Here is a 57671-nt window from a genome sequence, read left to right as displayed (position 1 = left end):
TGTTCCTAAAGGTACTTTAATATAGACATCTTCCGCATTTGCTCCGTGCTGGTTTTTAATATCACCATTTTCACCATTAGCGGCTTTGAATTTCTTTTTATACTTAATTTTCTCTAAAGATAATTCGTTATGCGAACCTAAAAAATAAATGGAACCACCATGTCCTCCATTTCCACCTGCTGGCCCACCCATGGGGACATGAGTTTCGCGACGTCAAGCAAGTTTCCCGTTTCCGCCGTTTCCGGCTTTTAAAATAATGTCACATTTATCAACGAATGCCATAGTTTACTCCTTTGCATCTGTAGACGAATCATTTGTTTGAGATGTTTGCTCAGTAGAATCGTCCTTTTTCTCGATTTTGAATTTGGATTTTTTATTTGGATCTTGTTTACGTAATAAAAGAATTCGTTCTTGCCCAGCTTTATAGTACGTATCAGCATTTTGGTATTCATTATATAAGTCAGTTGTGTACTCAGCTGCATGTTTTGAACGAGCGATTAACGCGTTTGTGATACGGACCATAATAATAATCGGTAAGATAAAGGCTACTAAAACTAACACAAAACGAATTAAATAACCTCAGAAGTGAGCAGGAATTAAACCGGAAATAATCATGATGAAAAAACCGAATCATGATGAAACCAGAGGGACTAGAATGTCTCAACGGACTTTTTTAATACTGAACACTAGAATGATACTTAGAATTAGACCGAAAACAAAATCAGCAACCATAAGTACCCAAATCAAAAAGTGTGTGATAACACCAGTTCCAAAATGATAATTATTAACTCCATAGAACTCTTGCGCAAAAACCTCTAAAGCTTTTTTATGATCACCAGTTGCGTTTGCAATCTGTTCATGAATATTAATTCATTTATAAAAACCTAACTCTTTAGGAAAATGCAATTTATTAATGATACCAACCCCGTACCATCGACCATTTTGTGCTACAAGGTTATTTTGACCTAATAAATTAGGTTCACCCAAAAGCAAAAAAATGATGATCATGGGAATAATAATGACAAACAAACTAATTAAAAATTTAATTAAATTAGGTGATTTTTCGGCTGTATTTAGTTTAAAACTAGCTGCTAATTTGCCATTGGAATTTGAAAAACGATTAAACATGTTTTACTCCTTTTTTAAGTGATCAAAAATACTTTTACCGTTCAATACATCACGTACGAAACTAATATTTTTGTTGGGTAATTGAATTTGGATCAACTGGATATCAAAATCAGCAGTGCTAACATACAATTGTTTATCGTGATAAAAAATTGTACCAGGAATTTGTGAACTTTTTCGCTCACTAACCTTAATTTGGTAAACTTTGAAATCGGTTTGTTGATAATTCATTAATGCAACTGGTTTATCATTTAAAGCGTTAACGAAACGGTTTACTAATCACGCCTGTTGGTTGAAATTAATGTACCGTTCAGCTTTTTGAATATTAAAAGCATAGGTTACATCAGCTGGGTTTTGAACTACCCCGACTAAATTAGTTTTGCATAGATCAAAGAAGTGTTCTTGAATTAATTGCACACCTAACGCGGTTAGTTTTTTTAATAAACTGGCATAAGTAGTTTGTTCATCAATAGACACTTGTTTAGTAAATAAAATATTACCCGCATCCATTTGCTTGATTGTGTGCATTAAAGTTACTCCGGTGGTATGATAACCATTTAAAATCGCGTAGTGAATGGGAGCACCACCCCGCAACTTAGGTAGTAATGATGCATGCACATTGACAATTTTATAAACTGGTATATCAATAATCCGTTGAGGAATAAATTGACCATATGCACAGGTAATAATGATGTCTGGCGATAAAGCTTTTATATCATCATAAACATCATTAATTTTTTCTGGAGTCAAACACAACAAATTATTTTCTACACAATATTGTTTAACAGGGGTCATAACTAAAGCGTTGTGGCGGTTACGCATTTTGTCTGGTTGACTAATGACACCCACAATTTCAACTCCCTGAAGATGATGTAATGTTTTTAATATTTCAACAGCTATTCTGGGTGTTCCAAAAAACATTGCTTTTATCATAAATTGACCTCCTTAATACAAAAAAACAAGCAAACACCTATTTGCTCTTATTTTTTTTATCTTTATTTTTTTGTTTTTCAAGACGCGCTTGAGCCTTCATTTGACGTTTACGATCTGCTTCTAATTGTTTTTGCTGCATCTTGTCGTCACGATCTTTCATTTCCTTGATTCATCGGTACTCTAAATCGTAATTTAAAGGACGGACAATTTCGATTTCCCGTTTTGTTTCCTTTTTATTAATCTTAATATTTTTGACTTCACATTCAAATGCTCGAGGCTCGTCGACTACAAAAGTTTTGGCATTTCGTGTAGTGAATAAAACAACGTATAATTCTTTAGGACGAGCAGTTTTCTCTTTTTTGATACGTTTCATTTCTTCACGATACAGAGTAGGATTGGTTGTTTTTAAAGCTTTTAAATCGTTCATTTCTCGCTTGTAATCTTCACGTTGAAGTTTAGTCATTTGACCAACATTATGCGGATCTGGTCGACGGACAACATAAGAATCAATGACCTCTTTACCCTTGTCGTTAATATCACGCAAATATTTTTTAACTGTCAACCAAACCTCATTAGCATCTTTGGATGTTTTATTACCTACATAAGTAGGTTGAGCGTTTTGTTTTTTTCTTTTCTTAATGACAAAGAAAATAACGATAACGATAGGAATCAAAATGATGAGCATAAACATCATTTTGTTGCCTCCGCCTTGTTGCTCGGCTTGTAAAATTGAATGTATGACGTTATTAATCATGCAATCGGTCCTTCCTTGTCATTTAGACAAACTGTTTTAATTATAACAAATATAAGCTGAATACCTAAAGGCAAGTATATTAGGTTACAGGCTTGTATTTAAAAATAATTTTTTTAATTTTAGTGTTTTGAGCAATAAATTTTTGTTCATATTCTGTGGGAATGTTTTTGATATACTCAGGATCATTCTCGTTTTCATAAAGATCATAAGTTAGATATAAGATTTCAAACTGTTCTTTGTGCGTGGGGATTACTTCATTAATTAAATAATCAAAAAGCCCGTCATTGTCAGTTTTAAATTCAATCACACCATCAGTTTTTAAAACTTGAGTAAAAATATTTAAAAAATTCGGGTGAACTAAACGCTTTTTTGCATGGCGTTTTTTGGGTCATGGATCACTGAAATTTAAAAACAAACGATCTACAGATAGATCCTTAAACAAAGTTATTAAATCAGTGGCATCCGCACTAATCATTGCTAGATTATGTAAATTAAACTGCAAGGCTTTTTTGTGTGCTTTAACAATCACAGTATCAAATTTTTCTAAACCAATAAAGTTAATGTGGGGGTTTCGTAAGGCTTGGTTAATAATGAAATCACCCTTACCCATACCAATCTCCAAATAAAGTAATTGGTGAGGGTTAGTAAATAAACGCAGACATTCTTTTTTAACTGCTGTTTTGTCTTGAATAATATATTTGGTTTGCTGAGCTAAATAATCAGGCGCATTTTTATTGTTTCTTAATCGCATTTTAAACCTCAAATTTTTTGTGTGGCTCGTATTTTAATAAGTTTTTGTATTCGTTTTGGCGTGCTACTTCATACATGCCCATGGCTACGGAGTTAGCGATGTTGAGACTGCGCAAATTATAAGAAGAGGGAATGCGAATTCATTGCGTATATTCTTGTAAAATACTATGGTCAATACCTGTTGATTCTTTTCCGAACATTAAGTAAATTTCTGATTCGTCCCAATTTTTGTAATCATAATCCGACGGAGCTTTAGTGCCATAACGCGTAAAAAGAAAAAGTTGGTGGTTTTGAACTTGATTGATATTTATAAAATCTTCAAAATCATCATATTCGAATAATTCTAAGTGCTCTATATGATTGGTTGCAGTGCGAATAAAATCTTTGTTAAACTTATCAGTTCGTAAAATAAATCCGTAAGGTCTAATTAAATGTAAACGCGCGTTAAAACCTACACACATCCGCGCAATATTGCCTGTATTTTCAATGATTTCTGGTTCAAATAAAACGATGTTTAGCATATTTGTTGACCTACTTCTCTAATAAGTTTAAAACTTCTTGTAATTGTTTTTCAAAGCCTAATAGTTTTTCTTTTTCCTTGTTGACTAAGTGTTCTGGAGCCTTTGCTATGTATTGGGGATTATTTAACAAATTATGACAACGCTTAATTTCCTTTAACAAAAACTCTTTCTTAGTTAATAAATTTTGTCTTTGTAAATCCATTTGCGCCGTATTATCAAAATTCATTTGTAATACGAGGTCATTAACAATTAAAGAAGTGTTGTATTGGTTGTTAACTGATTCTTCAAAAACCATTTCTGTATTTACGATTTTTAAAATTTGGTTATATAATTTTAATTTCACTTTGTAAGCAGGGTTATTTATAGCAAAAACCAGCGGTGTTTTATTACCAACATTGTTTTCTGCTCGTCAATTACGAATATTAAAAATTAAATTATTAACCATTTCTGCATCAGTTGTGTTTGCGTGGAAATTGAAAGGTTCAATAGCTGCATGTAAAATTGATGATTTACTTGTGTTTCAGTGCAGTCATAATTCTTCACTTAAATTATTAGCGAAAGGGTGTAAAAGTTTTAAGAATTCATAAAAGACAAAAAACATTGTTTTTTTCGTTTCTTGCGCAACATCATGATCTTCTAGTAAGACTTTTGTGTATTCTAAATATTTTGATGCATAAACATCATATAAAAAATTAAATAAGTCTTTACTTACTACGACTAAATTATATTTATCCATATTTTTGATGTATTCATTAATACAATTACTTAATGATTCGATAATTCATTGGTTAATAGGATGTTTTGGATCAGGCGTTCGCACCAGCTGATCATTAGCTAAATCCTTGTCAAACGACTGATCTAAGAACACAGCAACATTTCAAATTTTATTAAGGTAGTTTCAGGTGCTACTGATTTTTTCTTGACTAAAGTTTAAATCTTCACCGATACTAGTTGATGAGGCAAAATAAACCCGCATCGCATCTAAGCCGTATTCATTAATGATATCGAATGGGTCGATTCCATTATTTAATGACTTAGACATTTTACGACCTTGCGCATCACGAATTAAACCATGAATTAAAACATCTTTAAAAGGTAACTGCTGCGTTAAATATCCACTAAAATTCATCATTCGTGAAACTCAGAAAAATAAAATATCCATACCTGTTACCATTAACGATGTTGGGAAATAATGGTTAAAAAATTGACTATCTTTTTGTCATTTAGTAGTTAATAAAGGTCATAACCCTGAAGAGAATCAAGTATCAAGCACATCATTATCTTGCTCATAATTTTCAATATCAGTTGGTGGGTTTATACCTACATAAACACTCTGATCTTTTTTGTGATAGTATACAGGAATTCGGTGACCTCACCACAATTGACGCGAAATACATCAATCTTGAGTGTTTTCTAATCATTGCATCAAAGCCTTGTGGAAGCGCGGTGGATAGAATGTTGATTGACTATTAGCACTATTTTGTAAGTTAATTGTTTGCTGAACAATATCTTGCATTTTAATAAATCATTGCAGTGATAATAACGGTTCAACAACAGCATTAGAACGTTGTGATAAGCCGATTGTAGTTGCGTATTCTTCAACTCTTACTAAGTGGTTAGTTTCTTTTAACTTATCAACAATTAATTCCCTTGCTACGAGTCGATCGATATTGGCAAACTCGCCGCACAATGCATTTAATGTCCCATCTGGATTCATAATATTAATTAACTCTAGGTGGTGTTTTTTAGCTAATTCATAGTCATTAAAATCATGTGCCGGTGTACATTTCATTACTCCGGTTCCAAATTCTAAATCGATATAATCATCCAACAAAACATCCATAACTTGGTTATTAATTGGGTTCATGAATTTCTTATTTCATAAGTGTTTATAACGTTCATCCTCTGGGTGCATAAACAAGACTTTATCACCAAACATGGTTTCAGGACGAGAAGTAGCTACAATCACGCTATCTTGGTGATCAACTGTCCAATATTTAATGTAGTATAATTTACCTTTAATGTTTTCGTGTATTACTTCAACATCTGAAATCGCTGTTTGTAAAATAGGGTCTCAGTTAACTAATTTATTAGCACGATAAATGAGTTTTTCATTATATAGTTTAACAAAGACTTCAGAGACGATTTTGTTTACATCCTCGTCGAGTGTAAATAAATAATGATTTTCGTCCATTCCTAGATTAAGAGCAGCAAATTGTCTGCGAATATACTGCTCTTGTTCATTTTTTCAATTTGTTAGCTGATGTAAAAAAACTGAACGCCCCAGTGCTATTTTATTTTGTTGATCATTATCTTTTAGAATTTTTTCGAATTTTGTTTGGGTAGCAATACCTGCATGATCAGTTCCAGGAATAATGAAAGCATCAAAACCCCGTAATTTTTTATAGCGTACAATAATGTCGGGTAAACTAAAACCATAGGCATGTCCTATGTGTAAATGACCAGTAACATTTGGTGGTGGTAAAACAACAGTGAAGGGTTTTAGATCTGGATTGTGTTTAGTGAAAATAGCTTGCTCTTTTCAAAAAAGATGCTTATCTTTTTGAATTTGAATTGGATCATATTTCTTATTTAATTTTTGCATAAAAACCCCTTTTTTAACATATTTAAAATATATGCTTACGCATATTATCATTAATATCTTACACGATTCGCACGGATTTATTTAGATAAATCTGATTTTTATATTAAAAAACCTATTTTAGAGAATATTTTGATTTTTTAAAATTTCTAATGCATAAAGTTCGACAGCAATCATGGCACGCACATCGTTTTCGCAATAAATTTTAGCTTCTTTTTGAAATGCATCTCATTGATCGTCATCAAGAGTTTTAAAAACGCGCTTAGTAGTTTTGATTTGGCATTCTAATCCATTACCAATCGCTAATGTTTTATAGTCATAGCATTTGGTTTTATAAAAGAAATCCGGGTAATATTTAGCAACTAATGGTAAAACTTTTTTGATTGAGTAAAAACCACATAAATCAGGAATTAAAATGTTAATTTTATCAAGATTACGAACTGTAAAAAAATCAGCTAAATCAAATAGATTACGAATAATACAAGTAATTTTTTTTGTGTATTCTGCTTCATTAATGTATGCTTGCATTTCCTTCAATCGTGTTTGTTCAAAGGCTTTGTTGTACACCACATACGAATAATGTTCACCATAATATAAACTATCAACCACATCTTTAAATCATTGTTTATTAATTTTTAACGGATCACACATAAGATTTTTGCAGGTTAATCGCTCTAAATCATCATTTTCATGACGTACAATAACCGAATTTTGAGTGACAATTTGTGTAAACGCATAAGTTTGATCATACACACGAATCGCTGTGTTAATAGATTCAAAATCAAAATAAACCTTATTTGGTTTTAATTTAGTTAATAAGGATTGTACATTGGCTTTGTTGATGATTATTTCATTCTTAGCGTATAAATCATATTGGGCTTGTCGCTTAACTTGTTGAAAGGCTTGTTGTACATTGTTTTTATGATTAATATTTCCATATTTATAAATGGCATGGGGAAACACGTAGCCGCTAAATTTACAAAGTTGGTAATTTTCATATTGATATAATGTTCGTAATTCTAAGAAGAAGTCGTTATCTTTGAAAAAACCTTTATCATTATCAGACGGAAGGAAAGGTTCGGGTTTAATAATAGTCTGACTAGTTGCTTGTTTTGCTAATAAATAAGCTTTGTGAGTTTCAAGTTCTGTTATTACACGATCGAATTCCAAAAAAATTAAATTAATTTTTTGAAAAAATCCCCGTAGCCCATAACGTGCATTTAAATAATTTTTGAGATTGGGATCAGTAGCGATTAATTCAAGTAACTCTTCTTGATTAATGAGAAAATCTGGATCTAACAAATCGTCCCACAATAATCCAGAAAAATCACCAGCAAATTCATCAATAAGTGACCCTTGAGAATCTAATTTTATATATCGTCCTTGCTTAAGATTTCGTTTATAATAATCAGCTTGTTCATCAGATAAAAAAAGTCGAATCTTTTCATTGTCATATCCTAAGCCATTTTTTTGGTGAACATAGTAAGGTGTAATACTAAAACTAACCTGATCAGCAACATTTAAACGTTCATATTTGACAATACATAAATAAAAGTGACAAACAAAAAGATTTTGCACATGTGGGTTTTTGCCAATGACTTCATATTGGTAGTATAAATCAAGAATGTGACGTAGTTTAACACTACTGGTTCCTTTCGTTTCAATAACATGCAATTGATCGCCTTCACGTACTAAGGCATCAGGTTTAGTAATTTTATTACCGCTAATAAAAACCGGTTGAAACAAAATGAAATCCTCATCACTGGCCAACAATTCTTGAGTTTTTATATAACGTTCAGGCATGGTCAGTTTTTTATATGCGAGATCGCAATCAATAATTTTTTGAATATGAGGATATGTATTTTTAACGTGCTCTTGCGATTTTAAATCCAAAATAATCCCTTCAGATATTTTCGGATCATTAGCATCTAAATTTGCATTTTGATCAAGAAATTCTTTATATTCTTCATAATATTCGTAATTATCAAATTCTTCTGTTTCATCTTCGTCTTCATCATCAATCAGATCAGTAAAATATCCGGGTGCTAATTTTTCTTTTGCTAGTTTCGTTTGTAATTGAATTTGCGCTTTAATTTCTTGGTTACTAAAAAATCACATGTTTTTTTGTTTTGTGTAGTATCCAATATAGTCATATTTACTAATATATGGCGATTGTTTCATGTTTATATCGGGTTCCTTTGAAGTTTATCTTAATAAAAAGATGTAAATATATTATAATATATTATTAGTATTGAAAAAGTAAGATACATGGATGTTGAGGTGAAAATATGGCTGTAAAACGTGGTGTTCGTTTCCAATGTACTGAGTGCAAAAACATTAATTATATTTCGACTAAAAATGTTAAAACAACTCCTGAAAAATTAACATTAAACAAATATTGCAACAACTGTCGTGTTGCTGTTGCACATACTGAAATTAAGAAAAAATAACAAATAAAAAAGGGGGACTTAAGTTATGTCTTTTAAAATTGATCAAGTAGTAAACATGATTAAACAATTTAAAGAAGCGGATGGGATGATGTTGTATTCAACTCATAACCGTTATTGATTTTTAGAATTTGCTTCGACGGATGGATATGTGTTCATCAATAAAGAAGGTCGTGCAATTTTTCTAGTTGACGGTCGTTATATTACAGCTGCTAAACAAGAAGCTGTGAATGCTGAAGTACGTTTATTACAACGCACAAAAGAAAAAACGTCAGCAGATTTATTACAAGACGCTTTAAATGAATTGAATATTAAGAATTTATTAGTTGAAGGTGATTACTTAACATTAAATACACACGAATTTATCGCTTCGATGGTAAATACAACTATTCCGTTTACTTCTGCGGCTTTAAGAGCGATTAAAACCCCAGAGGAAATTTCTTTCTTACAAAAAGCTTGTGAAATCGCAGCAGACACATGCGCATGAATTCAAAAACAAGATATTATTGGGTTAACTGAAAAACAAGTAGCTAATATGCTAACAAAGCACATGTTGGACTTAGGTGCTGAAAAAAATTCATTTGATCCAATTGTAGCGTCAGGTCCTAATGGTGGTGTTCCACACCATCATCCATCTGATCGTGTTATTGAAAATAATGATATGGTGACGACTGACATCGGTTGCTACTATAAGGGATATGCTTCAGATATCACTCGTTCTTTCTTGGTTGGTGATAAAAATAATCCCAAAATGCAAGAAATTTACGATCTTGTTAAAAAATCACAACAGGCTGGAATTGATATGTTAAGTGACCAAGTAACAGGTGCGCAAGTAGATGATATATGCCGTCAAATTATTAAAGACGCTGGGTATGATGAATACTTTACGCACGGAACAGGTCATGGTGTGGGGATTGAAGTTCATGAGCTACCTAACACTAATCAAGGCAATAAAGAATTATTGTTTAACTATGCAGTTGTGACTGTTGAACCTGGAATATATCTTCCGCATGTTGGGGGAGTACGTATCGAAGATACAATTGCTATTATTGACGGTAAACCCGTTGTATTAACAAAAAACGCTCCTAAATAAAAAATATCATAATTTGGATGAGTTTAAGGAAGGGTATAGTTCAATTTGGTAGAACAATAGACTCCAAATCTATGTGTTACGGGTTCGAGTCCTGTTACCCTTGCCATATAAATTTACCATGATAAAAATCATGATGTTTAAAATAAAAAAACCACCTAAATAAAGGTGGTTTTTTATTATTCTTGGTCTAAATTGTAATATTCTTTTATGTGTACTTTTTGAATCTTTGTTATCATTTGGATAGCAAAGGATTTCTCTCTTGTATATACTGTAAAAACATTAGGTCCATTACGATAAACAATATCAGTTTTTTTAATACCATAATGATTGATTAAATAATCAGTAATTGAAGCTAAATGAGCGGCATCTAAATTAGCGTGCAAAATAGCAACTTTTTCGATATTACCAGCATTTAATTGATTATTATACACATGATCAATTAAATCAATCATTTTAACGTGAGCTTGATCGTAATTACGAGCCAAACCACCATAGTGATTTTTGTACTCTTGTTTAATAATTGGAATCACATGGGCAATTTTCAAGAAAATACCCTTAATTTTCGAAATTCGTCCTGACTTTACCAAGCCGCGAATGTCCTTACAGGCAAACATGCTAGTTGAATACAAAGAGAACTGATTGATATAGTTTCTGATTTCTTGATCAGTATAGTCTCGTTCGTTTAACATCTTTATTAAAGAAAGTGCAAGGTGTTCTAGTGCGTATCCAAAAGTTTGGGTATCTGTTACTATTAATTTATGTGGAAAATCTTGAGCTACCATTTTAAGGTTATTGAACTGCGAACTAAAACCCCTTGATATTCCAATAAAAATGATTTTTTCATATTCTTTTGATAATTCTTCCACCACTTGATAAACGTTACCTAAAACACTACTACTTGTTGAAAAACTATAACCTTGTTCGATGTAGTCAAAAACATCTTGACTACTTAAGGTATTTGGTTCATCTTCAAAAAGTTTTTCATCACTTCGCATAATACTCAAAGGTAAAACACGAATTGGTAAATTATTTAAATGTAAAGGATTAATTGTGGATGAGGAATCAGTTAAAATTATAAATTTTTGCTTCATATTGCCTCCTTATATTTATTTTATAACAAAACAGTTTATTAAAACATAATATAATTAATAATAATGTATAAAGATATATGTTGAGACAAGGAAATAAAATGGATAATTTGAATGCAAAATTAAATTGACAAACTGCTTTTGGTTTGGCATACACTTTAAAACGTTTATATAAGAATATCGAAATCGCAACGATCAACTTACAAGAAGAAGGTTTTTATGTTGATTTTAAAATAAACGATGATATTAAGGTTAGTGTTGATGATTTTAAAAAAATAAAAAAGGAATTAACAAAATTAATTAATAATAAAGAGGTTGTAGATATATTAACCGAATATACAACGGATAGTTTTTTTGTTAATGATCAAAAAAAAGAGAATCCTTATTTAAACTTTTTTCAGATCCGTGACTTTGTTTTTTTAGCCGATTTAGATAAAGGATTTAATTTGTTTAATAGCCGACATTATGAATTATTAAATATGGGTGGAAGCTATTACAAAAACAATGCAAAACTAGATCAATTAGTCCGAATTAGTGGGATTTGCTTTGCTTCTAGTGAGGAGCTAAGTGAATATTTAGAAATTTTAAATGAACGTAAAGAACGAGACCACCGTAAAATTGGCAAGGAATTAGATTTATTTACTTTTAATTTATTAGCTGGCCAAGGTTTACCAATTTGAAAACCAAACGGAACAATTATTAAGCAAAAGGTTCAACAATTTATTAATGAATTAGAATTTATGTATGACTTTACCCCAGTGATCACACCAATCCTAGGAAGTATTGACTTATATAAAACTAGTGGGCATTGAGATCATTATCAAGAAAATATTTTTCCGCCTATTAATGTCGATGACGAGACGTTTGTACTACGGCCAATGACTTGCCCACACCACACTTTAGTTTATAGTGATAATTTACGTTCTTATCGAAATCTGCCAGTCCGATTGTGTGAACATTCAATTTTACACCGATACGAATCTTCGGGTGGTTTAACAGGCTTTGAGCGAGTACGGGAAATGATTTTAGAAGACTGTCACGTTTTCTGTCGTTTGGACCAAATTGAACAAGAAGTACAAAACGCTTTTGCAATGATTAGAAAAGCGCATGAAGGTTTAAAAATCAAGGCTTTTGAAATTCATTTATCATTATATGATGAAAATGATCATGAGAAATTCTATAACGACCCAATCATGTGAAAAGAATCACAAGATGCTTTGCGAGCAATGTTAAATAAAAACAACATTCCTTTCAAAGAAATGGTTGGTGAAGCTGCTTTTTATGGTCCCAAAATTGATTTCCAAGTAAAAACAAGTCTAAACCGTATTATTACCATTTCCACAATTCAATTAGATTTCTTATTACCTAAAAGATTTGGTCTTTCTTATATTGATTCGCAAAAAAATGAAGTTACGCCTGTAATGATTCATATTGGTATCATTGGTACATACGAACGTTTTTTAGCAATTTTATTAGAACAAACAAAAGGAATTCTACCATTCTGACTCGCTCCAACCCAAGTGATTGTTATTCCTGTTAATGAAGAAATCCACGGCGTTTATGCGCGTAATTTACACATGAAATTAAAATCTTTAATGCTACACAGCGTTTATGATGATCGTAATGAACGAATTTCTAAAAAGATTCGGGAAGCACAAATTAACAAAATCCCTTACCAAATAGTAGTAGGGGATAAAGAAATTGAAGATGAAAACTTAGTCACATACCGTGAATATGGACAAGAAACAACACAAACAATCACCTTTACGAGTTTCATAGATTTATTACAAAATAAAATTAAAAATAAAGAATAAAATAAAAATTATTGTCGTTAAAAAAAGACCTTTCCAGGTCTTTTTTTGGTGTTTATTCTTTATTTTCTGCCAAGGCTAAAGCTAGGTTCATTTGTTTTGTTTTATAATACGTGCTTGTTCAGGCACTTGCTAGAATGATACCAACTAGGCCAAACGTTAACACAAAAATTCATCAAGGAATACTTGGGGTAATAATGATGTTAAAGGCGTGGAATATAGCGTATTTATAAATACCTAATAAACCATAAGCTAGCGGAATAGAAAGAGCGATATTTAACAATCAAACAACTGGATAAACAAACATGAAATTGTTAACATTAGCGAAATTACTCTTCCCTAATACTTTCATCATGGCTATGGATTTTTGTGACTCATCTGCTAAAGTTGAGGCAATCACAATAATAATAATGAATAAAGTGGGCATTAAAGCTAACATAACATTTAATAAGATTTTAAATATTGTATTATCTATAGTTTCAGCTAAAATGGTGTTTTCAATATTGGCATCTACGCCGACAAAAGATGGCACAATGACTTGTTGACCAAATGTATTGCGGATTTTTAAAGCCAAACGTTTCATGTTTAAAACAGAGTATTCAGGAAAGCTTACATTAGGGTTATCGTTAACAATTTGGTTTGTTTTTGCTCACGAGAATAACATCATGTAATTGACTGCTGAATCGTGGAAATCGTCATTGAAGTTAGTATCGTTAATAGGTCAGTTACCTAAAGCAGGGGTTAAACCAGAAGGTGAATAGAATGATGCTAAATTATAGAAGAATAACGGATTTTTTTCTTTGGTAAAAAAACCATTAAAGAATCGTGATTCATCAATTTCCAAACCACCTTCATATAAGTGTGTTGTTTTATAATTGTTAAAACCAATTAAAAAGTTTGCAATTTTTTGGTTGATAAAGATTTGTTCATCCATATGCGTATCAACAATCCCCTTGACAACAAATTTGGCACGATATTCTTGGTGAATACCATTAAAAGCGTTTGCATAACGTTGTATGTGATTCATTATTTCATAATCAAATTGATCTCCAACTTTTAAACGATACTTTTTAGCTACAACAGCATTAATTAGGACAGGATAGAATGATTGATCCAAACGATCATCTTGTAAATAAGCCAGCAGATTTTTTTGTTGATCATCATAAAAATCAATTTGTTTTGTTGTAGGGTCTAAATTAGCTAAGTAATTAATCCCTATAATTTTTGCGTGCACTGGCTTGTTTTGTGATCGCATGATACCATTTAGATAAGTATATGTTTGCATTTGTGACTCTGCATCAATATTAATTGTTTTTAAACCAATTTTATATTGGTATTGGTTTAATTTAGGAATAGTTAAGATTTGGGTTACTAAACGGACAAATTCTGGTCTGAATTGTGCAGCACCTTGCTGAGTTCCAACATTATCCCTTAAGTTAAATTGTCATACTCCATCTTTTTTAATAAAGAAGTTATCGGGGTCATTTTTACTTTGAGGAGCTTTGCCGGTTACCGTCCACAAATTAACATGAGGATGAACTAAATTCGGATTGGTAAAATCAGGCACATCATAGTATTTATCAAGTTTATTGTTCTGGGCATCATAAGTGTAACCAAAGATATCAAAGGCTGCATCCAACAATTCTTGTGCATTAGCTTCAGCTTTACCTGATACTTGGTTAGGTAAAAAGTTCTTAGCAAAAACCCAAGGGTTAAATTGAATTTTAAAACCTCCGGTGTCAACTTGGATATTACCATCTAAAGCCATTTTCGTAATGATTTTAGAATCAAGAAATTGGATGTTTTGAAAAATTTCTGGTTGAGTAGATGGTGAAGGGAAATAAGTATTACTTAATATAGGTCCATAACCAACAGGAGCATTAGGGTCGTGGATGTTATTAATAATCCGCATAGCATTATTATATTCAATTGTTGAGTAGGGGAAAGTGTTTACATCCTGTTTGTAAATTTGATCTAAATTATTTAGATACAAATTCATTTGGTGGTCTTGGAAATAAATTTTCTTGACCTGTGAAACGTGGTGTTTTAAAAGGTCGTGATAACTGAATAGAACGGTTCCAGGTTTTTTAAAGAATCCTAAAAGAGAATATTTTTTATCGACTTGATCTGTTGTGCATGTTTGTTTAGTAGACGTATCACATAATTCAGTAGCTTTAATATCAATATGAATTGGTCGATTATAACTCATATAATCAATTTTTCAAACGTTTGGTACTTTGTTATTACTGATATATAAGTTATTATTGAAAGTTAAAATTTGATTGTTCAACCCAGTATTTTTATCATAAACAGCAGCGTGCTTAGTAACTAGACTATCGATTTGATAAACTTCTGCAATGGTTGGTTCGTTTAAATAATCAAGGACACTTAGATCAAAGAAAACACGACGATTTGGATCAATTAAATTAGAGATTATCCGTTTTGTATAAGGTAAACCCTTTACACGGAACTGCAAAGTAAATTCTTGATCTGTAATGGCTGGATCAATATTTGTAAAATAAATTTCAGCTAGTCTTTGATACTCATCAAATAAGTAAAAACCATTTTTTGTGTAATCAAGACGATGTAGATTCTTAGCAAATGCTTTGGTGTCATAAACTAGTTGATTAGGTGTATCAAAAGCTCCTAATAAAGTATAAACGCCGGGTTGTTTTTGCAAACTTTCAACATCATATAACAGGTATTGATCATTTAAATTAGTGATCGGTCTTAAGGTTTTTAAAACACCATCAGCTGATTTGTAGACTAAATTGACAGGTTTAGTTAATTGGGATTTAAGTACACCGATATACTGGTGATGTTGATGAGCAAAATATTTAAAAATGGATTTCTTATCAATTATTTGTAGATCTGTTGCTAATTCTGATTTGAGAATGATTTTCTGCTGACCATGGTTTTTTAAATTAGCATACTCAAACTGGTACACATGATTGTTAGGTAATTGATCAATTGGGAAATTAATGAACCCTTGTGCATCGATTTGCGACGATAGAATTATTTTCTCACTGTTTTCATTAATGAAATTTAACTGAACAGGGAAATTAGTATAATCTGAAACTTTAGCTTCTAATAAAACCTTCTGAATAATTGGTTTCATCGGTGCTTGTGGCGTTTGCGAACCTATTAAAGAGTAAGGAGAAGTGTAATATAACCCACCTTGACTAGTTGGGCTAAATAAGTCTACAGCAAATTCGTAAGAACGCTGTTTATTGGTGTGGATTGCCGATTGAACAAAATTATTTTTAGCCGAGGCTAACATGGTAGCAGTAATTGTAAATGAACTACAAATAACCATTAAAATTGACATCCGCATTAAATTAGAAATAACATATGTGGAACGTAAAACAGCGTTTGCACCAAATTTCCGTAAAAGTTTATGCGAATGCATCATTAATTTACTTAATTTAAAACCAGGATCACCTTTCATAGTTTCAGCTACAGGTTTTGACAAAATCTTAAAAATAGTTATCAAACTAATAAGAGCAAGAATGGTCACCAATGCGCCTATTAAAGCGAATATTCAACCCACGGAAACGTAGTTTGTCGGTAAACTAATAAACCAATATGGGTGGAATAGACTCATAAGAACGGGTTGTAAAAAGAAAGCGATCGGGTAAGCTATAACGGTTGTAAATAAAGGGGGAAGAATGAAGAAAGGTAAAAAGGATAATCAAATTTGTGTTTTAGAATGACCTTGAGCCAACAAAGTAGCAAACATAATTTGCCGTTTTTTAATAAGGTTTCGTAAACTTGTCCCAACAAAATACATACCTAGAATTAGAATTAAACAAATTAAGACAATCGCAACACTTAAAACGATGTGCGTTAGACGATCTAAAAAAGCTACACGCTTAGAGTATAACGGGAATATTTTAACAGCTTCATTTTGTTTATAAATTTGAGCTTTATGAGAAGTATCAAAAGCGGATTTCAACGATTCATAAATCTGATTTTTTCTAAAGGTCTCATATGGTTTTGTATTTGTTTTTAGGGTGTAATAAGAAAGAATAGGAACCGAACTATTATAAGTTTTTAACTTATCAAAACCACTTTGGTTTAAAAATAAAACAGCAGTTTTCTTAGTGTCTATTAATATATCATCACTATTTACAGCAGGGAACATGAATTCTGGTGAATCTGCGCCACCAACTAAATAAAACACTTGGTTGTTAACTTCAATTTTGTTTTCGGCTGGCACGACATAACGTAATCAGGATTCATAATCTTTGGGTATTTTTTGTCCATTAATTTCAACAAAAGGAGGGAAATCATCGTTTTTCTTATATGGTAGGTTTTGTGCTTGAATGAAAGAATTTCAATCACCTGGTTTTTTTTCTTTATTTAAAGCTAGTAAATAAGATCGAGAAACATATGCTAAATCAGCTGATTTTGTGAAGATATTAATGTTAAAGGGGATTTGTATATCATGCGATTTAGAAACTGTTGCTTCAATTAAATAACTATCACCGGCTACCTGGTAATTTTTGAAATTAAACAACTGTAAAAAATGCATGATGCTAGTTTGTAAATTTTTAAAATTAGTTGGATATTGAGTAGTCCATTGTTTCAGAGCATCTAAATCATGATATTGGGTAAAAGGCTGATAGATAATACTATATTTTTGCAAGTTTAAACCCTGTGGTAGATGTGTTTGTTCATCTTCGTGATCCTTGACTATAATTTTTAATAAGTTTAATTGTGCCGTGGTTGTTTTGGGTTTGTTTTGCAAGTCAACAAACACTGTATCCTCGTTTAAATAATAAGCTGGTAAATAAAAACGTTTTTGACTTTGCGGATCAATGAATACTGCTTGCAACTGGCTATTTGCTTGGAAACTATGAGGTTTTACATGAATACTAAAATAATTAGGTTGTATGGGTTTAAATTGTTGATACACATCAAAGCTAAATTCTTCAGCTTCTTTTTGGTATTCATTAGAAGTTAATCAATCCCCATTTTGGTATAAAACATTGAAGAAATCAAGTAAATTAAATTTATGAATAACATTAGGCGTAATGTAGGGGCTGTAATTGCGTAAGGCGTGAGGAATACTTTGATCTTGTGTTTGATCTTTTTCATAAGTTAATTTCAGATATTTTTCAAAGGCCTTATAACTTAAAAACATGTTTTCAAAATTACTAAATTCCGCACCTGTTGATTGGAAAAAGATTCGTTGATATTTTTTATCATATTTTAAAGAGTCTTTATTTTTATCATCAATCTGTACCATATTATCAATACGATATTGGTTATCAACTATTTGATTGTTCATATAAGTTGGTTGATCAACGTTTAAGGCAATAAAGTTTGTATTCGATTTTGAATCTTTAAAAACCCCAGACTCATGTCGCTTATAATAGACATCATGTTCATTTAAGGTGTTTAAAAAACTTGCTTTTAACCAGTCTTCATAGATATAGTGGTTAGTCTGAGCGACATTAATTTTAGCTTTCAATAAACGACTGTTATTAATTAAAGATACATCCTGAGGATGTTTTTTTAATTCTTCAGAAACGATTTTTAATTGGCTTTTTAGATAAGTCAATTCGCGTTTATTACTTAGATATTGTTGTTCAGAATATTCATAAAAGATTTTAACTTCATCTTTAATACGGGTATTTAATAAAGCCTTTGCATTAGCAATAATATCTAATAAAACTGGAAATTGTTTTTGATCAGTAATCATTTGCTTAGGAATTAATAAATTGTTAACAAAAAGGTCACGATATTTTGCTTGTGGATCATTAATCGCAATTTCATTATTGTATTGGTCTTTAAGACGATTAATTAAGTTATAAGTTTCAGGATCAACATTGTTTAGTGGATGATTTTTATAGCGTAAATACTGGGCAAAAAAGAAGTAGCGATCAGAAGATTTTTGTAAATCAATGTATAAAGGAATTTTTACAAAATCTTCACTAATTGTATTTTGTTCTAAAAAATCAACTATGTGCGCTCAAGTTTGGCCATAATTATTAAAAACATTGTAATCAAATTGATGATATGTGTTTTGCTGAATAATTTTTTTATAATCTAAATCAACGTTTTTGATCACCATAGGATTAGTAATATAGTTTTTTAAATCAAAACCCAGTGCTTTATCAAAAGTGTGGAATGACAGGTAGGGATCATTAGCTTTTACAACAGCTGTGTTGATTTTAAAAACATGATTATATTGCAAACGATTGTCTTTTAAACTTGGAGTTTTAAATAAAACCTTTCCTGCTTGTAAATTTTGGGTTCCAACAAATTTGATATGATTATTAACTTTATCAAAAACAAGATTATTGTAATTAGTTGCTAATTCATCGTTATCTTGATTATTATCATTAAATCAAAAAGCGGTATAGATACGATTTTCATCTAAATAATTTTTATTTATTGTACCTTTTAGGTTTGCGATTTTATTATTGTCGTCTCTAGGTCAGTATAAACCAAAGTCGTTGGGACTTGGAAGGTTCAAATACTTTTGTTGACTTAGACGTGCCTTGTTAAAAACTTGTAATTTAACAATATCATTTTCATTGTAAGTAATTTGATTGTTGCTAATTGGTATTTCGTTAAACACTAAAACATCTTCGTTGAGAGGTTGAACTAAAAACTCGTGAGCTAATGCTGACTTTCGTAAATCATTTTGCGATTTATTTAATCGTTGGACTGTTATAGTTGTTGTAGAGACGACAATCGTTGAAACAATCATTAAAATTGATAATTGAATCATCAGTGTTTTTGTCCGAAACAAGAACTTGAACATATTTTTCATTAATAATCAAAATTTGCGCATAATCCACCAAAATCTTTAAATTAATAATTGTATTACATTAATATTAATATAAATTATTTTACTTTTACACAATATTTTAATATAATAATGATTGTGTTGTAATAACACATTTTTTTAATGATGAGCATGTGGAAGATATTATAATATCGTTAAACCACGTAGCGAATACTAAATATTTATAAGAAAGAATAAAGAGGTGTTGCGTGTGGCTGTAGTAAAAAAGAAAAAAGAAATTACAAGAATCGCAAAATTAAACTTAATTGGTGGCCAAGCTAAACCAGGTCCAGCTCTTGCTTCTGTCGGAATTAACATGGCAGAATTCACAAAAGCTTTTAATGATAAAACTAAAGATCAAAATGGAAAAGTAATTCCTGTAGTGATCACTGCTTACAAAGATAAATCATTTAGCTTTGAAGTTAAAACAACTCCAGTATCATATTTACTAAAAGAAGTAGCTAAAATCCAATCTGGTGCAAAAGATCCTAAAAAACAAGTTGTAGCAACAATTACTAAAGAACAAGCTTTAGAAATTGCACGATATAAATTAATTGACATGACTGCTTACGATGAAGAAACTGCTTTGCGTATGGTAGCTGGTTCTGCTAAACAAATGGGTATTAAAATTGAAGGATATAGTCCTTATAAAGCTGACAAGGAGTAAACGATTATGAGTAAATTAACAAAAAAACTAAAAGCCGTTTACGAAGGCTTTGATAAGAATAAAGCATATTCATTAGAAGAGGCGATTGCGTTAGCTAAAGCTAAATCTATTACAAAATTCGATGGTTCAATGAATATTGCTATTAAATTAAATTTAGACACAACAAAAGTTGAACAACAATTACGTGGATCAATTTCTTTACCTCACGGAAACGGTAAAGATGTACGTATTTTATTATTATCTGAAGATGTGAGTGCTGATGATGCGAAAGCAGCTGGTGCTAACTACTTTGGTGGTACAGATTACATCCAAAATATCGAAAAAATGTTAAACGATATCGATGTAATTATTACCGATCCAAAAGTAATGCCAAAATTAGCGCGTTTAGGTAAGGTTTTAGGTCCTCGTGGATTAATGCCTAACCCAAAAATTGGTACGGTTACAACAGATGTTTTAAAAACTGTAAAAGAATTTAAAAAAGGTCGTCTTGAATACCGTACAGATACTTATGGAAACATCCATTTAAACATTGGTAAAGTATCATTTAATGATGAAAAAATTAAAGAAAATGCTTTAGCATTATTAACTTTAGTTCGTTCACGTAAACCGTCAACAGTGAAAGGTCAATATATTCAAAATATTACTATTTCACCAACAATGGGTGCTGGAGTTAAGGTTATAATTCCTAACAACTAAGACTATTTAACATAAGAAAGAAAATAAAAACAAGTGCCCACCTTGTTTTTATTTTTATTATAATTATATAATTATAATAAATGAACTTTTATTACAAAGGAAAATTTATGGTAGACAACATAAACAATACGATTAAATTCAAAGATATCGATAATTTAGTGCATGATTCAGAAACAGCGGTTAGTTTTGAAAATGTTTTTTTCTCATACAACGAAGATCGTGTAATTTTAAAAGATGTTTCTTTTGAAATTAACCAAAATGAATATGTTTGTATTATCGGTCATAATGGTTCAGGAAAGTCAACAATTAGTAAAGTCCTAACCGGATTATTAAAACCCGCATCTGGCGCTATTAAATTATTTGGTATTCAAATTAATGAGGTCAATTTAAAGTTTTTACGAAACAATATTGGTATTGTCTTTCAAAATCCTGACAATCAATTTGTAGGGATTACAGCCGAAGACGATATTGCATTTGGTTTAGAAAATCGTAAGGTCCCTCCTCACCAGATGTGGGATATTATTGCTGAAGCAGCAAAAGCGGCTGGTGTTTATGATTTGTTAAAACGTGAATCATTAGAATTATCGGGTGGTCAAAAACAAAGGGTGGCAATCGCTTCAGTTTTAGCTATTAATCCATCAGTCATTATTTTTGATGAATCTACTTCTATGCTAGATCCTAAAGGAAAACGCGAACTAAAAGACTTAATGATTGGTTTGCGAGATGTTGCTAAAAAAACGATTATTTCGATTACCCATGATATGGAAGAAGTAATTAATGCTGATAAGGTAATAGTGATGAAAGCTGGTGAAGTTCAATTCATTGGAAAACCACAAGATGTTTTTGAAAACGAAGAGAAATTAAAGGCCATGAATTTAGATATCCCCTTTACTTTAAAATTATCTAAATTACTTAAGCAAAGCGGTTTAAATGTGGATTTAACACTAAATAATAAGGAGTTGATTAAAAGAATATGCCAAAAATAATTCGTACCCCCAACCCCGACATTAGTATCAGTGTAAAAAATTTATATGGAGTTTATGACGAGAACAAAGAAAATCAATTCGTTGCTTTAAACAATGTCAGTTATGATTTCGCAAAAAACAAAATTTATTGCATCATTGGGAATTCAGGATCAGGAAAATCGACTTTAGTGACTCATTTTAATGGGTTATTAATGTCTAAATATGGTTATATTATGGTCGATGACATTGTTGCTGGTGATTATTATAATATTAGTAATCATTTATTAGGAGTGATTGATAAAAAAGATAACGTAATTAATAACCAGTTATGAAATTATAAGCTAGATGATTGAAACTTCCTTGTCTTATTTAGTAAACAAGTTAATAAAAAAATTGCCCGTATTCTTTTTGAAGGTGCCTTTAAACGGAAAGTTAAATCAATTCGTTTTATCAAGGATTTAAATTTTACACATAATTATCATTTAAACAATGTTGCAAAAATTGGAGTAATCCGAATTGATGAGGATACTAATTTAGATATTCCTAACACATTATCGTTCCAACAATTAAAAGACTTTGAAGTACGTTCGTTAGCTGATATTAAAACAAATTATAAATTAACAACGAAGTTACGACAGTATAAGAAATTGCGTAAAAAAGTTGGTTTTGTTTTTCAGTTCCCCGAATACCAGCTTTTCAAACACACAATAGAGCAAGATATCATGTTTGGTCCCATGAATTTTGGTGTAAAAAAACAAGAAGCTAAGAAAAGAGCGAAAAAATATTTAAACAAACTTGGATTAAGCGATGAATATTTAGAATACTCGCCATTCGGTTTATCTGGAGGACAAAAACGTCGAGTAGCCATCGCAGGAATACTGGCGATCGAAACTGATATGCTGATTTTCGATGAGCCAACAGCTGGTTTAGATCCAGTTGGTGAAAAAGAAATGATGCAAATTATTTTAGACGCTAAAAACGAAAATAAAACTGTTTTTGTGATTACACACACGATGGATCATGTCTTAGAAATTGCTGATGAAGTTATTGTTATGCACGAAGGTGAAATTATTCGTAATGGATCAGCATACGAAATTTTTACAGATCAGGAATTAATGCAAAAAACATCGATTGAACCCCCGAAAGTCATTTCTACTATCAACCAACTAAGAGCTAATGATCAGGTTTTTGACAAGTTGCTAACGCTAGCTCCGAAAACGATTGAAGAATTGGCTGATGCTATAGTGCAAATTCAGCAAGAGAAAGGAAAATAAAACATGAGTTCAAATGCCTATGTATTTCGACATTCAGTAATTCATCGTTTAAATCCAGCGATGAAATTTATTGCCTTCTTACTATTGATTGCAATGGTTTTTTTACCATTAGGATTTTTTGCTCAATTTTTCATTGGAGCTTTTGTGTTAATTATCTTTTTTGTGGCCAAATTACCAGGTCGTATGTTATGAAATATTTTTAAATCCGTTTTATTTTTATTTTTCTTACTATTACTCATTAACTGGATGACTTATAAAGATCCAATTGCTATTTTCAACGTTTCACAACACAGTGTTGTTTTTGGTAATTTAGAATGGGTTAAATCGCCTGGTTTATATGTGGCAGACATCAATCATTTTGACAAATCACACGAAGTGAATAATTTAGTCTCACCTGTTTGAGGTGGAGAAATTCGCACTTATTTAAACCCTAGTTTCTTTTTATCAAAGGATTTTGATTTTGATCAATTTTTAAAAATAAACGAACTAAACGAACAAGATTTTTATAAAAAAATTGCAAGTAGCTTTAATAGTTTGGAAGATGGCCAAATTAAAAACAACTTTTTAAATACTTTCGATAATTTACCAATTAATCCCCAACATCCGCACTTAAAATATGCAGAGTTAGCCTATTGGATGAGTATTTCTAATTTTAAACTACCAGTGGTAGATATAAATAATCCAGCAAACACTATAGTCGTTAAGCACTTTGGTTTAGCTTTAAGTCAATCCAAAGAACAATTAGGTTTAACTAATACAATGATTTTATATACACGTTCTAGTGTCGCTTTATCACCCGTGGCAATTCAATTAGCCTTATATATTGCCATTAAAATCTTCTTGATGATCGTTTTAGCTTCGATTTTAACTTCAACTACAACATCAATCGAATTAACAAATGGATTAGAAGATTTACTAACACCTTTTAAAATTCTTCGATTACCAGTTACAGAAGCGTCAATGATGATTTCCATAGCAATTCGTTTCATTCCTTCATTATTAGATGAATCTAAGCGAATTTTAAATGCGCAAGCATCACGTGGTGTCGATTTTAAAAATGGTGGGTTTGCCCAAAAAATTAAATCGCTCGTCGCTTTAGTGGTACCCTTATTCTCCATTGCTTTTAAAAAAGCCGAGGACTTAGCAAACGCTATGGAAGCACGTAGTTATAATCCACGTTATGCCCGAACACGTTATCGAAACTTCTCATTAAGATTTATTGATTGACTTCTGTTTTCCATTTTATGTGTCTTTGTTGGTTTCATCATCTCTTTAGCAGTCTCAAAAATTTACTTTACACCCTTTGGTATGTTTGAAGCCACATCCTTATTTTCAAAATAATAAACTCTTCCCAGAGTTTATTTTTTATAATTATATAGATATGCTCAAAGAAAATAAAAAGATTAAAAAGCGATGATTATGATCTTTTTTGTTCCCAACGGTAGCAGTGCTTGCCTTGTCAAGTTCTTGTTCACTCGTCATTCCTTATAATATGACGTATAAAACATATTTAGCTTTAGCTCAAGATGTTATGGCTGGTTTGGAAACAAAAATTATTAATAATAAAATGAAAGCGTTAAAAGCCCAAGCAGCGAATACTAAACTAGACCAGATTGAACCAGATGTATTGGAGCGCTTGAACCATAATGCATTGTTTTTAGCACGCCAGAAAATTCAAATTCAAGTGCGAAAGGATATAACTAATTTGCAAAACCAACAAAAAGAAATTTTGGATAGCATTAGTTTTCATTTAAATACAAAAACCAAAACATATGTTCACATTAGTGCTAACAATTTGCAAGTTATTAATGCTAACTTCTTTATTAATTATTTAAAAAACCAAGAATGTGATTTAGAAAGTTTTCGAACAAGCACACAGAGCAATAACAACATTTTAAGTGTCAGTCGCGATGATGATCCCAATAGTTTAGACATTAGTTTTAAAGTAATTTTTGCCAATTCTAATATACCGCCAACTTCTGTTATAATTGATGCTTTTATTGGAAACAAGTTTATTAAATATGAAGTTTTTCGAATTATGATTAATGCAGCATACGAATTCTTACAAACACTAGAAGCGAATAATTTCCGTGATATTACGAATTATCAGGATTTAGACCAATTTTTTGCAGAGAAAAGTTATCATTTAATTTTAGATAATCAAGTCATGATTTATATTGCCGACATATACAATCAATTGTATATCCACCAAAGAGATTTATTATTTCAATATCAAAAAGAACATATTTTGAAACAAAGGAGTTAATTATGCCACGTAAACATTTAATCGCTAGCGGAATTAATAAAAAACAACAACAACAAGCCAAAATTTGAATGAAATGTGCCAAAGAAATTAAAGCAGCAACAAAAGTAGGTGGTCCTAATCCGGAAGCTAACCCTCGTTTAAAAGCTGCTATTAACCGTGCTTTATCTAATAATCTGAGTCGTGATAGTATTCAACGAAACATAGAAGGTGCAAATAAAGACCAAGAAAATTTAGTTGAACTACATTATGAAGCCTTTGGTCCAAATGGTCTTGCCATTATGATTCATTGTTTAACTGATAACGAAAACCGTACTATTAGTGCCATTCGGGGATATTTATCAAAATTAAATGCGAGCTTAGCTAAACCGAATTCAGTGGCAATGAGTTTTAATGAATACGCCATTTTTCTTATAAACCAAAAAGATGCCTCTGAAGACAAAATTATGGAAACATTGCTTGAGGTTGATTTAATTGATATTAGTTTAATTGATGAGATTTATGAAGTTAAAGTCAGTAAAGAACACTTCGTATTAGCTAAAACACTTTTAGATGAAGCCCAAGTAGTTTATATGAGCGCAGATATTAAATGGGTTCCTGATGATTATATTAGTTTAGACGAACATCAACGAGAAAAATTAGTACGTTTTATTAATAGTTGTGACGATGACGATGATGTGCAATGAGTCGCAACGAACTTTGAAGAAGAAATTTAACCATGAGTAATTCAGAAGCAAAACAAAACATCCATACACATTATTTAAATAAACGCAGACGAATTAATAAAATTATTAAGGCGACTGTGTTTTCTAGTGCTTTCGCAATTGTTTCAGTTGCTTCTATTGTTATATCGGTAACTAACAAAAATGAAAATTATTTAAACGACACCATTAACGAAATTAAGAAATACCAAAATCCGCAATGAAACGCTTTTTTAGGGTTAGGCGTAGATCATGATGTTGTCTTGCAACATCATAAAAGTAATTATGCATATAAAGTGATTGATAACTACAATGACTATTTCCAGTTTAGTCAGCATTGAAGTTCTTATGATGTTAAACCCCAAGAACATATTCAGAGAATCCAAAAACAATTAAGTAAGCAATTTAGTGCGGATTTCTTTGAAAACCATAATTTGGTGGTTCTTGTTTATAACCAACCCGACCAATATTATTTATTAAATATTTATGATCAACAAACGAACGCTTTAGATTTTTATTATTTAAATTACCAACAGTTATACAACACAAGAAATGCTAAACGATATTTAGACTATGAAATCACAATTGATAAAAAAACCAACAACCACATTGCCATGGTTTTTTTGAGTGTAGAAAAACATGCTAATTATCAAATTAACTTCCATGAAATTAAATGGTCAAACGAATTGAAACGATTTTATCACCAAAAAAAAGATTTATTACAAAAATAAAAAAACAAAGCCTGTGTTGGTTTTGTTTTTTTATTCTTATGAATTTAATTCAAACCTATCTTGCTTTATTTTGCATTTTAACTTCGCGTTACAGACTTCATTAATCGCAAAAGGAAATCAATATTTGTTTTGTTTTTAGCCGAAACCAAAATGATCCGGTCAATAGGTACTTGAAACATGTCAACAATTTGCTTTTGCTTATTATTAAAATAGGATTTATTAGCTTTATCAACTTTGTTAAGTACTAAAAAATGACGGTATGGTTGTTTTTCGAAAAACTTAGACATCTCAGCGTCTAACTCTGTTAAAACATTCAAATCACAAATCTGAAAAACCGCTTTAAGATTGGTTCGTTGAGTTAAATATTGGTCAATCATCGATGCTAACTCGTCCTTACGCTGTTTATTGACACGCGCAAAACCATAACCGGGCAAATCAACTAACCGAAAAGCATTAAAATCAAAAAAATTAACTAACTGAGTGCGTCCAGGTGTATTGGAAGTTTTTGCTATTTTCTGGTTAGCTAACGCATTAATTAAAGAAGATTTACCAACATTTGAACGACCGATTAAACATAATTCATCTTTTTGGTCATCAATTCACTCTTCTTTTCTACTTGCTGATTTAAGAAAAATAACAGACATTATCTTTGGTTTTTATTCGCTCGATTAAAGATTTCGTTGACTTGAGCTTCAGTTGGTTTGCGCCCTACTTGAGAATAAATCATACGAATTGTATCTTTAGAAATCGGAGGATTCTTTTTTAATTGGCGTTTCATAACTTTTGTTGAAACAAAAAAACCAATAATTAAACCAGCGATTAAAAATAAAACAATTCCGATACTTAAACCAATTTTTAAAGAATTTAGTTGAGCAGAAAGTTGCTCAACTGACTCACTTGCTTTATGTAAAATACTAATAAAATTGTTTAACATTGTTTAATTACCTCATTCTATATATCTAATATACTATTATAAAGGTTTATGTATTAAATTGAATTTTAATTAAATATTAAGTAAAATATATTAATTAAGGAGAATTTTAAGTGAAACGAAAAAGAGAAAAAGAACCCCTCATATGGGATTATGATATTCAACAAACAAATCCAGAAGAAGGTTTAGATAATGAGACAGTTTTGGATCATCGTCAAAAATATGGTGCGAATGTCATTGAGAAAAAAAAGAAATCAAATATTTTTATTAAATTTTTAAAACAATTTTTAGATCCAATGGTCTTATTGCTTGCCATTGCTGGGATTATTACTTTAGTTTTAGCTATAGTTCGCCCGTCTGATGACACCATTGAACTAATTACATCATATGTTGAATTTGGTGTTATTTGTTTTATTTTACTTTTAAATGCCAGTTTTGGTGTTTATCAGGAAACTAAAGCAGAAAAAGAAAGTGAAGCCCTAAGTCAATTAACCTCACCGCACGCGCGTGTTATTCGGAACGGGGAGACTATCCAAATTAGCGCACAAGATGTAGTCGTTGGTGATTTATTAGTGGTTGAAGCAGGTGATAGTGTTGCAGCTGATGCGATTTTATTGCGTAGTTCATCTTTAGAAGTCGATGAGGCTGTTTTAACAGGTGAATCATTACCAGTGAAAAAAGATGATGATGCCATCATTCCTGCTAACGCGGGGATCGGGGATCAAAAAAATAAAATATTTGCTTCGACAAATGTTATTAACGGAACAGCTAAGGCTGTTGTTGTTCAAACAGGGATGCAAACTGAAATTGGGACCATTGCCAATTTAATAAACAAACAAAAAGACGAAAAAACACCGTTACAGCAAAAAATTAATAAATTATCAAAAATTATTGGTGGTTTTGCTAGTGTTTTATGTATTGTAGTTTTGATTATGTATGTTTATTTAGTTGGTGGGGGAGATTGAAAAACAAACTGAGCAAGTGCGGTTATTTTAGCTATTTCATTATCCTTTGCAGCTATTCCCGAGGGATTAGTTGCTATCGTGACTATTATCTTATCTTTTGGTGTTAAACAAATGAGTAAGAAAAATGCCCTAATTAAACAATTATCAGCAGTGGAAACATTGGGATCAGCAAATGTTATTTGTTCAGATAAAACCGGAACCCTTACCCAAAATAAAATGACGATTACGCATTTTTATACGCCTGAAACAGGGTTACAATTATATGAACCAAATGCACAAGCTTTTGATTTATTACAAAAAGCCGTAGTTGTTAATAATGCAACTGTTAATGATGAAGATTTAAACAACATTTTTTATTTAGGAGATCCAACAGAAATTGCCATTTTACAAGCATACGAAAAATATGGCTTAGATGAAAACCTTTTAGATCAACAATTCGAACGAGTTTTTGAGTACCCTTTTGATTCGGATCGTAAAATGATGAGTGTGGTAGTTAAACACAACGAACAATTATTCTTAGTAACCAAGGGTGCAATCGAAATGGTAAGTCAAAGAACTAGAGTTCGATTGGATGACGAATTATGAGTTGCTAATGCTAAAATGGCTAACCAAGCTCTGCGGGTTTTAGCAGTATGCTTTACGCCTTTAAAAGCTTGAAACGAAGAAGAAGATCATCTAAGTGTTGAGCAAAATCTAGAATGTATTGGTTTAATTGGGATGATTGACCCACCTCGTCCAGAAGCTATTCACGCGATTGATATTGCTAAAGAAGCTGGAATTCGTCCAATTATGATTACAGGTGATCATATTCAAACAGCGAGTGCTATTGCGCGTCAAATGCATATTCTTGAAGATGATCAAAAAACAATTAGTGGTTTAGAATTACAAGGTATGGATGATGAGATGCTGAGTGCGACAATTAATGATTATTCAGTTTATGCTCGTGTTTCACCAAGTGATAAAATTCGTATTGTTAACGCTTGAAAAAAGCACGACAAAGTAGTGGCTATGACTGGAGATGGGGTGAACGATGCCCCGGCATTAAAAGCGGCCGATATCGGGTGTGCCATGGGTATTATGGGAACAGAGGTTTCCAAACAAGCTGCTAACATGATTTTAATTGATGATAATTTCAAAACTATCGTCCGAGCAGTTAAAATGGGTCGTTTAATTATGGATGCGATTAAACGGGTAATTATCTTGTTACTAATTACAAACCTATCCGGACTAATCTCGTTGTTTTTTGGGTTAATCATTTTAAATATGTCTCCGATGAGTAGTTTACAAGTATTATGAATTAATATTGTCTCGGAAACTTTACCGGGGATAGCCTTGGGGTTAAATTTTACAAATATTAATCTAATGAAAAACCAGCCATTATCAAAATCGGCCCCAATTTTAACATGACGTATGTGGCTACAGATTATTTTGACAGGCTTTTTTATAGGTTTCACATCAATCTTATTATTTTATTTAGGTGTGGGCGGAGCTTTAAATAATTTTGATTTAAATCATATGAGATATTTATTTGCCAACTTTAATCTTTGAGAACATAATTTTGAAAATACTACATCATTTATTGTTCCTTCAGCTTATACGTTCCCTGAAATTGTTCATGCTGTATGATCTGGTTCGTCACTTTCATTTATGTTTATGGGGTTAATGTTGTCATTTAATGCAGCGATTTTAAAAGTTAATCATTCGATCTTTATTGATTCATTTAAGGAATTAAAATACGTCTTTATCACGATTAGTATTTCGTTTGCGATGATGTTTATTTTAGTTTATGTACCAAAAATCAACAGTGTCTTTAGTGTTCACCCTTTATATACAGGTGAATATACATGATTTAATGCCCTGCCTTTTGTGTTCGTGTTTATTGTCTTTATAGTATCTGAAATTATTAAATTCATTAAATACCGAAAACTATTGAAAACTTATGTCGATTATAAATGTACTTACTCTCAATTAAAAAACAGTTTAAAAAAATTAAGCAGAACCCCTCTAGAACAGTATACATTAAACCAACAAGCGTCTCTTCAAGCCTTAATCACAAACACGAAATTAAGAATAAAATATTTAAAAAAACAAGTATATTTACACCAATAGCGTGAAAAAAATAACAGCGGAAGCTGTTATTTTTTAGTAATAATACCCAAACCATCATCAATGTTTAATATTGTAAATTGATAATCAGCGATGTTTTTTAAATAATCAACAAAAGCATCAACTTTAGCTAATAGTTTGACCTGATTTTTACTTAACTCTTTACGCTGACGTAAAGTATTTAAAAATAAATTATCAATAAACATTTGTCCTTGGGGTTTTAAAAAGTGGATATACTTATTAAATAGTTCAATTTGTTTACCTTTGGGCCCATCTAGGATTATGACATCAAATAATTGATCTGGTTGATAATGAAAACAATCAGTGTGTACGAGCGTAAAATTTGGTTCGTTAGCTAAGAAGTTTTCTGCTATTTGAATTCGTTTTAAATCCTTTTCTAAAGTGATAAGTGTTTTTAAAGTCGGTACAAAAGTTTTGATATTTAAGGCGCTATAACCATAAGCTGTACCAATTTCTAAACAAAATTGATGACCGTGCAAATTCATTTGCTCAATAATATAGTCAATGGTCTGTTCACGCATTAAAGGAATTTTATCTTGAACGCAAAGAGCTCGAAGTGTCCTAATTTGAATTAGTTTATCTTGCATTTATTTGTGCGTTTGCTTTTTGTGTACCCGAGTTAAACACATTGCATTCATGTACTGATTAATTGTTTTATAATTTAATTTAATATTGTGTTGTTCTTTTAAAATATTAGCAATTTTTCGACAACCAATATGCTTAGGATGATTGTCATAAATTTTTTTAATCAATTGTTTATTACGGTTTTTTAGGCAATACTGACCATCCTCTGGATATTTCTTTTTTAATCATTTATAATAACCAGAAATATTTACATTATCAAATAATTTAATTAATTTTGTTAATGGTAAATTATGTTTTTCAACTAATTGGTGAATTACATCATACTTAGTCAAGCAACATTTATGGTGACGGAATTGGAGAATGGCTTGGCAAACGTGTTCTTGTTCTCACAAAGAATGCGTCTCATGATTCAAACCAATTGACTCACATTCTAATTGGCTTAGGTGGCATTTTTCTGACATATTTTTCCCTCTTTAATCATCATGGTTATAATTTTAGCTTTTTTTACCCTTTTTCTGCAAGAATGAAAAAATAAATAACACATTTGCACAGAAAACAAAAATTTTTAACACGTTTCTAAATAAAAAAAGTCAATCGGCAAGTTAATTGTTTTCAATGGTATGTTGTTTTACTTATAATATATAAAATAAGTTCAGATCAGTAAAAAGGAGTTTTTAGATGCATAAAGGCAAAATTATTGTTTTCTCAGGGCCGAGTGGGGTCGGCAAAAAAACCATTCTTGACCAGATTTTTAACAAACAATCATTAAATTTGACATATTCAATTTCCATGACTACACGCCCGCAACGCCCAGGTGAGGTACATGGTGTAGATTATTATTTTGTTAGCCGAGAAGACTTTGATGAAGCCATTGCTAAAAATGAATTAATTGAGTGAGCTGAGTTTGTTAATAACCGTTATGGGACTTTAAAAAAAGAGGTTGAACGGTTACGTAATGCAGGAAAAAATGTTTTATTAGAAATTGAAGTAGTCGGAGCTTTACAAGTTTTAGAATTATTTAAAAACGATGATTTATTATCGATTTTTATTCTACCACCTAGTTTAAAAGAATTAGAACGGCGTTTGCTTTTTAGAAATACAGAACCTGTCGAAGTTATCAATCAACGATTAGAAAAAGCAGAAAAAGAAATGGCTATTAAACATATTTATCAATACAATATCATCAACGATGATCCCAAAAATGCTGCACACACTCTAGAAGCAATTTTAAAAAAGGAATTACGTTTTTAAATGGCTAAATATTTTTTCGATTATACTTTAAAAACACTTGAAGAAATTTGTATGCTAAATGCTAAGCCAAAATTTTTAGCCAAACAAATTTATCAATGGGTTTATGTAAAAAATGTCCTTGATTTCCACCAGATGCATAATGTAAGCAAAGAAAATCAACGTTGATTGACTGAAATGTTTACTTTTGAGAAAATTTGTTTAAAAGCGCAAAAACCAAAGGGCGACTTAATATATTTAGCTATTCAAGTAAATCAGGATACATTATATTGCACTGTGAATATGCAAAATAATCAACCAGCTTGATATGTCAGCTTAACAAAAACTTGTTGAACACATTGTGATTTTTGTCAATCTTCATCACACGAATGAACAAACAGCCAAATCTTGCAAGTTTTAGTTGTTATTCAACAAACTCTGAAATGTAAAATCCAGCACATTTACCTAGATACCTATTTCATTGATCAACTAGATTTAGAAACTTTTGCAGTTTTAATCGAACGGTTTAATGATGCACACGGATTTAATATAGGTAAACGAAAAATAAATTGACTAACAAATGGTTGAAATTTTGATTATCATGAATGGATTCAAAAATCGCTTATTATTGATATTTTATTTAAGGTTTATACAATAGATCCGATAGTTATTCAACAAGTATTTCCCGGCTTAATTTTAAAAAATCAGAAGATGTTACAAAACATGCAAGCATTTTCAATTGATTCAAGAAATCCTATTAATCTATATTATTATTTAATTGATTCACAAAATGATAGTTTAGAAGATTTAAAACAATTAAAAAGATTTTTTGAAAACCAGAAAATTTATATCAATTTAATTAGTACTCCAAAAGCTTCAACTAATAAAGTTATGTCAAAACATTTGTATAATTTAGTTAGTATATTTGCAAATCAAATAGTCATTCGTCAAAATAATGCATTTTTAGACACGCTAACATGTTTGCAAAAAGAAAATATTTTTAAAAAGTAGGCACGAATATGGTAAAAAGTAATTTTTTAAGTGATATTGGTTCTCACCGAGACCACAACGATGATGTAGCAGAAGTTGTGAGCAACGAATTTGCCCAAACCCTTTTAATTGTCTGCGATGGTTTAGGCGGTTATGATGGTTCTAGTACGGCTAGTTGTATTGTTTTAGAAACTATTCGCAACGCTTTTTTACAAACCGACTGTGCAAATTTAAGTATTAACAATGTCGAGGAACAAACTAACAGTGATAATGTGAATAAGCAAACTCGTGAAAGTAATTTACGTGCGTGATTAATTGATTTGATTCAGCAGGCACAAAAAAAGATTACGCAGCAAGCAAATATTGATACAAGAGCATACCATATGGCAACTACTTTAGTAATATGCATTATTATTGACCAACGTGCGTACATCATGAACATTGGCGACTCGCGAGCTTATCTTTTAAAAAGCAATTCATATGTACAAATCGGGTATGATCATAATGTATTAAACCGTTTAAAACAAATGAACGCTGACCCGAGTTTATTTAAAAAATATGAAAAAAACCTATATAGTTTAACGCAATATATTGGGCGAACTTCAAATGTTGCTTTAACCTACGATTTTTATGTGCAGGATTTGCAACCAAACGATATTATTTTCTTAGCTTCAGATGGTTTTTACCCTTATTATGAACTAACGCTTTTACATGATTATTTAACGAGCGAGCAAGACCCCCAAAAAATCCGTGACATCCTTTTAAAAACTGTTTTAGACAACGAATCTTTAGATAACATTTCCTTTGCTTACCACGTGAACTTATAATTATGGACTTATTGTTAAATAACCAATCGTATGTCATCGATCCAAATACCCAAAAATCTTACCAAGTAATTAAACATATTGCTAACGGTGGTTTTAGTCAAATTTATTTAGTTAAAGCTTCTGATACTGATCAATTGCAAGTTTTAAAAATTATCACTTCGGATGATGATAGTCAAAAAAATGTGATCCGTGATGAAATTAGAATTTTTAATATGCTAAAACGAGCTGTTGATCCAGCTCAGGACTACTTAATCAAATATTATGCTAATTTTGAATGTCTAATTGGCCAAAAAACTTATTTATGCATGATTTTAGAGTATTTTGATGGGATAAGCTTGCGTGAGTATTTAGATCAAAATATTCTTTTAACACCTTCAAAGGCAAAATTAATTGTCCAACAAATCGCAAGTGTTTTGCTTTTTTTTCACCAGAACACACCACAACTAATTCACCGGGATTTAAAACCTGAAAACATCCTAGTGAACCATTCATTAACAAAAATTAAGATTATTGATTATGGGGCTAGTAGTGTTGTTTTTGATACAAAAACACTCACTTCAGATGATGAATTAAAATGTACGATTTTATATGCTTCACCAAAATTAGTTAAAGTCAACCACAAACAACAACCCTTGGAATTATTTAACCCCAACTATGATTTACATTCATTAGCGGTTTTATATTATGAATTGTTAACAGGGACAGATCCTTTAGATTATAATAGATTTAAAAATTACCCTAAACAAGACGTGGCTTATTTAAAAAGCTGATGACGGTTTGATTCTTTGTCAGCTGCAAGCATTAATCCGTTGATTAAAAAAGATATTGATTTGTTAATCCATCAATTACTAAACAATTATCGAAACAAAACTAATCAACAAATTAACACTCAGCAAGTTTATGAACATTTAACAAACAAGCAAACAGAACAGTTAAACACGCAAACATCACAGAACGATGAGTTAATTTTATATAATGATTTACGCAGTTTAAATAAAATTAAAACAACCGATCAACCGTGATTCACACACTTAATTATTTTAATTTGTTGCTTAATTTTCACCGGTTTGGTTTTATTAGCCTTTATACTGGTTTGATTTATATAAAAAGGAGTATGCAATGCGTGCGAAGATCACACAGTTAGTTAAATCATCTTTTCAGATTTATATTTACGAAAAAAAACTATTAACCAACGCCTTAATTAAAGGTATTTTTAAATATGAAAACAAAAAGCATAAGCCACTAGTTGGAGATGAGGTTGAAGTAGAAGAACAAGATAACCAATTTGTGATTACTACTTTTTATCCGCGCACGAATACTTTAATCCGCCCGCGTATTGCTAATGTCGATATCGTAGTAATTGTTGCAGCTTTTGTATCACCTTTTGTTAGCCTTTATCAATTAAATAAACTAATTGCTTATTATGAATCTCAAAAAGTTAATCAGGTAGTTCTAGCTTTTAGTAAATATGATTTATTAACGGATCATACCGAAGCTGACGAAATTATGGATAAATATAAAAAGGATAAATACACAGTTGTAAATTTACAAAAAACAGATGATGTAGATTATTTGCACACCTTGATTAAAGATCATGTTTTTTGTTTAGTTGGACAATCAGGTGTTGGCAAATCCACATTAATTAACAAGCTCTTAAATGAAGAACAGCAAAAAACCCAAGAAGTTTCGTTAAGTTTGCAACGAGGAAAAAATACAACAACTGCTACTAAATTAATTCGTTTTAAAGACGCTTTTATTGTAGATACACCAGGTTATTCAAGTTTTGATTTATCAATTTTTACTCCTCAAGAATTGGCTGGTAGCTTCAAAGATTTCGCTTTATTAAGTCTAGCCTGTAAATTCCATGATTGTTTGCATTTAAGCGAACCCGAATGCGCTGTCAAAGAAGCAGTAACGAATAAAGAAATTCAAGAATTTCGCTACAGTCATTATTTATTAATGTTAAAAGAAATTAAAAACACGTAAATATATATGTTTTAAAACCGGCTTTTATATATAATAAAAGGGTATTATGTATTCCATAATATTATAAAAAAATAAAAGAGGTAAAAAAAATGACTTTAGGTGTTGATAAAGAGATTTTCTTCTCCAGTCATGAATTATCCTTTGTAAGCGCTTTTGCAGATAAAGAAGCATTAGCAGCAGTGGGGTATAGCTCAACAAACACACTACTAGCGAGTCTAGCAATTGTTTTTGTTTTACTAATGACACCCGCTTTAGGATTATTTTATGGTGGGTTAGTACGTCGAAAATCTACGTTAACCATTATTAATCAATGTGTGGCTTCGCTTGGAATCACAACATTGATTTGAATTTTCGGAGGCTTTAGTTTGGCTTTCGGCCCTTCAGTGGGTAAGGGTATCATCGGTGATCCATCTGCTTATTTTGCATTTAGAAATTTACTATTTGCAGATGGCTGACAAGGCCCTGTGGGATTAGTGTTTGCTAACTTCACAAACGGTGTGCCATTAATTTTATTCTTTGCATACCAATTAGCATTTGCGATTATTACACCACCATTGATGGTTGGGGCATTTGCAGACCGTATGAAATTTAAAAACTACTTAATTTTCTTAGTGCTATGACAATATTTAATTTATATTCCATTTGCACACTGAATTTGAGGTCAAGGATTCTTAGCGCAAGCAGGAGTATTAGACTTTGCAGGAGGAATTGTTATCCACGTAACAGCAGGATTTGGAGCGTTAGCTGCATCTGTTGTACTAGGTAAACGTTATATTTTAAAAACTGACAAAAATCGTCCACACAACATCCCTATGACAATTATTGGGGCTACATTATTATTCTTTGGATGATTTGGCTTTAATGTCGGTGGTTCAGCATTCCAAAAAACAGATGCTGCCACATGATCAGTTGCCACATCATCATGAGTAAACACAATTATAGCTATGGGTACTGCCATGGTTATGTGAATGATTTTTGAAACAATTTTCACAAAGAAACACAAACCAACTTCAGTCGGAATTGTTACAGGAGCCATTGCTGGGCTAGCTACAATTACTCCAGCAGCAGGATATGTACCTATTTGAAGTGCGCCAGTGATCGGTTTAGCAGCGAGTGCAATTTGTTATGGATGTGCACGTATGATGCACCATTCAAAAATTGACGACTCACTTGAAGTGTGAGCTGTTCACGGTATGGGGGGAGTTGTAGGTTCAATCTTAATCGGAGCCTTTGCAGCAAAATCAGTTAACCCAACTATTTTATATAGCGTAATTGATTCTCCACGAAACGAATATGGTATTTTATTCGGATTACAAATCGGGGCAGTCGCTTTAGCAGCGGCGTATGCATTTGCCTTTACAGTATTGCTTGTCTTGATTACAAAACCACGTTTAAGTGTTCGTCAACAACTAGGACACATTGACTATATGTTACATGGTGAAGATGCTTATTCATTTGATTTTGTATTACCTACAGAAAAAGAATTAGCTGAAAAAATGGTAGCTGACAACAAACGATGAGAAGCTATCTTTGGTGTAGCAGACAACGTTGTTGTTTTAAATAAAGAAAACCAAGTGGAATTAAAACATAAAGAAGAACGAGCTCATTAATTATGTCAATTAGATGACATAAAATAAATATAAAGGTTGGTGATCAGAGTGACAAATAATTATCAATGAAACGAAGGTGCGCAGCACGTTGTCCATAATTTAACATACATATCAGCAAATGCTTCACAAGAAGCGTTAGAGGCGGTTGGTTTTAATGCAACCAACACTTTACTAGCTAGTTTATCAATTGTTTTTGTTTTATTAATGACACCCGCGCTGGGATTATTTTATGGTGGATTAGTCCGTCGAAAATCAACATTAACGATTATTAATCAATGCGTAGCTTCGCTGGGTATCACAACATTCATTTGAATTTTTGGAGGATTTAGTTTAGCTTTTGGTCCTTCAGTGGGTAAGGGTATCATCGGTGACCCTTCAACATATTTTGCTTTCCGCAACCTATTGTTTGCCGGAGGTTGACAAGGCCCTGTCGGGTTAGTGTTTGCTAACTTTACAAACGGTGTGCCATTAATTTTATATTTTGCATACCAATTAGCATTTGCGATTATTACACCACCATTGATGGTTGGAGCATTTGCAGACCGTATGAAATTTAAAAACTACTTAATTTTCTTAGTGCTATGACAATATTTAATTTATATTCCATTTGCACACTGAATTTGAGGTCAAGGCTTCTTAGCAGAAGCTGGGGTATTAGATTTTGCTGGGGGAATTGTTATCCACGTAACAGCAGGATTTGGGGCATTAGCAGCCGCTTTCGTATTAGGCAGACGTTATACATTAAAAAACGAAAAAGTTAAACAAAACAATATCCCTATGACAATTATTGGGGCTACATTATTATTCTTAGGTTGATTTGGCTTTAATGTCGGTGGTTCAGCATTCCAAAAAACAGATGCTGCCACATGATCAGTTGCCACATCATCATGAGTAAACACAATTATAACTATGGGTACTGCCATGGTTATGTGAATGATTTTTGAAACAATTTTCACAAAGAAACACAAACCAACTTCAGTCGGAATTGTTACAGGAGCCATTGCTGGGCTAGCTACAATTACTCCAGCAGCAGGATATGTACCTATTTGAAGTGCGCCAGTGATCGGTTTAGCAGCGAGTGCAATTTGTTATGGATGTGCACGTATGATGCACCATTCAAAAATTGACGACTCACTTGAAGTGTGAGCTGTTCACGGTATGGGGGGAGTTGTAGGTTCAATCTTAATCGGAGCCTTTGCAACAAAATCAGTTAACCCAACTATTCTATATAGCGTAATTGATTCTCCACGAAACGAATATGGTATTTTATTCGGATTACAAATCGGGGCAGTCGCTTTAGCAGCGGCGTATGCATTTGCCTTTACAACGGTTTTAGTTTTAATTACAAAACCACGTCTAAATGTTCACCAGCAACTAGGACACATTGACTATTTATTACACAATGAAGATGCATATTCAATGGACTTTTTAATTGTGACACCACAAGAAATTATGGATGCACAAAAAGAAGATAGTCAAAAAATATACCAAAAAATAGCGGGCTATACAACTAAAAAAGAACGCTATGAATTGATTTCTAAACATCACGAACTAGAGGAAGAACACCACTAGTTTCAAAAACAAAAAAACTAAGCTTGCTTGCTTAGTTTTTTATGTCATTTTTTTTATTAAATTGATTAAAAAATCATTTTTTCGTTCTTTAACCAAACTTTTTGTGCTAAATCATAATAAAATTTAATATTAATTTATTGCTTATTCAGAGGAGTTATTATGAAAAAAAATAAACGAATTTTAGCTTTTGGATTATTAGGTTTGTTGGGTGTAGGAACATTGGCGAGTGTTTTAGTAGCTTGTAAACCCGAAAACAAAACAACGATACAAGATTTTGAATTACTATGTCAAAAATACAGCCAACAGTATGCAAATGATCAATATAGTGCACAAATTATGAAAATTATTGATGAACATAAGGCAATTGCTCAGCAAATCAGCGCGGGTGATCAGAAGAATCAATCCAAGAAATTTCAAGAGTTAATGCAATCATTAGATCAAGCGATTAAGCAGTTTATTAGTCACCAGAAAATTTTAAAGGAGGAAAAAGAAAACACTGTTAACTTCACTCCTGTCAAAGAAAAAATTAAGATGTACTATAAAAACGCGCAAAACATTAGCTTTGCTGATTATACTGATTTTCAAATAAAGGATATAATAGTTGAATTGAATGACCAAACTTTTACGTACGAAATTAAGAGTATAAAAAAAATAACTGATGGCCTACAAATTACCTACAATTTAACTAAAAACAAACAAACATCAGAGGATTTTATTTATTTAATTCCATCATCAAACTTTCAGAATTCATCAGGAGAGCCAATTGATTTTTCGGCATTAAATCAGCAAATTACTATTAATTACCAAAATATAGAAAATACAACATTTGATGAAGCTATAGCCGATGCAGCATATTTAGATATTAAAAAACCAGCTGATTTAAAAGTAAATATTCAAAGTGTTACAAAAAGTGCTGATGATTACATAATTGTTTATGTTATCCAAAAAAATAACCAATCATCAACAAATCTAACTTTAAAAATCAATCGTGAGTCTTTTCAAAACCCCAATGACGACTTAGCTAAAAAATTAGAGACTATAGATTGGGATAGTTTTAACCAGCACACAACCGTGAAATTTGTAAACCAGCATGAGACTTATTTCGAAGATGTCCCCCAAGAAATAACTAGTCAAAACGTTCGTTTTAGCCACACAAATTATGGTGTTAAAAATTTTGAATTTATTAGTGCCATGAAAGAGGGTCGGGAAATCATTGTTAAATATACTATGACATATAACGGTCAGACTTCTAAAATATTAGAAAAATCAATTCTTGCCCGACATTTCAAACAGCATAAAACAAAAGAATACACGGAGCTAGAAAAACAATATACAGCAACCGATGCTAAATTAAAAAATAATCAACATGACCCTTTATCAAAAGATTTAGCAGTTAATTTAGAAAGTGTCTATTCGATTACTGAAAAAGAAATAATATTAATTGAAAAGCAAACTACTGCTGTAAATCGGTTAAAAAAACATTTGCTAATAGTTGATCAATTATTACAAATCAATGAAAAACTAAATGTTTTAAAAACAACCGGGCAAAAAACTGAAGCAGAGATGCAAAAGGCCCAAACTTTAAGTCAAGAAATTGAAAACTTATTTAAACAAAATGTAGCAAATATTGATTTAGAGTTATTAAGTAGTGGTTTTGAAAAAATTATCAGTAAATTATATTCTGAGTTCATCGGCGCCAAACCAATGACGTCATTTGAGACCTTGGGTAGTTTAACTACTAATGATGAGATGTTGAAATTAGGCGAACGAAACTCTGAAGTTGATCAAAATTCAGTATTGACATACAAAATAATTGATAATGATCATATAGATATAACTATCTCCAACGTTGTTTTTGATCAAAAAAAATACACGGATAATAAATACAACGAAAAAATAACAGAAGTATTTGCCGCTTTTAATTTACTTCAATTAAATCCTAAAAATAGATTTGATTATGAACCAGACACAGCAGATTATTCATATATTCATTCTGATAAAAAAATACAAAACCCCATAACAGGTTTACGCTATAAACCTGCTAGTTTATCTTTCTTTGATCAACAAACTTATTTGGCTAAAATAACTAAAAAAGCGGATTTAAAAACTTTAATTAATGACTTACAAACAAAAAAAGCATTAATTTTTAAAAATGTTAACATACCCGGTATTGGTAAAATTTTAAATGAAAATTCTCGAATTTGCTTCGCAATGAGTGACTTTAATATGCTTAAAGAGAACAAAAATATGCCAGGTACAACAGAAACATTATTTGAAACAAAATACGGTGATAATGGAGTTAGTTTCTTAGGCAATGAAACAATCGGACCTAAAACTAAGAAATATCACCATGAACGACCCAGCGTAATTGTTTTTAAAACAAAAATGCAAGAAAATCAATAAAAAAGCAGGCTGAAAAAAAGAGGTGATTTTGTTTTAATCGCCTTTTTTTCTTCTTATACCTTATTTTTTTCTCAAAATTAATTAATATCACATCGAAAAGCTAATTTGTGTTAATTATTTTTTGAATTGTTGATTGTGTTATAATTGAATTATATTGTATGTACATTATTCAAAGCAAAAAAATGCTATAATGTGCAGAAATTATTGAGGAGTTTTTATGAGTCAAAATATCAAAAAAAGCAAAAGCTACAGAGATTATAAATACAAGAGAAATCCGGCTTTAAATAAGCATTTAGCCGGATGAATCATTTTCTCTATTTTTATTTTCATTTTTCTTGTTGGGATTGCAATTTTAATCGCATTTATTGCGGATTTTTATATTTACGAAAATACAAACACAGATGGTTTAATTTGAACTGTTGACCAACGTGCTCATGGCTTGTTGGGATATTTTAATAAATAGGTAAATAGGTAGGAATTAATATGAGCAATAATATAAACAGAAATAAGAAAAATAAAAAACTAAAAATAGGTCTAGGAATTGCTGCTGCGTTAGCTATTCCTGCAATCGCTGCTGCCATTGCTGTTCCGTTGTTATTAAACTCGAAAACAGAGTTGAATACAAAAAATCACCCAGGAAATATTTTTGATGAATTAAATCAACAAAAAAAAGCTGCTGATAATTTTGTAACAAATAATGACCTTACAAGTCGTGAGCCCATTGAAAAAGCTATTTTGTATGCACGTCAGTTGTTAGCAAATGAACAATCTCCCATTAAGTTAATGGTGGAACAAAGAAATAAACTAGCTGAACTAGAATTGCGTACCGCTTTGTTAAATGAACCATCACCCACTAATGCAAATCGTTATTTAGATTTATTTATTTTAGCAGATACTAGAGCTGAAGCTCAGGCTGTAATTGAAGGTTTTGACACAAACGACATTCCAAAATTTTTAACTGCAATTAATAAAGTGTTCGAGAAAGAAAAAAGTAAACTATTGGGGTTTGAAACAACAATGTTTACTTTTATGCGTATGTATGAAAACAACGAATATGGTTTGTCAATGAATCACCAAGTAAGTGATTTAAACCAATTAACTAAATACATGATTAGTATTTCAAAAAATAAATATTTAACATTTGATGAAATTACGCAATTTGAAACGCTTTATAATCGTGTTTATAATCAAGCTAGTATTAAGACTAGCGAAAGAACTCAAAAGTTCAGTTCTATTACAAAAGTTTTTGATAAGGTGTTAAAAGAAATTGCATCAAGTCAATTAGATGATACGATCAAAATTTCGTTAAACGAAGAAATTAATGAATTATTAAAATTTGTTCAAAACAACCAAAACTTTTTAGATATTCATGTACTTGATGTAAATAATCAAGAAACGACAGGCTTTGAAATTATTAAAAACCATCTATCATTATTAATAAATAATGTAGCAGCCTATTTTATTGACGACAATAAAATACAAACAGCGATTAACGAATTAATTAGCGAATTCAAAAAAATTAAAAAAGCGTTACCTTCAGTTTTGGCTGCTCAAGTGGATGTGGTTTTAAAAAATTTACCATCTAAACAAAAAACAACTAACGAACTTTTTTCAACTTATAATGCCTTAAGCAAACAATTAAACCAAATCAAAGTAGCTAACAATATTTTAGTCAAAACTCAAGATAAGATTGAGAATGCTTTGCAAGCAAAAATAATCGATACAGAGTTGGCTAATAGCTTGAAAAAGAAAGTTAATAAATTACATTTTACAGACTTTTTAACATCCATTGCAGAACTAAATGATACCGTATCAGTTATTAATGCACGTGAATTGTTAATAAACTTTAATAGTGAACAAATAGATCGTTTAAAAAAAGAAGCTGCATTTATTGAAACTAATTTATTGCGTTTAAAAATCCCACAACAAACTCTACGTAATTTAGTTGATCATATTGCGAAATTAGATCGCAAAGATACTCATGCAATTAATCAGACAATTAATGAAGTACGAAGTATTTGAAAAAATGTTTTAACAAATTTATTGCCATTAATTGAAAACGAATTGGCTGGTGATTTTGTTTTAGAAGAATTTAAAACATCATTTACTAAGCAAGAGCCTATATATTCTGGCTTTGCAAGCCCGTATTCATTAGCAACGAGAGATCAATTAAAAACAGCCGTTTCTTGATCAATGGATTTCTATGATGCATTACGTGTTAGTCGCCAAAAACAAGAAGCACGTCGATACATTAATAACGTCATTAAAGATAAAGCTGAAAAAGCCTTTGTAGGTGAAGGCACAGCAAATGTGAAGAAACAACTACTAGACAAATTAGATGTTATTTTAAATAGAATGAACATCACCGAAGATAATCGAGATTTAACTTTAGAAGAAAAACAAAAGAAAATTAAAGAATTATCAACTTATGCGAAAAATTTGGAGGGCAAAATTGACCAAATCGCTTCTTTAGGTAGTTTGGCTAGTTTAGTGCAAAATGAATTGGACGCACTTGAAGAGAGTGGTAACGTTAAAGAGATTAAAGCGCAATTAGCATCACGTTTAAAGAAAATTAACAACTTGGTTGCTAAAGCAAAAGAAGCGTTAGATCATCCGACTGAACATAACTTAGTAGCTATTCAAATTGAATTAAATGATGAATTTAGTAAGTTTCAAAAAGAAAAGGCCGAATTTAATGCGCGGAGTGATTTTTCGCGAATTAAAAAATTGGTGCAACAAACTTATGCAAGTTTTAGAGTAGCTAATGACTCACAAACGCCATTAGAAGGTAAAATTTTAGCTAAACTAGAAAAATTACGTAATGACATTATTACTCCACCAAGTAATTTAAGTGAAAAAGATAAAGAAATTTACCGTAATAAATTACGTGCAGAAATGGATGTTATCGCGAGCGAGGCTTTATTATCTGCTCAATATGAAAAAACAGTAGCTAACACTGGTGTAGAAATTGAAAAAGCTAACAACCTTTTAAATAAACTTAATGCTGAGGGTGTTTATAATGATTTAAGTACACAAAATCCAAACCCGATAACTTTAAAAGAAGATATTGCTGCGAAGCAAAAAATTTTAAAAGCTATTAAGATTAAATTTAACGAATTGTATAAAAAACAAGCTTCAAACGAAGAAAATAAATTAATCCCAGTAATTTCTAAAGATGAATTAACAGCCTTAAAAAAAGAAGCTGACAAGACTAATCAATTAATCAAATTAGATATCGCTAAAGCGCGTCTAATCGCTGATACATATAATTTAAACCAACTAAAAGTTTCTCCAACTAATTTAGCTGATGAAGCTAAAGATCCATACAAAACAATGCAAACGCAATTGAATTTAATTAATCAAAAGAAAAATGATTTATTACAAGAAATTACAACCCAAATTGCTAACCCTAATATTAACGACGAAGAAGTAAGTAAACTTGTTGATCAAGTAAATTTATTGGATTCAAACATTGCGAGCCAAAATGCTTTGGCCAAGAAATTACAAGAAGCCTTCAACGTTTATAAAGAACTAACAAGTGCCCAACCTGTTGTATATCCTGAGTACGCAAAGGAACTAGCTGATGCAATCGTACAAAACGCTTTGGCGTTCAGTGACGAATCAGATAGTGAATTTAATCGTGCCCAAAAAATGATTAATTTAGACAAAGAATTAAACAAACGCGAAAATGCGCAAAAAACAAAAGATTTATTAAATAATTTAATTAATTTAAGAATTAATCAAAATAATGAAATTGTTTTGGATGCTAAAATTCAAACTACACATGATGATAATCAAATTGAAATTGATCCAAATAACCCTAATCGTTTAATCTACCAAGCAATAGACGCTGAAATGCAATCTAAAATTTTAGAATACCAAGCTAAAATAAATAACCCAGAGACAACAGTAGATGAATATGCTGGATTGATGATCAATATTCAGTCAAATTTAACAACATACCGTTATAAGAAGAATAACGCTTCAACAGCTTTGGATGAAAGTATTACTAAAATTAAAAACTTATTTACTGTAAATAAAGGTTTAGAGGAAAGTCATAATATTCAAGCCAATATTGACGGAGTAAAAACTCCGTATTTGATAGCGTTAGAAAAATGATTTAATACTGTGATAAGTGATGCAAATATTGAAAAAGATGAAGCGTTTTATACACCAGATTTCTTAAAACATTTCAAAATAATTGCAAATTTACGTACTAATGTTCAAGGTAATGGTTTTTTTGACAAGTATGAAAATTATCAACAGAACCAAAACTTTACTACTTACCGACCAGTAGGTAAACAATTTAAAGCAAATATAGATGTTGACTATATCGAACAATTTGCCAATTTAATTAATCTTGCGTATGCTCAAGATTTATTTGTTAAAAAAACAGCTGATTTAACAAAAAAGGTAGCTGAATTAAAAACCTTAGAGGCAGAGCAGTTAGATACTTATAGTGTGATTAAATTAAGTTCTCCTAAACCAAGTGAAGTACATGAGAGTTTAATCACTGAATTAAATGAGATGGTAGTAGGTGTAACAGAACCGAATCAATTAGCGAATCTAAATAGTGCCATAAACAAAATTTCTCAATTAGACAGACTCATTAATAAACAACAACAGGTAGCAATTAAAGTTAAAAACATTAACAATAATCCTGACCGTGAAAAATTAGCTTTAAAAACCGATGAATTAATTAAATCATTGAATGATAACAAACCTGCTTTGGATTCTACTACTAATAAATATCTATGATTAGCTAAAATTGATGAAGGGAATAATTCATCAAATGAGGAAATTAATAATTACATTAATAAATTAAATAACTCATTCAATAATGCTGGTGACTTAAATGAAACCAAAGAGGCTATTGAATCAGAAATCGTTAAATTAGAAGAGCGTTTCAAAGGTGTCTACCGTCCAGAAGTACATGATAAAAAAGTTGATGAAGCACTGTGATCTACAGAAACTTTAGACGGCAAGATTAGAGGATTAATTGCAGGATATCGCCAAGAGTTAAAAGAACTTGGGAAAGCTAAAAGTGATGGAACAATCCCATCACCAGCTGAATCTAAAAAACGAGCAGTCGAAATCCAAAACAATATTAACACGGTAGAAGTTAATTTAAGTAATCTTTTAAACTTAGCAGAAATTGTGAAAAAAACAGAGGATCAGGCTAGTGCTGCACCAAGTCAAAAAGATGATTCTGTTAATAAGGATAATCTAGATTTAATTAATGGTATAAAAGCTGAAATTGAAGCTGCAACAAAGCAAGCGCGTCATAATTATGATCAAATCGAAACTTATAAAGACATTAATAAAACTGTTACAGCACTAAATGAACTTGCTAATGATTTAAAAGAAGCAGAAAAAGTGCGTGAAAACTATATTACTGCAACGAAATACTTAGCTGATAATAAGAATACTTATCATCAAATTACACAAGATGTTTCTGATGATGAACAAAATACTAAAACAAAACAACAAGCGCAAGCATATTTAGACTTCTATAATCAAGCAATCAATAAACAAACAGACGCTACAAGCCGGATGAAAGCATTAGATTTACGCCGGGTGAATTTATTGTTAGAAAAAACATTGAATTTATACCAAAAACAACAAGCGCGTTATCGTAAACAAACAGATGTCGAAAATCAAAATATTTGAAAAACAGTTCAAGATGACCAAACGTTTGCAACAGAAAACACTGCTAAGTATTGATGATTTAAATCAGCAGATGGGTCAAGTCAAACATACTTCAGTCCTTTTACTTTCCAAAAAGACGCCTTTTTGTTATCAAAAATAATTGTTAACACTGTGCCTCAAACACCAGCGGCTGATTCACAAGTAAATGAAGCATTTTTTGCACAAGAAAATCTTAAATTAAACGATGCGATTAATACTCAACTGGGTATTACTTTTGATAATACTTATAACACTTATGTACAGCGGAAAGATTTGCTGAATTTGATTTTAGAAAAAACAAATCCGCAAGCATACTACCAAAACGATTATGCAATTTTAACTGCTACTAATGATGAATTCTTAAAAACGCATTCAAATGCATATGATCTATTAAAAGCTGCGATGGATAATTTTTATTTCAAAGAAGCTGATACAGCTATTTTAAATGTCTTAAAATCTGATTCAACTTATACTGATCAATATATTGACAACCAAAAAGCTATAGCACAAAATAAAAACCAAATTATCCGAATTCATAGTTTATTAAAAAACTATGTCAATTTAGCACAAGCTGTGCAAAAAGATCATTTATTAATTGATCAATTTTTACAAGATCCAAAAATAAAAAATCCTCAAATTAAAACTGATACTGATCCACAAATGCAAAAAACAATCCAATTGTTAATTAACTACAACACTAAGGCTGAAGAATATTACTATAAAAATGATAATTTAGGTCAAATTAAAGCATTGGAGCAAAAAATCTTGCGTCTGTCTGCCCGAATTAAACTTATTCAGGCATATATAGAGAAAAAAGCTTTATTAAAATCAACAAGTGAGCAGGCAGATACTTGACTAACAACGGAATTTAAAGCCTCTCTAGAAAATATTTTAGAGCACGTTATTAATTTAGTTAATGAGTCAGAGGATACTTCTGAAGCTGCTTATAATAAATATTACGAACAATTAATTACGGGTGATTTAACAAGTTTTGATACATCTTTTGCAAAAGCAGAAAAACTAGCTAAAATAATTCAAGAAGCTAAAAAATTCTCAAATAACAAGCAAATGAACACAGAAGCATATAGTGAATCATCAGCAAAGATGACAACATTATATAACCAATTAGATGCTAAGATAGCCGAAGCTGAAAGTGCTTTAAAACAAAAAGCTGAAGGGTCAACAGCGAACGCATGACTTGAATCACAAAAAACAATTCAAGGAAAAATCGAAACTTTATTATTTGAGATTGATGATGATTCACGTGGAATTATCAATGCTTTAAAGGCTACAAAAACCATGGAGGTTGAACAGTTACGTGAACAGGCAAATGAATTATCTAAATACATTAAAGAGAATTATACAAGTGACCAAAACTCACCGCTATTAACTGAAACTAATAAGGGTGGCAAAAATAAAGATCAAACCTTTAATTGAGATGATGCTAATAATCCCTTCAAAGCAACAGCTAATATCACTAGTTTTAGTGATTTAAAACAATGAACAACCCATTTAAATACGTGAAAAACAAAGATGCACGCTCAGATTGACTCATTAGTTAATTTTGAGAAAAACCGTTTACGAGCAATGCGTAATCGAGCTTATGTGTTTATTAATTATTTAAACGGATCATTAAGTAGTGCTAAAGAACAGTTAACAACTTATAATGATGCAGATTTAACAAAATTATTCCCTGATTCAATTGATCCGTATTTAAAAACAGATGAAGAAGTGCAAGCGTTAATGCACTCCATTGGTTTAGATGTGGAAGAAATTAAGAAAGGGAAAGACGAACTAGATCAGGCAAATACAAATTTATTGGATTCTTTTGAAATTATTTCTGGTTGAAATAATAACGATAAATCAAGTGCTTATGAAAACTTTTTAGACCCTTTAAATGAAAATTATTACCAAAAAGCGCTGCGTGTTAAATATATTGATAAAGCTGAAAATTTATCAAAAACTTTTAATAGCTTCATGTCTATTGCTTTTAGTAATTTGGCAAAACAAAAAACCGATTTACTTGCTTTTAGTGACCAATTAAAAGAAGAAAATGGTCTGACAAACTTACGAACTAAAATCGACACTGTTGTTAAGGTGTTTAAACATTTAACGTCTCAAACATTACTTCCGAATGAAATATTAAATAAACTAAATTTAATTAAAACAACAGCAGAACAATTAAAAGCCTTCAGAGATTTAGGGAATTTAGAATTAACTGAAAACCATAATTATAATCAAGATAGTTTAACAGCTGAATTAATTGAAAAACGCAAGCAAATGTGAAATAACTTCACAGATTTATCAAAGAAGGTTGTTGATAATCGTCTTGCAATATATAAAGCAGTTTATGGAGATGATTTTAGTCAATGATATTCATCAAATAAAGATAAGACTGCAAAAGATGAAAATAGTTTACGTAAAATTGTATTTAGTTTTGTTGATCAGCGTAAAGATCTGAATAAAATGATTGAGCTTTTAAGTAGTTCAAATGAGAAAAACAACCATTTTAAAGAATTAATTGATGCATATGCGAATACGGCAAATAGTATTGCTAGTTTAAAAACGGATATTGATAGCAAATTAAAAACTGATTTATTAGTATCAGAACTGCAAAATAATTTAGTAAAAATATACGATGCAGCCGTTGATTTAAACCATTGAATGTTAGCAGCGGAAAATCAACAAAAAGTATTTGCGACTTTAAAAAAGGCTGAAAACAGCACCTTTACAGCAAAAAATGACAAATTAGTAGAAGATTTTGAAACTGTTGTTAAGAATTGAGAAAAAGATACTTCTAGAATTATCACAAAGGGAAATAAGAAATATCTATGAATTAACAAAGATACTAATGATATAAACATTTTAAAAGAATACTATACTTCATTCGCTTTCTTAGTTAAACAATCTGGTTCAGTGGATATTTTTGGTAATAATATCCGTGTTTATTTAGTGAAAGATGCTAATGAACCTAGTTTTACAAAAACTTATTTACAAACAGATACTGCCATTAAAAAAATTAAGATTAACTTAACATATGAATATGTACCACCTGTAAACAATAACGATATTCCCAATAACATTTTCTGAAATGTCCCATCATTCCACCTAGCACAAGATGATGTCTTTATTACTTTTAGAACGCAAGATCAATTAAAAATTACGAAAGAGTTTTTAACAAATCAATCATCATATACATGATTGAAGGCTACGCGTGCTGGTTGAAATAATAAAACTTTAATCTATAATTACGTTAATGCACTAATTAAACAAGTGGCTTCACAGCAATCAAAAAATAATTTATTGTTTTTAACAAACAACGCTGACCCTAATATCCAAAATGATCAAAAAAATACCACTAATGGAGTAGAGATTAAATTTAAAACTACAGCAGAGGGTATTCCAATAACACATCGAGATGGGCATAAATATCACCTAGTGAATTATGCGGATGAAAAACAAAATTCTTATGTTTATTTTACTTCAACCGGTGTAGACGTCAAGGGCGACAATAATAATTTTCAATTTTGAACTCCATTCTTTATTGCCGTCCCGGTTGTTGCTAAAGAGGATTCAAATATCAAAGGGATTATATACATGTTCTTTGAAGCAAGCAGTGGAGATGTAAGTTGAAAAGGCGTTAATAACGATGTAGTCTTATCACCAACCGTTGGTAACCAATTAACCGTATTCTTTGATTTATCAAAAAATTATAACTATATAACTAATAATCCTACAAGTGATCCTAATTTATTTGCCCAACAGTATTTATCTAATTCCAAATATACTGATAAGCGAGATGCGTGAATTGCAAATAATCAACCGGCTGCAACTCTTAATAAAAATGATAGTAGCTTTAAAAACGGTTTAGAAGAATTCTGTATTAACATTAGATTACATCCAGAATCAAATAAAAAATAAAAGGAGCAATATTTATGAAAATATCAAAAAAATTATTAATTAGTGCATCAGCATTTTTAGTTGGTGCATCATCTTTAATCGCCACAACTCTTTTAATTCATGAAAAATTTGCTTCTTTAAACAAATCGTATTTATACACTGTTTATACAAAGATGCATACAAAAGCTAACCAGTTAGCAAAAGCTTTAGAACTTGATCTTCATAATTTAAACAATGAATATGAAAAAACATGAAAAATTTTAGATGATACTAAGATAGATGTGGTTATAAAATTAAAAACGATTCATGCACAAAGAGCAAAATATAGTATTGCTTTAATGCAAAGCGTTCATGAAAAGTTGTTAAAAAACGAATTTGAAGAACACCAGCTACCATTGCTAATTGGGTTTTTACGGGAAAATGTTAATTTTTTACAAGAGCAAGATTTACGACAAGATTTTTTAGCTAATGAGTTAGTGGATTTAAAATTAATACAAGCTAACTTTTTAAAAGAAACAGCGCAAAATCGCTCTGTTAGCTTACAAACTTTTAATCAACTTTTAAACCAATCAATTCAAAAACAAGATGAGAAGTTATTTGCAATCTTAAATAGCCCTCAAGTGAGTCTAAGCAGTTTAGTATCTAACACCGAAAAACTAGGTTCTTATGCCGTAGCTAGCGAAGCCATTAATTATGTTAATGCCATCAATGCTTTAGCTATGGACAAAGATTACCGTATAAATGAATTCAATATTTTGATGCAAAATTTAAATCAAAATATAGAAAAATTAGAAACAAATAAAGATGCGGATTATTTGAAAAAATACAATGATTTAACTGAACGAACGCATGTATTAGTTTTCAATAAATTACAAAAAGCGTTTGCTCTACTTGCTAACGATTTGAAAAACTTAGACTTAACATCTGAACAAACAGACAAAATCGCTGCAATTGAAAATGATTTTAAATCAACTAATAATCTAAAAATGGCTGATTTATACTACAAAGATTTGCAACGAATAAATACTTCATTAGTTAAAAAACACCTTCAAACAGATGCACACAAAGAATATAGTCGCCTAGCTACTTTTTATAATAAGAATTTTGTTTTAGAATTAAATCAAACAACATCAGCAGCACAAGTGGACACTTTAAGTGCCGAGTTTGAGCAATTTGTAAAATCTTTAAAAGATAATGAAATTTCTAATGTTGACCTTGTTGGTAATTTTGTAGCTAGTTTAGAATATGTTGGTAGTCGTCTACAATACTTACGTAAACCATTTAATGATTTACGTAATCAACCTGAAGTTCAAAAATTAATTAATAGTCAATATATTGATCGTGCGAACTTACTTGATATTAAATTTAAATATGAAAACGAACTTAATGCATTGCGTTTTGCTGACCAACGCATCGTTTTATTCAAACAAAAACTAAGTGAATTAATTACGAAAGATTTAATTTCTGCTTACCAAGAAATTGCTTTTAATCAAAAACTTGATAAAATAATCAATGATTACAAAAATCATGATGATTTTATTTCTAAAATCAATCAGGAAATCTTAGGATTAGTTGACCTTTTGAATGCCCAAAGCTCACTTTTACTTTTAAAAGATCAATTATCATCATTAAAAAATCTTTACCATGATTCAACGGTTGTATTTAATAAATATTATAATAAACCAATTTTGGATCAAACCAATTCGTTATTATTCAATGTTGACCAAGATTTAATTAGTTTTAAAATCGAACCCAATAAGGCTGTTCATTCAATTAAGAATAAATGAGAAAATACTCGTTATTTATTACGCAACCAATTGCAATTTTTGCATGATAAAGTAGCATTTGAACTTTCTAATTTAAACCCACATTTAATAAATAAAGACGATTTTAAAACGAAATTTGAACAATTAAATCAAGTTTCATTACAGATGTTAAAAGATTTTAATCCAATAACTTCAGCAGATTTATGAAATCAAATTAACGAATATACGAATTTATTAAATACTTATGAAGTAGTGGTTGTGTACACTCAAACAAATAGTAATTTTGAAAGTAATGACACATACATTCGTCGTTTATTTAATGATAAAAATGTTCCAGACTATACATTTTCGCCTAGTGAGCAAACGCAAATTAACTCATTAGAAACAAGTAAAGAGCGATTTATAAATATTAAAAAACAAATTGAAAACGCTTTAAACAATGGTGGGTCAATCGCTAATGTTAATAATATGATTGCACAAATGCAAAAAGATGTAGATGAAAGCAATCATTTACGAAATAATGCACAAGCTATTAAAGATATTACAAACACTGTTGAAAGTGCAAATGATTTAATTACAGCGATTAATAATGGCTCAACAACTATGAAAAATAAATTACAGGGTGAGATTGCGCAGATTAATCAATTAAAACAAACTATTGTTGAAACATTAAAAAATCCTAAAACAACAATTAAAGAAATCAATGCTTTAAATAAAGAATTAGCTCAATTAGTAGATGCAACTAATGAAAAACGTAAGGATAATGAAACCTTAGCTTTAATTGCCGAAATTGGACGAGACTTACTAAAAACCTATCCTAATGCCAATTTAAACGACCCTAAAGATCCTCATAACTCTCCAGCTACGAAAGCTTTATTATCTCGTTTAAATGAATTAAAAGAACGAGCTAGCCAAAAAGACTTAACTGACGAAGAGAAGGTCCTTTTACTTAGAGATGCCAAGAGTTTATCTGATATAGTTCCTTTAGTGAAAAAGATTGAAGACCAACAAGCGCTATTTGATGAAAAAGTGCAGAAGTATAATAATGACGAATCAGTTGTCAAAAAATTTACAGTTGGAGCAATATCTAATTTTGATCCAACTCGTAAAAACATCTCTCAATTATTTAATTTATTAGCAAGTGGTGATGAAATCCCCCCACAAAAAGATTTTTATAATTTAATTAGCAACCCCACTGCTTCAAATCCTACGAAGTTCGGATTAGAAGAGCAAATCAATAATTTAGACTTAGCTTTTAATCACGATAGAATCGAAACATATAATGAAAAACTACAAAATGCTATTTATAGTGAAGACCAAGCTGGTGGTTTGTCTGAACTAGAATCGCAATTTAATGATAAAATTAAAAACCAATTAAAAGATTATGCACAAACGGGAATTGAATCAACCAATCTAATTGAAGTACAAAAAATCGCTGACACTTTAAACGATGATCAAACGTTGCAAATAAAACTAAAAGAAGCTATTAAGCTACACAAGCAATTATTACAATCTTCTCCGATTGACGCTGTCAAATTACAGGAACAGATTAGTAATAATATGTTTAGCCAAACAAAAAAAGCTAGTGATCAAATTCGTGATTTAGATGCAATCATGAAAATCGTCCAAGCAAAAGCTAATTTACGTGAAGAGTATAAGCAGCTTGATTCATTATTAACAGATGATGAAAAAAACTGAAAAATTTATAACGATAACAACAAAAATTTAAATGCTAATATTAAACAAAAAGCCAAAGATATTGATGCCTTATTTTTACAATATAACGATTCTAATAAAAATATTCAAGTTCCTGAATTAGAAAAAGCTTTGTCTGATTTACAAGCATATGTCAAGGCTACAAAACAAGAAAAGCAGACTTTATTAGACAACTACAACAACACTTATAACCAAATTAAAAACGAAGTTATCGGCGGAGTTTCTAAACGGGAAAATAATATTTTAGTAGGTGGTCTGGACACAGAATTAAACAATATTGATCCAAACGGTGCACCAAATCACGAATCCTTTAAGCATTACAATGAAGTTAAAAAGAGTTTTGAGGATGCTTATGCACACAAGTCTTTAACTAATAGCAAGGATTTAAAAGCTTATAAAGATAAATTAATTTATGCTTTCCAACAAGATTTATTATTGAATCATATTCAATCTTATGAACAAGCGTATGAGCAATTAAAAACTGATAATCCGACAGCTGATTACAGTAAAATCGATGCTGAAAAACGAGAGTTTGTAGAGTTCATGACTAATTTCGCTAATAGTCAGGATCATACTTTACAAGAATTACGAGCCATGGCTGCACGCATTGATAGTTACCAAAAGTTAAATACTGTTCAAATTAACGCAGCTTCGCAATTAGATTTATGGAAACAATCCCAAACATTTGCTTCGAATACTATAGCGTTAACTGAAAAACCTGATTTAACTTATACTGATGCTAAACCTTCAATTGAACAATCTATTATTGAATTAGAAAAAATTAAGGCAACTGTTACAAATAATCAAAAAATCGATGGAAATGCGCAGGCACATTTAGACGAATTAAATGATTTGATATCCAAGTTAAAAGAACAAAAAAATGATAACAATGCCAACATGGATGATGTTAAGGCTAATTTAAAACATACAACACATTTATTAGCAAACACATATAATGATGCTGATAAGGCTCTTCATTTAGCATTAATGAACTCAAATATGGGTTTAAAAAATTTAAGTTATAAGCAAGAGGATGTTGAAAAATCAGCTAAGAAATTACAGCAAGTAATTACTGATATAGATGCTATTGCAGGGCTACGTTTAACAAATAAAGTGGCGATTAATATTGATTGATTAGCTTTTATTAAAAGTGAGGCGAATAATCCAAATAATGAAATTGACACAAAACTAGAACGAATAGTTAATGAAGCAATTAAACCGTTACTTGAAGGTAATAAATCTGCAAGTGCAACATTAGACAACTTGAAATTAATTAACAAACAAATTAACGCATTAATTATTAATCGAACAAATATCATTAACTTAGCAAAAAAAGTTCAAGAAGGTATAAAAATCGTTGCTACCATTAAAGAAAACAAGGGTGATAGTTCACAAATTTTACAAGACTATATTACTCGTTTTGAACATGTTGTAAATGATATTCACGCCAATGTCTATGGGAAAACAGGAGCTAATAATGATAGTGCCTCTACAACTACATCGATTAATGAAGCTCAAAAAAAATTGGAAACAGCAATTACAAATATGAAGTGAGCTCAACAAACTCATTTAAAGGTTCTTGAAGCAAAGAAAATTGTTGATGAATTAGATTTTAATGGGACGGATGGAATTGATAACCAAGCTGTTTATAGACAACAATTACGGAATTGGTTAGACGGAAGTATAGCTTCGGTAATTGACGATCATCAAGTGTTAGCGATTAAGGCTATTAGCTATTTAAAGACTTTAAAAAATGTCTCTGATACAAAAAAACTATGAAAAGAAGCAATGAATGATTTTTCAGGATATCAAAATGATATCAACACTCTAACTTCTTTATTAGGCCATGTTTTACCAACTCGGCAAAACCAATTAATTGCTGAAAAAACTGGAAACGAAAAAGGCAATTCAAAAATTTCTAATGCCTTAGACAAAATATTGCACGAAATCAACACAGCATTTAATAATACAAAAACTATCAATGCTAAACGAGTTGCCTTAAATGACGAAGTAAAAAAATATATGGATCAAGATGCTTCATATATTGCTATTAAGCGTGATTATGTGAATTTATCTGCCAATATTGATATCCGTCTAGGAAAAATTCAAAATGCAAATAATTTGGCAAAAACAGTCGAAGAAATTCAGGCACAAGAGC

The 57671-nt window shown here is 30.9% G+C and carries 37 protein-coding genes and 1 tRNA gene (2 of these 38 cut by a window edge); 24 read left to right on the top strand and 14 right to left on the bottom strand.

The window, feature by feature from the left end; genetic code table 4:
* From obgE to OF365_RS01415, 8 genes are all read right to left on the bottom strand, one after another.
* Nucleotides 1-282: the 5' end (the start) of a GTPase ObgE gene (gene obgE / locus OF365_RS01450; protein ID WP_263817833.1), read on the bottom strand. The gene continues 1014 nt to the left of window position 1, outside the view; the window shows 282 of its 1296 coding nt (coding positions 1-282); it begins with the start codon at nucleotides 280-282; its stop codon lies off the left edge, out of view.
* Nucleotides 283-285: 3 nt separating this feature from the next.
* Nucleotides 286-1128 (bottom strand): hypothetical protein, encoded by an 843-nt coding sequence (locus OF365_RS01445; protein WP_263817832.1) that lies wholly within the window; start codon nucleotides 1126-1128, stop codon nucleotides 286-288.
* A 3-nt stretch (nucleotides 1129-1131) separates the two neighbouring features.
* Complete coding sequence (gene fmt / locus OF365_RS01440; protein ID WP_263817831.1) at nucleotides 1132-2058, bottom strand: methionyl-tRNA formyltransferase; 927 nt, start codon at nucleotides 2056-2058, stop codon at nucleotides 1132-1134.
* Nucleotides 2059-2095: 37 nt separating this feature from the next.
* The gene (locus OF365_RS01435) at nucleotides 2096-2812 is read right to left on the bottom strand and encodes a DUF5385 domain-containing protein (protein WP_263817830.1); all 717 of its coding nucleotides are present in this window, start codon (nucleotides 2810-2812) and stop codon (nucleotides 2096-2098) included.
* A 79-nt stretch (nucleotides 2813-2891) separates the two neighbouring features.
* Nucleotides 2892-3563: a tRNA (guanosine(46)-N7)-methyltransferase TrmB gene (trmB, locus tag OF365_RS01430; RefSeq protein ID WP_263817829.1), complete on the bottom strand. Its 672-nt coding sequence runs from the start codon at nucleotides 3561-3563 to the stop codon at nucleotides 2892-2894.
* Between the two features lies 1 nt (nucleotide 3564).
* Complete coding sequence (locus OF365_RS01425; RefSeq protein ID WP_263817828.1) at nucleotides 3565-4083, bottom strand: tRNA (cytidine(34)-2'-O)-methyltransferase; 519 nt, start codon at nucleotides 4081-4083, stop codon at nucleotides 3565-3567.
* A gap of 10 nt (nucleotides 4084-4093) precedes the next feature.
* Nucleotides 4094-6688 carry a valine--tRNA ligase gene (locus tag OF365_RS01420; protein ID WP_263817827.1) on the bottom strand — a complete coding sequence of 865 codons (2595 nt, stop codon included), beginning with the start codon at nucleotides 6686-6688 and terminating at the stop codon, nucleotides 4094-4096.
* Between the two features lie 117 nt (nucleotides 6689-6805).
* Nucleotides 6806-8866 carry a DUF2779 domain-containing protein gene (locus OF365_RS01415; RefSeq protein ID WP_263817826.1) on the bottom strand — a complete coding sequence of 687 codons (2061 nt, stop codon included), beginning with the start codon at nucleotides 8864-8866 and terminating at the stop codon, nucleotides 6806-6808.
* Between the two features lie 107 nt (nucleotides 8867-8973).
* On the opposite strand from OF365_RS01415, the gene rpmG reads away from it, so the two are divergent.
* The 3 genes from rpmG to OF365_RS01400 all read left to right on the top strand — a co-directional run bounded on the left by rpmG (nucleotide 8974) and on the right by OF365_RS01400 (nucleotide 10331).
* Nucleotides 8974-9135 carry a 50S ribosomal protein L33 gene (gene rpmG, locus OF365_RS01410; protein ID WP_263817825.1) on the top strand — a complete coding sequence of 54 codons (162 nt, stop codon included), beginning with the start codon at nucleotides 8974-8976 and terminating at the stop codon, nucleotides 9133-9135.
* A gap of 25 nt (nucleotides 9136-9160) precedes the next feature.
* On the top strand, nucleotides 9161-10225 hold the full coding sequence (locus tag OF365_RS01405; protein ID WP_263817824.1) for an aminopeptidase P family protein: 1065 nt from the start codon (nucleotides 9161-9163) through the stop codon (nucleotides 10223-10225).
* A gap of 29 nt (nucleotides 10226-10254) precedes the next feature.
* Nucleotides 10255-10331 (top strand) — tRNA-Trp (locus tag OF365_RS01400).
* A gap of 70 nt (nucleotides 10332-10401) precedes the next feature.
* On the opposite strand, the gene OF365_RS01395 is transcribed toward OF365_RS01400, so the two are convergent.
* Nucleotides 10402-11316: a DegV family protein gene (locus OF365_RS01395; protein ID WP_263817823.1), complete on the bottom strand. Its 915-nt coding sequence runs from the start codon at nucleotides 11314-11316 to the stop codon at nucleotides 10402-10404.
* Between the two features lie 98 nt (nucleotides 11317-11414).
* On the opposite strand from OF365_RS01395, the gene thrS reads away from it, so the two are divergent.
* A complete protein-coding gene (gene thrS / locus OF365_RS01390) occupies nucleotides 11415-13127 on the top strand; it encodes a threonine--tRNA ligase (RefSeq protein WP_263817822.1) in 1713 nt (570 codons plus the stop codon).
* Nucleotides 13128-13179: 52 nt separating this feature from the next.
* Here thrS and OF365_RS01385 read toward each other — a convergent pair whose 3' ends face one another.
* Nucleotides 13180-19866 carry an ABC transporter permease gene (locus OF365_RS01385; protein WP_263817821.1) on the bottom strand — a complete coding sequence of 2229 codons (6687 nt, stop codon included), beginning with the start codon at nucleotides 19864-19866 and terminating at the stop codon, nucleotides 13180-13182.
* Between the two features lie 268 nt (nucleotides 19867-20134).
* On the opposite strand from OF365_RS01385, the gene rplK reads away from it, so the two are divergent.
* The 8 genes from rplK (at nucleotide 20135) to OF365_RS01345 (ending at nucleotide 27220) form a co-directional block, all read left to right on the top strand.
* Nucleotides 20135-20590 carry a 50S ribosomal protein L11 gene (rplK, locus tag OF365_RS01380; protein WP_263817820.1) on the top strand — a complete coding sequence of 152 codons (456 nt, stop codon included), beginning with the start codon at nucleotides 20135-20137 and terminating at the stop codon, nucleotides 20588-20590.
* A gap of 6 nt (nucleotides 20591-20596) precedes the next feature.
* Nucleotides 20597-21286 carry a 50S ribosomal protein L1 gene (rplA, locus tag OF365_RS01375; protein ID WP_263817819.1) on the top strand — a complete coding sequence of 230 codons (690 nt, stop codon included), beginning with the start codon at nucleotides 20597-20599 and terminating at the stop codon, nucleotides 21284-21286.
* A 107-nt stretch (nucleotides 21287-21393) separates the two neighbouring features.
* On the top strand, nucleotides 21394-22272 hold the full coding sequence (locus tag OF365_RS01370) for an energy-coupling factor transporter ATPase (protein WP_263817818.1): 879 nt from the start codon (nucleotides 21394-21396) through the stop codon (nucleotides 22270-22272).
* Nucleotides 22260-23525, top strand: coding sequence for an ATP-binding cassette domain-containing protein (locus OF365_RS01365; protein WP_263817817.1), 1266 nt, complete (start codon nucleotides 22260-22262; stop codon nucleotides 23523-23525). Before OF365_RS01370 ends, OF365_RS01365 begins: the two co-directional genes overlap by 13 nt.
* 3 nt (nucleotides 23526-23528) lie before the next feature.
* On the top strand, nucleotides 23529-24866 hold the full coding sequence (locus OF365_RS01360) for an energy-coupling factor transporter transmembrane component T family protein (RefSeq protein ID WP_263817816.1): 1338 nt from the start codon (nucleotides 23529-23531) through the stop codon (nucleotides 24864-24866).
* Nucleotides 24867-24906: 40 nt separating this feature from the next.
* The gene (locus OF365_RS01355) at nucleotides 24907-25791 is read left to right on the top strand and encodes a hypothetical protein (protein ID WP_263817815.1); all 885 of its coding nucleotides are present in this window, start codon (nucleotides 24907-24909) and stop codon (nucleotides 25789-25791) included.
* A gap of 2 nt (nucleotides 25792-25793) precedes the next feature.
* On the top strand, nucleotides 25794-26504 hold the full coding sequence (locus tag OF365_RS01350) for a YebC/PmpR family DNA-binding transcriptional regulator (protein WP_263817814.1): 711 nt from the start codon (nucleotides 25794-25796) through the stop codon (nucleotides 26502-26504).
* A 2-nt stretch (nucleotides 26505-26506) separates the two neighbouring features.
* Complete coding sequence (locus OF365_RS01345) at nucleotides 26507-27220, top strand: hypothetical protein (protein ID WP_263817813.1); 714 nt, start codon at nucleotides 26507-26509, stop codon at nucleotides 27218-27220.
* Nucleotides 27221-27297: 77 nt separating this feature from the next.
* Here OF365_RS01345 and yihA read toward each other — a convergent pair whose 3' ends face one another.
* Together yihA and OF365_RS01335 are read right to left on the bottom strand one after the other, a co-directional pair.
* A complete protein-coding gene (gene yihA / locus OF365_RS01340; protein ID WP_318031870.1) occupies nucleotides 27298-27864 on the bottom strand; it encodes a ribosome biogenesis GTP-binding protein YihA/YsxC in 567 nt (188 codons plus the stop codon).
* Nucleotides 27864-28154 carry a YneF family protein gene (locus tag OF365_RS01335; protein ID WP_263817812.1) on the bottom strand — a complete coding sequence of 97 codons (291 nt, stop codon included), beginning with the start codon at nucleotides 28152-28154 and terminating at the stop codon, nucleotides 27864-27866. The genes yihA and OF365_RS01335 overlap by 1 nt, the downstream gene beginning before the upstream one ends.
* A 110-nt stretch (nucleotides 28155-28264) precedes the next feature.
* Between OF365_RS01335 and OF365_RS01330 the strand changes: the two genes are divergently transcribed.
* Nucleotides 28265-31225 (top strand): cation-translocating P-type ATPase, encoded by a 2961-nt coding sequence (locus OF365_RS01330; protein ID WP_263817811.1) that lies wholly within the window; start codon nucleotides 28265-28267, stop codon nucleotides 31223-31225.
* A 26-nt stretch (nucleotides 31226-31251) separates the two neighbouring features.
* On the opposite strand, the gene OF365_RS01325 is transcribed toward OF365_RS01330, so the two are convergent.
* Together OF365_RS01325 and OF365_RS01320 are read right to left on the bottom strand one after the other, a co-directional pair.
* Entirely contained in the window at nucleotides 31252-31830 is a 579-nt protein-coding gene (locus OF365_RS01325; RefSeq protein ID WP_263817810.1) for an O-methyltransferase, read from the bottom strand.
* Nucleotides 31831-32289 (bottom strand): IS3 family transposase, encoded by a 459-nt coding sequence (locus OF365_RS01320; protein WP_263817809.1) that lies wholly within the window; start codon nucleotides 32287-32289, stop codon nucleotides 31831-31833.
* 217 nt (nucleotides 32290-32506) lie between these two features.
* Here OF365_RS01320 and gmk point away from each other — a divergent pair, with 217 nt between their 5' ends.
* The 11 genes from gmk to OF365_RS01265 all read left to right on the top strand — a co-directional run.
* A complete protein-coding gene (gmk, locus tag OF365_RS01315; RefSeq protein WP_263817808.1) occupies nucleotides 32507-33079 on the top strand; it encodes a guanylate kinase in 573 nt (190 codons plus the stop codon).
* Entirely contained in the window at nucleotides 33080-34066 is a 987-nt protein-coding gene (locus OF365_RS01310; RefSeq protein WP_263817807.1) for a hypothetical protein, read from the top strand.
* Between the two features lie 8 nt (nucleotides 34067-34074).
* A complete protein-coding gene (locus OF365_RS01305) occupies nucleotides 34075-34872 on the top strand; it encodes a PP2C family protein-serine/threonine phosphatase (RefSeq protein WP_263817806.1) in 798 nt (265 codons plus the stop codon).
* Between the two features lie 2 nt (nucleotides 34873-34874).
* Nucleotides 34875-35978: a serine/threonine-protein kinase gene (locus OF365_RS01300; protein WP_263817805.1), complete on the top strand. Its 1104-nt coding sequence runs from the start codon at nucleotides 34875-34877 to the stop codon at nucleotides 35976-35978.
* A 13-nt stretch (nucleotides 35979-35991) separates the two neighbouring features.
* Nucleotides 35992-36858 carry a ribosome small subunit-dependent GTPase A gene (rsgA, locus tag OF365_RS01295; protein WP_263817804.1) on the top strand — a complete coding sequence of 289 codons (867 nt, stop codon included), beginning with the start codon at nucleotides 35992-35994 and terminating at the stop codon, nucleotides 36856-36858.
* Between the two features lie 89 nt (nucleotides 36859-36947).
* Nucleotides 36948-38468 (top strand): ammonium transporter, encoded by a 1521-nt coding sequence (locus tag OF365_RS01290; RefSeq protein ID WP_318031869.1) that lies wholly within the window; start codon nucleotides 36948-36950, stop codon nucleotides 38466-38468.
* Nucleotides 38469-38510: 42 nt separating this feature from the next.
* On the top strand, nucleotides 38511-40040 hold the full coding sequence (locus OF365_RS01285; RefSeq protein ID WP_416906740.1) for an ammonium transporter: 1530 nt from the start codon (nucleotides 38511-38513) through the stop codon (nucleotides 40038-40040).
* Nucleotides 40041-40199: 159 nt separating this feature from the next.
* Nucleotides 40200-42443 carry a hypothetical protein gene (locus OF365_RS01280; RefSeq protein WP_263817803.1) on the top strand — a complete coding sequence of 748 codons (2244 nt, stop codon included), beginning with the start codon at nucleotides 40200-40202 and terminating at the stop codon, nucleotides 42441-42443.
* A 217-nt stretch (nucleotides 42444-42660) separates the two neighbouring features.
* Nucleotides 42661-42906 (top strand): hypothetical protein, encoded by a 246-nt coding sequence (locus OF365_RS01275; protein WP_263817802.1) that lies wholly within the window; start codon nucleotides 42661-42663, stop codon nucleotides 42904-42906.
* Nucleotides 42907-42926: 20 nt separating this feature from the next.
* Nucleotides 42927-52052: a hypothetical protein gene (locus OF365_RS01270; RefSeq protein ID WP_263817801.1), complete on the top strand. Its 9126-nt coding sequence runs from the start codon at nucleotides 42927-42929 to the stop codon at nucleotides 52050-52052.
* A gap of 14 nt (nucleotides 52053-52066) precedes the next feature.
* Nucleotides 52067-57671, top strand: partial view of a coiled-coil domain-containing protein gene (locus tag OF365_RS01265; RefSeq protein ID WP_263817800.1) — the 5' portion only. It continues 3671 nt past the right edge of the window; the window shows 5605 of its 9276 coding nt (coding positions 1-5605); its start codon is at nucleotides 52067-52069; its stop codon lies off the right edge, out of view.

It is taken from the genome of Ureaplasma zalophigenitalium (genome assembly GCF_025780055.1).
In the GTDB taxonomy this organism is placed as follows: domain Bacteria; phylum Bacillota_I; class Bacilli_A; order Mycoplasmatales; family Mycoplasmoidaceae; genus Ureaplasma; species Ureaplasma zalophigenitalium.
The sequence above is the reverse complement of the archived record's forward strand: the minus strand, read 5'-3'. Positions and strand labels throughout refer to the sequence as shown.